Origin of the sequence: Kitasatospora sp. NPDC088134 (assembly GCF_044741705.1) — a bacterium.
Lineage (GTDB): Bacteria > Actinomycetota > Actinomycetes > Streptomycetales > Streptomycetaceae > Kitasatospora.
Map to the genome: position 1 here is coordinate 1 of NZ_JBIUTD010000042.1, position 48,392 is coordinate 48,392.

Here is a 48,392-nt window from a genome sequence, read left to right on the forward strand (position 1 = left end):
GCGACCCCCGCAACTACCTTGCCTTCCTCGGCCTCGCCGCCACCCTCTGCTGCTACAAACGCCTGACCCGCCTCACCACATAGGACACGGTCTTATGCCGCGCCCGGGTATTGCCGTCCGAGGCGACCAGGCCGTGCAGCGCGAGATCGCCCAGCGCCTGCCGGACCGCCTTGTTCGACACCGCGCCGGGGCGCAGCAGGCGCTGGAGCTGGTCGGCGGTGGCGACCTTGAGAACACCGAGCGCGCCGAGGACGTAGGAGCGCAGCGCGGTGGTCGAGCCGTTCGGGTTGGCGGCGCCGCGCCGGGTAGAGCTTCGTGTACAGCACACGGTCCTCCCACCACGGATCATCTGGAGTGGAGACCAACGCGGCCACCAGCTCGCGCTTGGTCGGGACCGGCAGCATCAACGGGCCCAAGTCCCTTGCGGCGCGGGCCTGTTCACAGCCGGGGCGCTCCATCCGATCCGGCCGGGCCTCCTCCCACAGCTTCACCTCCGAGCCCCCTGCACGTCCAACACGAACACGGGCGCAGCGCGGCGTTCGCCGCCCGTGCGGCCTCCAGCTGCTCTTCGGCCTCCCGTTCCGAACGCTCGGTGTGTTCCTGGTGGCAAGACCATCAGCAGCCACCAGGACGACGGGTCCACTCCACGCGGCGGCCGTCGGGGCCGTAGCGCGGCGACCGTGCTGGCGATGTCACGGCGTCCCGCTACGCTCTGGGGGCAGGAATACCCTCCGTTGAAGGGCTTTCCACTGGTGAGGCCAGTTCCGCGGACGCAGAACCGGCAGCGTTGACGGCAGCTGTCATGGTCTGCGCGTGTTCACGCTTTGTGCCCAACTTGTCACTTCCCCACATCACCGCGGGACCGATGAGGGCGGTCAGCGCTGCAGGAGCGACCGCCGAGGCGGGCAGGCCGGCGATAATCGCGGTACCTATGACAGCCGCCGCTGCCACGCTGCCGCCGAGCACGACCCAGCGGTCGTACCGGTCCCCGCACGGGGCGACCAGCTCGGTCCGTTCCGTGGGCAGGTCCTCCTCTTCCAGCAGGCCCATCCACCGCCCCTGCACCGAACGATCGAGCAGCGTGGCGAGAAGGCGGGCGAGACGGGGCACAGCGTCGGGACCGTCCCGCAGAACGTTCGACATCTCGGTCTCCACGGCTAGCTGCACCCGGGCGATGTGCGGCTGGAGCGCGGCGCGCCGCCGCTCGCGGTCCACACCATACGCCGCGAACCACCCCAGCTGGTTGGTGTAGCGGGTGACGCGCTGGTCGAGTTCCAGCAGTGTGAGGCCGCCGGACGCGGCCGCCGAGCAGTTGCGCAGAAGTCGGGCAAGGTGGAAGGCCGAGGTGACCGGAAGGCTCACTCCGAGCCTGCGCCGGTAGAGACTGCGCGACCGGTAGAACCACAGCACGGCCGCGCTGCCCAGACCGGCCGACAGGGAGAAGAACCCCAGCGTGTTCTCCCGGGCGAACTGCGGATTGTCCGAACTGCTCGGGTGGACGGTCAAGACCAGGCCGCTCAGGGCCAGTACTCCAGACACCGCCGCGGGGAGGATGCAGCAGATCACGGCCCACGTTTCCATGCCCCAGGACCGTCGGACTCCCCTACACCAGTGCTCTTTCAGCTTCGCGGGCGGCGAGTGCACCGGACCGTAGTCGGCGGCCTCGGCCGAAGTCGGGACGACCCGGGCCGGGATGCGTCCGGCGATCCACGGCGGCACCCACCATCCCTTCCAGACGTCCGGCAAATCGAGTACCGCCATGACCGGGCCATGGAGCACCCCTGCCACGAACGGCGGAAACAACGCGAAAACGACCGACTCGAACCACTGCATACCCGACACCTACCACACCAGCCAGCGGCAACCTGACCAGTCGTCACAGAAGCCGCGGTAACTGCCGTTCCTCCGCAACGCACACGATCCGGTACAGGCCGTTGCCGTAGTGCATCGGGCGGCCCAGGTCCCGGTCCACGGACGCGAGCCGACCGCAGCACAGGGCCGCCGTATAAGGCCAGCTCCGACCAATCGGAGGCGACGGCGGGGTTGGGGCGGGTTCAGCCGGTGACGGTCTCGGCGTGGCGGCGCACGGTTTTAGGGGGCACGTTCAGGAGGGCCGCGAGAAGGCGGACCGCCCGTGCCCGCTGGATGGTCTCGTCCGGGCTGAACCGGTAGTCCATACTCGGCGGACCGTCGGCGTGCCGCTCCAGCAGCGCCAGGAGCCGTGTCTGAACGGTGCGTAGCTCTGCCACCGGGCAAGTTGCCCCAGCCGTCGGCGCCGTGGGCCTGGCGGGGCGCCGTGGCCTTCTTCGTCATCATGACGGCCGCCCTGGCCGAGGCCGGCTGTGGACAGCGGTGCCGACGACGCAGCAGCGCGCCCCAGCCAGGGGTCACCGGCTGGGGCGGACTGCGAAAGGGCGGTCAGAACTGCCCTCTGGTCACGGCCGTTCCTCCTCAACGCGCACGATCCAGTACAGGCCGTCGCCATAGAGGTGGCCGTCGTCCTTCTTCCTGGTCAGTCGGCGGACATCTTCCGGAGCAGCAGGAGGAGGCGGTCGGCGGTGCTGGGCGGGGTGGGTCGGCGCAGGTCGCCGGTGCGCGGGTCGAGGTCGGCGCGCCACTGGGTGGCGGCCGAGTACAGGCTGTTGACGCGGCGGGGAGCAGGGCGGTGTTGAGCTTGAGGCGGCGCAGGGCGTCGTAGAGGGGGTCGGGGTCGGTGGGGGACCACAGGAGGACGGTGCGCTCGGCAAGAAGGTTGGTGAGGTCGGCCAGGGCGGGGGCGGGGTCGATGGCGCGGCTGGGGGCGCCGGGGGTGCGGGGGCCGGTCAGGCGCACGGTGCGGTCGTAGAGGACGTGGCAGGTGCGGTCGAGGACGGTGAGGCGGGCGGCGGCCGGCGGCCGGGGCGTTTTGGCGGCGGTGGGCTCGCCGGGGGTGTAGCCGATCTGGAGGACGGCCAGGTGCTCGTCGGCCAGGAGTCGGGCGGCGGTCTCGGCGACGTCCTGGGCCGCGGCGCGGACCTCGGCCTGGCGGGTGCGCAGGCGGGTGATGTGGGCGCAGGTGCCGCACAGGGCCCGGCCGTCGGCCGCCGGGGTGCACGGCGTCTCGGGGTGGGCGCCGCAGTCCTCGCAGGTGCGGGTGTTGGTGGTGCGGCGCGTACTGGCCGCGAGGAGCTGCGCGGCGGTGGCCGCGGTCGGGACGGACTCGCGCACGTCGTACAGGTCGAACTCGTCCTTGCGTCCGGTGCCGGGGTTGCGGGTCTCGATGGTGGCGCGGACCGGGCCGGCCGCCTGGCGCGGCAGGTCCAGCGCGGCGAGCTGGGTCGTGGTTCGCAGGTGGTCGGGTACCTCGGCCCACCGGGTGTAGGACGGGATGAGCCTCACGGTTTCCGGCATGTCGGTGCCTCCCCTTTTTCTCGGCTGTGCAGTTCAACGGAGGCCGCCACCGGGCGGTGGCGGCTTGGCAGACACTCAGCGCATCCACGACTCCGGGGCCGGCGCGGGCGGCGCGGCGGGGGTGAGCGACTGGTCGGCGCAGCGGGTGATCTGGAGGTTGCGTACGCCGCACTCGGGGCCGCAGTCGAACACGACGACGTACGGGAACGGGCTCGGGTAGCGGCGGACGTGGGTGATGACGCCGAGCGTGCCGGCCGGGATGGCCACGCGGACGCGGGCGTCCTCCTCCCATTACTCCTCGGCGGCCAGGTCCTCGTCGATCCACGGCGCGCGCACCGGCTCCAGCAGCTCCACCCGGTCGCCCTCCTGCGGGCCGAGGCGGCCGGTGAGGGCCTGGGCCTGGTAGCGGAGCAGCCGCGCCAGCGCCCGCTCACGCTCCACCGGATCGGCCCCATGGCACCGGGGTCCAGGACCAGCACCCGCGGAGAGCCGGGCGAGCCCGGGGCGGCCGTGGGGTGCTGCGCGGGTGCCAGGCCGGCCAGAGGTTGGCCGGGGAGGTGAACGGTGTCGGTGGTCATCGTGCGGTGCCTTCCGGTGTCGGGTGCGCCGTGAGGAGCTGGGTCAGCCGGGTGTGGCCGTAGCCGTGCATCGCGGCCTCCCGGAGAGCGAGCGCGGGGCGGCCCTGTGTGGGCCGCCCCTGGGCGGTGGTGCTACTGGTCGGTGGTGCAGTTGTGGTCGGCCTCGACGTAGTCGCCGTCGGAGAACTGGGTCTCCAGGGCCCAGCCGCAGGTGCATTCGGCGCGGCCGTCCCAGCCGATCTCGGGTCCGTCGTCGCTGTCGCAGTCGTGCTCGGCGTCCACGCCGGTGCCGTCCTCGAACAGCGCGTCGCCGCCGTCGCCGCAGGCGCCGCATTCCCACTGGGCGTACCAGGAGACCTCGGGTGGCTGGGTGGTGGGGATGGTCACTCATCTCCTCCGGGGGTGGGCCGGGACGGCGGGGGCGTACGGGGCGGGTCAGCCGGTGACGGTCTCGGCGTGCCGGTCCAGGGCGTCCAGGAGCGCGGTCTGGTGGTCGGTCAGCTTCCCGTCGGCGCGGGCCGTGTCCTGCTTGCGCAGCCACGTCCCCGGGCGGAAGGTCGGGTCCGCCTCACCGCCGGTGCGGTTGGCGGGGCCGTCGAGGGTTCCGCCGGTGGCGAGGTAGGCGAGCAGGCGGCGGTAGGAGCGGTTCCAGTCCGGCTCCAGGCGCCACAGATCGTCCAGGGCGTCGAGCTTGGCGACCTGGTCCTTGGTGAGGCCCGTGGCCTTGCGCTGGCGGCGCATCCACGCGCCCACCGCATAGTCGTCCAGCTTCGCCGTGGCGGGGATGGCGAGGTGGCCGTGCTGGTGGTGGAACGCGGCGGCGTACGCGAAGCCGCGCTCCCAGGCGCCTGCGTTCTTCGACCAGATCATCCCAAGCGCGTCCAGCTCCGAGATCCGGGCGGCATCGAGCAGGCCCTGGCCGTGCAGGTGGCGCTGGCGGGTGAGCCAGGAGATCAGTTCGCCGTGCTTGGCCTTGTCGGTGGGGTCGAGGTGGCCGTGCTGCAGGTGGAACACGGCGGCGACCGCGTGCATGCGCTGCCACTCGACCGCGCGCGGGTTGAACGCCCGCAGCTTCACGGTCTGCAGGATCCGCGCCGCGTGCTGGCGGGCATTGATCCGCAGCCACTCGATGGGCGACTCCACCGGGGCCGACGGCTGCTCCCTCTCGCTGCCGGGCTCGTCGGCCTTGCTCTCGGCCGGCTTGGCGGCGGTGGTGTGCGCGGCGCCCTGCGAACGCGCGCCACGCAGCTCGGTGATCCGGCCGACCACCCGGGCGTCGTGCGCCGCGAGCGCCCGCAGGACCCGCCAGATGGTGCGGAAGGAGCTGGCCTCGATCTCGGCGTCGGCCTCGGCCTTCACAGCCTCGCCCGCATCCTGGATCTCGGCCGGGTCCGCGGTGGCGGTGTCGTCGCCCACCTCGGGGGTGGGGAGGTAGACGGGGATGATGATCCAGGAGACCTTGCCCTGCCGGTAGGACTGGCGCAGCGCGCGGCCGACGGCCTGGACGATGTCGATGACCGAGCTCTTGGGGTCCGCGAAGCAGATGGCGTCCACGGCGGCGACGTCGATTCCCTCCGTCAGGAGTCGGCTGTTGCACAGGATGCCGCACTCCTCGCCGTCTTCGCCGGTGTGGGCCTTGAAGTCGGCGAACGCGGCGCGGCGGTCCTTGAGCCGGTCGGTGCCGGCCACGGCCTTCGCCCAGATCCGCTCCGGGCGCTCCGCGTCGGGCAGCAGCTCGGAGGCCTCCAGCAGGCTGGCGGCGAACTCGCGTGCGGCGCTGACGCGGGAGTGGAAGGTGATGACGCGGCGCAGGCCGAGGTCGGCGACCGCGCGCAGCACCGCGATCTGCAACGCGAGGCGCAGCAGTTCCTCGTTGCTGCGCTGGGAGCGGAGGTCGGCGACGGCGGGGAGGTTGAGCAGCTCGCGCAGGTCCTCGTCGGTGACCACCGGCACGAGGACGCGGTAGTCGGCGAGGTAGCCGTGCTCGATGCCCTGGCCGAGGGTCCAGGTGAAGCAGGTCTTGCCGTAGATGGCCTCCGAGTCCATGGAGCAGAGCACGGGCAGCTTCTCCGCACCGTCGGCGTCGGTGTCGGCGAGGTCGGCCAGGCCGTCCTTCGCCCGCCGATCGTCGGCGATCCTGGGGGTGGCGGTGAAGTACAGCCGGCGCTTCGCCGGGACCTGGGCGTCGTCGTGGACAGCCGCCCACGCCTTGCCCTCCGCCCCGGCCGTGCGGTGCGCCTCGTCGATGACCACCAGGTCCCACGCGGGCAGACCGCACAGTCGGTGGGCCTGGACGATGCGCTCCAGCGAGGCGTAGGTGGCGTACACGGTGACCGGCTCGCCGGCCTTCTCCTTGGCGACCAGGTCGGCGATCCGGGCCGCCTGCGTGGTCACCTGGGCGTGGACGCGGCCGCCCGCCTCCGCGCTCTCCAGCGCCTCCTCGCGCGAACACGCCGCCACCGCCAGCCCGCGGCGACCGCCGCGCAGCGACCACGCCTCGGCGGTCTGCTCCAGCAGCTCGATCGTCGGCACCAGCACCAGCACCCGGCCGCGCGCGGCCAGGCGCCGGGCACACCCGGCCGCGATGAGGGTCTTGCCGGAGCCGGTCGCCGCGACGACGGTGGCGCGGCCGCCGTCCTTCACCTCGCGCACCGCGGCCGCCACCGCGTCCTTCTGGAACCAGTGCAACGGCAGCGGCTTCACCGTGGCGGGGCCGGACGGCACCTGCTGCCCGGCAGGGGCGGCAGCGGTCTCCACGGCGGTGCTTCTCCTTCGGATGCGGCGAAGTGGTCCGGTCGGTCGGGCCCGCTTCGCTGCGGATTGGGATGGGAAACTCTCTGCGGGTCGGTAAGGAGTCTTCCCACCTCGTCCAGCTGGCCGGGGAGCCTGAATGGGGAACCCTGCAGCCCTGTTGACGGGGGGTCACCCTTGGGAGGGGCGATTTGCGGACGTCAGTGAGCCGGGGCGGTAGCCATGGCCCTCACGGTCGAACCGTCCTGGCTCTTGCGAACCTGCATCTGGGTAGGGATGCGCCGTCGTAGGTCCGCAACGTGGCTGACGACTCCGACGGTGCGACTGTAGGAGCGTAGTTCGTCGAGTACTTCGAGGACCTCTTCCAACGTCTCGTCGTCGAGGCTTCCGAAGCCCTCGTCGATGAACAGGGTGTCGAGCTGGCTGCCACCGGCTTCCTGTGCGACCACGTCGGCGAGGCCAAGGGCGAGGGCCAGGGAGGCGAAGAAGGACTCGCCGCCGGAGAGGGTGGCGGTGTCGCGGGTCAGGCCGGTCCACTGGTCGAGGATCTCCAGGCCGAGACCGGAGCGGCCGCGACCGCTCGTACGCGCGTCGGTGTGGGACAACGCATAACGGCCGGAGGACATGCGTTCCAGACGGGTGTTGGCGGCCTTCGCCACCTCTTCCAGTCTGGCTGCCAGTACGTAGGCCTCCAGATGCATGCGGTACTGGTTGTCGCCCGAGGTTCCAGCGGCGAGGTCTGCCAGGTGCTTGGCCACGTGGTGGTCTTCCAGGAGCGGCACCAGTCGCTCGATGCTCTGTGTGAGGTCGGTGGTGTGGCCGAGCAGTGCCTCGCGGCGGGTACGGCTGGTGTTCTCGGCGATGGCTGCTGCTTCCGACCGGTCGGCGGCCGCGGCGAGATCCGCCTGGGCGGCTTGCTCGTCTGCCGGTTCGGCGGCGGCGGCCTCCGCGAGATCGGGGTCCGTGAGTGTCGCCGCATGCGTGGCCCGGGCTGTCCGCCAGGCTTCCAACTCGGATTCCATCGCGGCGAGTTCTGCGCTGGTGGCGATGGCATGGCGGGCGTCGTCGAGGGTGGTGAACCCTGCGGCTGCGGTCTCGGTCTGGGCTGCCCGGCTGGCGCGTTCCAGATTTCCCGCGGCCACTTCCGTCTGCTGGATCGCCGCCCGTGCCAGGGCGATCGCCTCCGTCTGGGCGGTGAGTTCGGCGCTGCGGGCGGCGATCGTTGAAGATCCGGTCAAAGCGTCGGCAAGGCGGAGTACGAGGATTTCCTGCTCGGTGCTCTGGGTCTCCTGGCGTCCGAGGTAGTCGCCGATCCGTCGGTCCAGGCTGGTGAGTTCGGTGGTCCGGGTTTTGCGTGTCTCGTCGAAGGTGCGCAGTTCCTCGGTGGCGGGAACGGCGTCAGCAGCGGCAGCCAGGAGGTCGGTGCGGGTCTGCCGGGCAGCGCGGTGACGTTGCTGCAGGTCTGCGGTCGTCTGTCCGCCGGCCAGGTCCTGGGCGGAGGCTGCCTCGGCCGTGAGCCGGGCGAGATCCTGTTCGGCGTCCTTGCAGGCCTGGTCGGCCTGTTGGTAGGCGTCCTCAGCACGGGCCTCGTCCTCCCTGCTCGGGTGGTCGGCGGTGGTGGTCGCCGGCCGTGGGTGGACGGGCGAACCGCAGACCAGGCAGGGTTCCTGAGGGCGTAGTCGGCCGGCGAGTTCGCCGGCCATTCCGTCGATGCGCCGGTCCCGGATCCCGCGCGCGTGGGTCGCGCTGCGGATGACGGCTTCCTTGAGCTGGTCGACGTCGTCCTGGGCCTTGGCGATGTTGGTGGCGAGTTCGTCGCGTCGGCGGGCTGCGGCGAGTTGCTGCTCGAGGGGTGGCAGGGTGGCGGCGAGTTGCTCGGCCTGGGTCTGGGCCAGGTGGGCTTGGTCGATCCGCGCGGTGTGATCGGCGCGTCGGGCCTCTGCCTGGTCCAGCCAGTCGGTGATCTCGTCGTGGTCGGCCTGGGCCTGGTCCAGGTCGGCCTCGAGCTTGGTGAGGGAGGCTGCCAGTTCTTCGGAGCGCTGTTCATCGTGGCGCAGGGCATCGAGGCGGCCGAGGTCGTTCTTCAGCCGGTTCTCGGCGGCGGTGAGGTCCTCGTCGGTGTCATCGCGCTGTGTGTCGGGCAGTCGTGTCCTGGCCTGTGCTTCGGCGCGGCGGGCCGCCTGGTGGTCGCGGTCCGCGTCGTCAAGGGCCTGGATGAGGGGTTGGATCCGCTCGGCGCGGCGACCGCGTTCCAGGGCTGTCTGCAGGTCATCGAAAGCCGGGGCCTGCGCCCGCAGGGCTGTGAGGGCTTCGGTGGCGGTGCGGTGGCGCAGTTGGCGCTCTGCCAGGGTTCGGACCTGTGCGGCTCGGGTTTCCCAGGTGCTGTGGTGTGCCCTGGCGTCCCGCAGTGCGGCGCAGGCCTCTTGGTGGGCTTCGGCCGCACGGTGGTGCACCGCCTGTGCCCAGGTGAGTGCTGTGGGATGGGTGGTGTCGATGTTGTCCTCGGTGGGGGCTGGTTCCGCGACCGAGTCGATGATCAGGGTGCCGGCGGTGTCCTGGATGCGGTCGATGTCGCGCAGGAGGGCTTTACGGGCGTCGTCGCAGCGCTGGCCGGTCTCTTTGGCGTGGTCGGTGAGCCAGCGTGCGATGTCGCGAAAGCGGTGAGTACCGAAGAGGCGTCCCAGGATGTTGGCACGGTCCTCGGCTTTGGCGCGCAGGAATCTCGCGAAGTCGCCCTGCGGCAGCAGGACGACTTGGCAGAACTGCTCGCGGTTCATGCCCAGCAAGGCTTCGATTTCGCGGGCGACTTCTTGGTGGGCACCGCTGACGGGCTTCCAGACGGGCCGGCCGACGCTGTCGTCGCCGTGCCGTTCCTCCAGAGTGGCTTTGGCCTGTGCCTGCGTGGTGCCGTTTCCGTCGCGCCGGGCCCGTTCTTGCTGGGGAGTGCGCGTGATCCTCATGCGGCGCCCCGCCATGCTGAACTCCAGCTCGACCTGGGTGGGCGTGGCGGGGTCGGCGTGGTGGCTGCGCAGCGCCGTCTGGTGTCTATCGCCCGGGACGTTGCCGTAGAGGGCGTAGCAGACGGCGTCGAAGATGGTGGACTTTCCCGCGCCGGTGGCGCCGTGGAGGAGGAACAGCCCTCCTTGGGAGAGCGTGTCGAAGTCGATGGTCTGCCGGGTGCGGAAGGGGCCGAAGGCCTGTAGGGCGAGGGTGTGCAGGCGCATCAGCGGGCTTCCTTCACGGTGTCGTTCAGGCGGGTGGCCTCGACCGCCCGGCGCAGGAGGTCCTGTTCGGTGGAGGTGGGGGCGTGACCGCCTCGGACGTGGTCGACGAACCCGGTGGTGATCTCAAGTTCGGTGCGGTGGCGGGTGCGTTCGGTGTAGGTGGCGCTGCTTGGGGGGCCGCCGTTCTCGGGGGCGAAGGTGAGCTGGACGGTGCGGGGGAAGCGGGTGCGCAGGCGGTCCATGGCGTTGATGGGGCGTTGCGGGTCGGTCAGGATGACGTGCAGCCAAGCCTCGTGCAGGTGGTCGTGCTGGTGGTCCTTGAGGAGGTCGCCGAGGTGCCCGGTGAGGGTGTCCAGGGTCCGGGGGCGGGGGCAGGGGACGGCTTCTGTGGTGAGGTCGGCGTCGGCGTCGAGGTCGGCGAGCCAGGTGGTCTTGGTGTGGCCGGCTTCGGAGAAGGAGTAGGCGAGGGGGGAGCCGCTGTAGCGGATGCGGTCGGTGACTTTCTGTGGGCGGTGGAGGTGGCCGAGGGCGACGTAGTCGATGCCTTCGAAGACGGCGGCGGGGACGGTGGGGATGCCGCCGGCGGTGATGTCGCGTTCGCTGTCGCTGGTGTGGCCGCCGGTGACGAATGCGTGGGCGAGGACGACGGAGCGGGTGCCTGCGGGGCGGGTGGCGAGGTCGGCTCGGACGCGGTCCATCGCGGCGGAAAGGACGGCCTCGTGGGTGGGTTTGTCGGCTGCCATCTCCTCACGGGCGAGGAACGGTTCGAGGTAGGGCAGGCCGTAGAACGCGACGGGTCCGTGCTCGTCGTGCAGTACCGCGGGGGTGTGGCAGGTAGCGGGGTCGGTGCGCAGGTGGATGCCGGCTCGTTCGATCAGGCGGGACGTGACACCGAGGCGCTGGGGTGAATCGTGGTTGCCGCTGATCATGATGACGGGGACCTGGAGGTCGGCCAGGCTGTTGAGCGCGTGGTCGAAGAGGGCGATGGCGTCCAGGGACGGAATGGCCCGGTCGTAGATGTCTCCGGCGACGAGGACCGCGTTCACCTCCCGCTCCTGGACGACGGTCAGCAGGTGGTCGAGGAAGACGCGCTGGGCGTCGATGAGGGACTCTCGGTAGAACGTCCGTCCGAGGTGCCAGTCCGAGGTGTGGAGCAATCGCATGGTCGCTGACCGTAACCGTCCGGGTGTGGTGTACGGGCCGACTTCGGTGTTTCGGTCCGCGATGGTGGTCCGTAGGAACCGCTGGTTGGCGGTGCTCCGCATCACTGCCTACAGGCAGTGGGCGGCGGGCACGGGAGCCATAGATTGTCAGTGCAGCGGGAAAGAATAAAGCCGGAGAGGAGGAGAGATGACTTCCGAGCAAGGCTCTTTGCATAGCATTTTCCCTGCTCCGAATGGGTGCCGCTGGTGCGGCATCGACGAGCGGGGCCATGCGCGGCAATGGGTGGAGGAGACGGGCTGGCACGCCTGGGCCGCCCCGACCGGCGAACAGCGCAAGGCCCGGATGAAGGCACGGCGCGCCGCCCAGCTCCAGCAGGACGCACGGTCCCAAGATCAGCCCGCGCTCGCCCGCAAAGCCTCAAATACCTCCCTAAGCTGCGGCGGCACCTCGGAGGAGGATTCCAGGGACGTGGCCAGCTCGTAAACCATGTCGGGTTTCCCGTCCGGGCTCTTGCTTCCCTGATCCTTAATCATGTCCAGAATGTCCTTGCTGAATTTCCGGCCACCGCGATGCGCCTTGAAGTGCGCGGCCTCCCACAGCTGCTCACTGTCGCGGCGCGGCCACTTGCGGTTGGCCACACGGGCCCACTGCTCGTCCTCGAACAGCTCCTCGAGTTCGTTGAAGTTCTCGGCTTCGCCGACGAAGGACACCTGCGTCGCGGGGTCGAGACCGAACTGGCGCAACCGGTCGTCCTTGAAGAACTTGGCGACGTTGCGGCTGTCGGCGTCGACCAGCAGCATCACGGTGCGGCGCTGGGCCGCGAGGTAGCGGGCGAGGTGCAGGGCGCCCTCGTTGTTGTTGCACGCCCACAGGGCGATGCCTGCCGCCTGCAGGGACATCCCCTGCGAAAGGCGGAAGAGCACCGGGATCGCCTGCTGTTCGGTGGCTCCCTCGACGGCGAGGAAGCAGCGTTCGTGGAGCAGCACGGAGTTGCGCAGCCCGAGTGCGGAGGCGATCTGCCCGAGGTGCAGATCGATGCCCTCGTGCGTGTCGTCGACGAGGCGCTCCATGACGGTACGGCCCGCTTCCAGGCGCAGGTGGACGACATCGGCGATGTCCACGCCGTCGATGAGGTTCATCGAGTGGGTGGCCACGATGACTTTGACGGCGTCGCTCGCGCACTGGCGGCGGATGAGGTCCATCACGGTCCGCTGGTGGGTGTAGTCCAGGTGGGTGTCGGGCTCGTCGTAGACGACGATCGTCTGGACCGGCGGTGTGCCGTCCTCGTCCGGCTGAGGGTCTTCCAGGAGCTTGCTGGTCCACTCCCAGACAGCGAGGGCGATCCGGCGGTTGCTGCCGCGGCCGGACCGGGACAGGTCGACCCGTTCGCCGTGGGCGCGGGAGATGTGCAGGTGCGCCTGCTTGAAGCCGTGGGAGAAGGAGACCTCCGGTTCGACGGAGACCTCCACGAGGTCCGGGCAGTGTGCCTTGATGTGCGCGCACAGGTCGGCGGCGTCGTCCTTGACCAGGCCGGTGACCTCGGACTCGATCATCCTCAGGCGGCCCTGCAGGCCATCGTCCTCGAGATGGGACTGGTAGCTGCCGGCCAGTGCCGTGTGGACGGCCCGATCCGGGCTCTCGTCCTTCCCGCTGAACGACAGCAGCCTCGGCATCCGTCGTACCAACTGCTTGGGCAGGGCTGCCCATTCGGTGACCTGCGGAGACCCCGCCGCATGTGCGGTCAGCGCCGCCTGCAGATCCGCCTTGAGTCCCCTGCCTTCGGCCTGCAGCCCGAAGGCCTCGACCAGTTCCCTGAGAGCGGGTACGAGGAGCGAGCCGAGATCGCGGAGCCTGGGGTCGGCCGGGAGCTGAGTCCAGTACTCGAGCACGGGTGCGCCTTCGCCTTCCGCCCGGCGCCGGATCCTCAGCACCGCAGGAAAGCCCATCTCCTGTTCGGAGGCGTCAAGGGTGAAGCGGCCTTCGACCCACGTCGAGGCGCAGCGAGCGGCGACTGCGGCAGCGGCGCCGGTTGCCGGCGGATTGTCGTAGGTCCGGTCCTGTTCCACCAGTCGGTACCCGCCGAGGAGGAAGTCGAGGGCGGCAAGCACCGCGCTCTTCCCGCCGTCGTTGTGGCCGGCCAGGATCGTCGGCGCGCTGACAGGGATGTCCTCGACCAGCGTCAGCGAGCGGAACCCGCTGACGGAGAAGTCCTTCAAGTGCACAGTTGCAGCCGCTCCGCTCTCCCTGCCGCCGTGCCGTTTCGCAGGCAGCAACCAGCCCACGGCACAAGGATTCTGACGTCACTCCCGCCGCGGGTACCCATCGTAGGCTCCTCGGCGCGGCCCCGTGTCCCGGCAGTGGAAGACCTGGAGATCACCCGGCGCCGGTCCGCTCCCCGGGCACCTTTTGCGAACTCGTCGGCCGGTGCGCGCTCCTGTCGGCGAGTCGAACGCAACCGGTGGGTCCACCGCTCACAAGCTCGCAGAAGCACTCCCCGGCGACGGGATGCGGTCGGCACTCACTGGTTCTCCTCGGGGATCCAGCCGCGGACTTCGAGGTAGGCGATGTCGGCGTCCTCGACCGCGCGGCCGGTCTCCATCAGCCACTCCCGCATCGCCTCGGTGACGTCGCCGTGGTGCTCGGCGACCCGCTGGGACCATTCGGCGGCGTCGAAGCCACCGGTGGAGGCGGAGCCGTAGGTGCGCTCCTCGGTGCCGTCCGCGCGGGGGACGAAGCCGCGCCGCACGCCGCCGGAGTCCTTCTCCGACCCGGCGCTGTAGACGTACTGGTCGGCCTTCATCCGGACGGTGAAGGCGAGGCGGCCGCCGGCCTGGCCGGTGGCGTGGACGACCGGGGCGAGGTGGGAGGCGCCGGACTTGATGGCCTGCTTGCCCGCGCGGCCGGCCATCGACTCGCCGGGCTTGCCGACCGTGTCCTTGCCCCGCACCCGGGCCTTCTGCCCGGTCTTGGTGCGGCGGCGGGTGGTGTTCGCCTCGGCGACGGCGGACAGCGCCTCGGTGTCGCGTTCGCCGCCGCGCACCGCGCGCACGACCTGGCGCAGCGCGCCGACGAACGCCGCTCCCTTGCCCTTGGTGAAGAACTGGGAGACGAGGGAGGCGTCTCGGCCGAGCATCTTGGCGACCTGGCGCTTGGTGTAGCCCTGGTCGAGCAGCTCCTGCGTCAGGCGGGCGGCCTCGTTCGGATTGGTCGGGTCGGCCGGGCTCACCGGTCGGCTCCCTTCTCGGCGAGGTGGACGCGGCCCAGGGCGCGCAGCTTGAGGTACTGCTCCTGGCTGGCCGGGTGCTCGACGGGGCCGGTGAGGTGGCCCTTGAGGAGGTAGTCGCCCGGCTCTCCCCGGTAGGGCCACATCTGGCGCTCGGTCAGGGCGATACCGTCCGTGCCGAAATACACGACCGTGCCGGGCTTCGCGTGGAGAGCACCGGCGTAGCCGATGACCTCCTTGCCCTGGCGGTATTTCATGTCCAGCAGTGCGGCGCGGGCCCCCGACCAGACGTAGGCCGCCCATTCGGGGTGGGCGTACGGGTCGCGGGAGAAGCCGGCCTGCCGCTGCCAGGTCACGACGTCGTTGTCCTGGCCCAGGATCTCGACCCCGGCCGGGAGTGCCTCGCCGAGCGGGGTGGTGCCGGAGACCAGGCGCGGGCGCTGCGCGAAGCCGCCCAGGCCGAACAGCAGCACCGACCGGACCGCGCGGGAGGCGAGGTACGCGGCCTGGCGCTGGCGCTCGTCGCCGTGCAGCTTCGACAGGTTGGTCAGGTCCGCCCACGCGGCCTTCAACCGCTTGCCCCACTCGTCCAGCGGCTTGCCGTCCTCGAACAGCAAGCCGCCGAGGATCTCGACCTTCCACGGCGCGACGTGGTTGGCGAGGGCGAGGTGGACCTCCGCGCCACCGGCCCAGGTGGTGAACGTCGCGCCGGGTGTGGCCGGGTAGATCCAGGCCCGGTCACCGGTAACCGGGGCCGGGAGCAGGCCGACGTGCTCCCAGCCCTGCGGGACGGTCACCCGCACGTTCCAGTGCGAGCACGACATCAACGCCTTCGTCTGCTCGGCCCCGCTCATCGCGGCGAACGCGGCGGCGGTGATCCGGCGCGGCACACCGACCGGGGACTTCCACAGGTGCTTGGCGTAGGCGAAGGTGCGGTCGTACTCCACCAGCGCGGGCAGCTGCTCCGGCACGCGCGGCGGCAGGACCAGCTCGGTGCGGCCCTGCCCGCCGGTCGCGTGCAGCAGGCCCCGAAGCTCCTCGGAGAGGACCGGGTAGCCGCCCGCCCACTTGCCCGTGGTGGGGATCGTGCGCGACCACAGGTCCCGGCCGGTCTGCGACGGCGAGCCCATCAGCACCGCGTCGTCCCAGTGCCGGCGCAGCGCCTGCCACAGCAGCGTGAACGCCTGACGGCAGGTCACGACATCGGCGCCGTCCGGATCGAACCACTCCCCCATCGACCGGACCTCCGTCACCGGACCCTCCGGCGCGGCGGCGGGGGCGCAGCGGCCCACGGGCTGGCGCTGGTGCACGAAGTGCCCGGCCAGCTTGTCCCGGCCCGCCCCGACGGCGGCCGTCCACCGCTCGCTGGGGGTGTTCAGCCAGGCCGCGACGGCGTCCTTGAGTGTGGAGTAGCGCTCGGCGCCGTCGTGCCAGGGGGCGCCGGCGGTGATGTAGATCCGCTCGGTGCCGGGCGCGGCCTGCAGGACGGCGTCCAGGATCTCGCCCGGGGTGCGGGCACCGAGGCCGACGCGGACGACCCGGTCGCGGACCGCGAGCATCCCGGTCGCCGCGTCCAGGAACACCGTGGCGCGGGCCTGCTGCGTGAAGTTGGGGCGCTTGGAGACCAGCCCGGTGGTGACGGCCTCGAACCGCGCACCGGCCGGGCCCTCCGGGAGGGTCGGCAGCCCACGCGGACCGGCCTCGGCCACCGGACGCGCCCCGACTGCGGCCGAAGCGACCGGCACGGCGGGAGCAGGGGCCGACGCAGCGACCGCGGGGGCCGGCGTGCTCGCGGGGGCCGAGGCGGCCTGTACGCCGGGTTCTGTCTCCCTGCCGGCGGTACTGGCGGGCTCGGCGGCGGGCTGTCCGGCGCGGGCCGGGTCCTCGACGTCGGCATCGGACTCGATCGGCGCGGCAGGGGTCGCCGCAGCAGCCGGGGCCGGGAGCCCGACGACGGCAGGGGCCGGGCGGGTCAGCGCCGGGGCGACCGCGACGTCGGCATCGGACTCGATCGGCGTGGCCACGGGTGCCGGGGTGGGCGCGGCGGGGGCCCGGTCGTCGGACCTGGCGGCGCGCACGGCGGCCGGGGTCGGATCCAGCAGCGGCGCGATCCGCACCACGTCGCCGACCGACAGCCCGGAGGCCTTCGCCACCGCGTCGGCCTTCGCGGCCTCGTACCCCGCGAGCCCGGCGACCCGGCGCGCACGCTGGGCAGTGAGCCTGTCCAGCTCCTTCTGCGCGGCCGCGGCCGTCTTCTCGGCTGCCATGATCGCGGTGCGCAGCTCGCGCAGGCCGGCGAGCTCGGCGGTGTACGACTTCCGGTCCATCAGATCCTCACTCCCCTTCCGTGGCGTCGGTGCCGGTGTCGAGGGGGCGGGCCCGGCGGGCGGGGGCGAGCCAGCCGTCGGGGCCCTGCGTGCCGTGGATGTCGGCCAGCCCGGCGAGCAGGAACGCGTACGCGCCGCGCTTCGGGGACCTGGGCCGCGCGGTCCCGTTCTCCCACTTCGCGAACGTCTCCCGCCGGGTGTCCAGGGCCGCGGCCACCTCGACCTGCGTCAGGCCGGCGGCCTTGCGCAGCCGCTCCCGCTCGGCGGGCTCCGGCAGGTCACCGCCGTCCCGGGCCCTGGCCAGCAGCGCGTCCACCGCCGCGAAGATTTCAGGCATCACACACCTCCGTACGAGAAAGATAGCATTGTTTACCGCATCTAGCGCACATAATTAATCTCATATGAGCCGCAATATGACCTCACTCGGGGCGCGCGCCCGAGCGGTCTGCGGCCGACGCCAGCCCGGCCACCACCTGGCGGTCGGCCGGGCCGACGGCAGCCGCCCTACTCGGCGTCGACAGCCGGGCGGGTCCGGCACGTCTCGCAGGCCGGGGCGGCCAGCACCCGGCCGCGGCGAAGCCGAGGGTGTCGCGCACCGACCGGTTCGGGGCGGGCCTGGCGGCGCTGGCGGCCTTCGTCGAGCGCGAGGGCCACGTACGGGTGCCGCGCCCGCACAAGGAGGACGGGCTGTCGCTGGGCACCTGGTTGAACAACCAGAAGGCCCGCCGGGACAAGCTCAGCGTGGAGCAGCTCGCACAGCTGGAGGCGCTCGGCGTGGCCTGGTAGGTAGGCCGGAGCGGCTTGGTACCGGAGAAGTTGGGAGGGCCCGCCACCGTGCTTCGGTGGCGGGCCCTCCCGCGGGGCGGGGCGGTTAGACGGGCTCGGGGGTGTGCCAGGCGACCAGGACCACGTCCACGGTCGCCCGGAGCCACTTCATGGTGTAGCGGTCGAGCGCCCGCTCCAGCATCCTGCCCCTGGGGTCGCTCATGAAGAAGTCGACCGCGTCGTCGTCGGGGACCTGGAGGTGGACGTGCGCCTCCCGGCCCGCGATGTCGACGTGGGTCGGCTGGGAGGCGTTGATGGCGGCCACGGCCTCGGGCGTCACCTCCGGCATGGTGATCGTCCCGTCGCCGAAGGACCGCCAGAGGGTCCGCACGACCGCCTCCGTGTCCTTGCCCTTCCGGATGGAGTCGGGCTGGGCCCTCTCCCAGAGGCTGTCGACCAGCATGACGACGTCGTCCTCGTTCGCGCGGCGGACTTCCCGGCCCGCGTCGATGGCCTGCGCCAGGACCCGGCACAGCGCCACCACGTCCGCCCTCTTCGCCTCGTGCGGCCTCTTCTTGATGTCGAACAGCTTGCTGCGGCCGATCCCGTGCCCCTTCAGCTTGTCGAGCAGCTTGTCGGTGCTGAGGCCGGCCCTTTCCGAGAGGGTGTGCACCTCCTCCTGGAGCCGGCGGATCTGGTAGGGGATGTAGGGGTCGGGCGACATCGGGTGCGTCTCCTTCGGTCGGTCGGTTCGGTCGGTTCTGCCGTTCCACCAGCGCGCGAGGCGCCGGAAGAACCAGAGCAGGCAGGCGAGGGCGAGCCCTGCCGCCACGTTGTCGATTAACGGCACGTCGTAGATTCGACCGTGCTCCGGGCTCCCGGACCAATCCGGACTGTTCTCCGCGCGGCCGTCGAGGGGGCCCGCGGGTGGAGCACAAGGGGCGTGCGCCTATGGGCACTTCGCCGAATCTGCCCGGTTGCGCTGCTCGGCGGTGGTCGGGCCCGGGACACCGGCGGCATGGTGATGACCGAGATGACCGTGGGCCAGGACTCGAAGACCGTGGCGAAGAGCCTGGAGGGCACGATGCCGTGGCTGGCACCGTCCGGCCCGGCCGCCGAGGCGCCGACGGCGCTGGACCGGCCGCTGCTACGCCACGATCGCCTGCGAGCTGGCGGGCCTGCGCGAGGACGACGGCTTCGGGGATGACGAGGACGACCTGGGCGACATCGACCCCGAGGGCCTGGACGCCGCGCTGGAATGGGCGCGGGCCGGGGTGTGCGTGCTCCAGCGGTCGCTGCCGTTCCCGTTCACCGACGTGCTGCTCCACAGCAAACTCGACAACCGCCCCGCGCACCGCATCCTGTTCTGCTACGCCGACCTGCCGCGCCACCGCGACCCGGTGGCCGCGGCACGCCGGTTCACCGCGCTGGTCCACCTCATCCCGGACGACAACATGGGCGCCCGGTTCCTCGCCCCGGGCGGGCCTGACCCGATCTTCTGACCCGCGTGCCGGTCAGCGGCCTTCCCCGGAGTAGCGCGGGTCGGCCTTGCGGTCCCGCCCGACCCGGCTCGGCAACGCCGCGCCGGGTCCCCTTCGAGGCGGCAGGCGGAGGCCCGGCTCAACGGCAGCAGCAGCAGGTGCGGCGCCGGGCGGGGCGCACCACGACCGTGCGGTGGGGTCGGCCGGTGGGCGCCGCCGGGGCCGGCGGCAGCGGCAGCGGCAGCGGCGGGGCCGTCGGCTCGGGCGCGGTGGCGATGGCCGGTCGGGCCGCCGCGCGCAGCTGGTAGAAGGCCCGGATGCGGACGAAGCCGCGGAAGGCGGTGCCGGCGATCCAGGCGCCGTAGCGCAGCTGCTGGGCCTGCGGGCCGGTCGGGTCGGTGATGGCGTCGGTGAGGAACTGGGTGAGCGTCACTGTGCGCGCCCTTCGGAAGAGGTGGGCTTTCACCCCTTCCGGGCGCTCGGTGCGCAGCAGACAGCAACGCGCCGTGACCTGGTCGGACAGGGGCGCTCCCATCCTGGGCACGTCTTTTTCGGTTTCCGATAATGCCGATCGGCCGTCAGAACAGGGGTGCGGAGGGCACGCCGGGCCCTCCTCCCGCCGTTGTTGGTAGGAGCGGCTGCCCGAAGTCCGCCTACGCGGTGTCGCCCGCCCAGGCGCAGTGCGGCCTGCGGCCCGGCCCCTGCGGCGGGGCATGATCCTTCGTCAGGCTCCGCCTGCCACCGGCCTGTTGCCGGAGCGCACGGCCCGGACGGCGTCGCCGACCCGCACCGGGCGCGCGGTGTCCGCGGCGGCGTGCTCGGCCAGGAGGCTGTCGGTCCGGGCCCGCCAGGCGGGGGTGTCCAGGTCCGCCCAGCTCCACCCGTCCGGCAGCGCCGGGGAGGGCCCCGGCGCCCGTCGGCGAACGCTACGAGCGCAGATGCGGCCGGCCGGGCCCGGCCGCGAAGAAACCCGCCGCGGCCTTCAGGATCCCGTTCACCCGCTCCAGCCCGGCGGCCTCCTTCTCCACCGCCTCGATCCGCGCGGACTCCCCCGTCGCCGTGCCCGGGCGCCGCCCGGAGCCGGCCCGGTCCCGGCGCACCCGGCTGCGCAGCGCCTCGGCCGGACCGATACCCGGCTCCTCAACGACGGCCCGCAGCACGGCCGACCCGTCCGGGCAGCCACCGAGGACCACGGCCACCATGCACACCCCACGACGGCACAGCCCAGGCAGGCAGGCAGGCAGGCAGGAGGAACGTGCTATGACTCGAACCCTTGCACGAAACCGAGCATCCGTTCGAACCCGGGACACTTCAACGGGCCGCGGCGGCAGCGGTGGCGGTGGCGGCGGCGGGGCTCAGAGCGCCGGCCGCCCAGTCGCTGTCGCGGCCGCCGGGACGCTCCCGCCCCCGCCGCCGGCGGGCGGCGCGTCCGCGGGGCCCGGACTCGGGCGCAGGCCGTCGAGCAGGACGCGGACCAGGGCGCCGGGGAAGTCCGGGTCGCTGTCGATGCCTGCGAGCGCGACCAGGCCGTCGAGGATCTGTCCGAGGGAGACGTCGTCGCGCACTTCGCCGCTGCGCTGCGCGGCGCGGAAGAGGGGCTCGCCCGCGGCGATCGTGCGGGAGCGGCCGGCGCACAGGAGGGGGTGCCGCCGGCGGATTCGGCGAGGAGGGCGGAGGCGAGAGGTCCTTTGCGGCCGCCGATGGCGTGGAAGCGCACGAGCCACGTGAAGAAGGCCCCGCCGGGGGTGTCGCCGCCGACGGTCCCGGCGGCCCGGCACATGTCGTCGACGGTGTGCCGGAAGAGCTCCTCGATGAGTTCGAGCCGGCCGGGGAAGTTGCGGTAGAGCGTGGCCATTCCGACGCCGGAGCGCCGGGCGATCTCGGCCATCGACGGCGCGGCACCGGGTTCGGCGAAGGCCTCGCGGGCCACCGCGATGATCTTCGAGCGGTTGCGTTCGGCGTCGGCGCGTCGGGCGGGGGCGGGCTCAGCGCTCACGGCGGAGGCCTCCTTCCTGCGGCGTCCCGGATCCTGTGGCCTCCCGGATCCTGTGGCCTCCCGGCCCCCGCCTACCGGACACCCTTCCCACTTCCCCTTGCAAACGGACAGGCTGTCCACTGCGTTGAACGGACAGGCAGTCCGGTTGGGACGCAGCTGCCGACCAGGAGTTCGGAAGAGGAACGACCATGACTTCGACCGCGAGCCCCCGCCCGCCGCCGGCACCGCCCGCGGCGGCGTCCCCGCGTTCGCCCGGGCCGGCGAGCGGATGATGTGGATCGGAGGCGAACAGGTCCCCGCGGCCTCCGGACGGACGCTGCCGAACACCGACCCCGCCACCGAGGAGCCGCCGGCCGGGGTGCCGCGCGGCGACGCGGCCGACATCGACGCCGCCGTCCGGGCCGCGCGCGCGGCGTTCACCGATCCCGCCTGGGCGGACATGAGCCCCGACCGGCGCGGCCGGCTCCTGAACCGGACCGCCGACGTCATCGAGGAGCACGCCGACGAACTGGCCGCCATCGACTCGGTCAACAGGGGCGCGCCCCGCACGCTGACCTCGCACATGCTCGCCCAGGCCAGCGAGACCTTCCGCCACTACGCGGGCCGGCCCGCCAGGCCGGCCGGCGCGAGCGTCCCCGCGGGCAAGGACCGCCTGGCCTGCACCCGCAAGGAGCCCCTCGGCGTCGTGGGCATCATCTGGGGCTGGAACGGCCCGATGGGCCAACTGCCCGGCAAGCTCGCCCCCGCCCTGGCCGCCGGCAACACCGCCGTCCTCAAGCCGGCCGAGACCGCCTCGCCGAGCACGCTGCGCCCGGCCGAACCGCTGGCCGCCACCGGCCTGCCGGCAGGTGTCGTGAACGCCGTCACCGGCCTGGGCCCCGAGGCCGGCCGGGCGCTGGTCGCGCACCCCGGCGTCGCGAAGATCGCCTTCACCGGATCGACCGCGACCGGCAAGCCGGTCCGGCGCCTGGCCACCGACACGCTCAAGCGCGTCACCCTCGAACTCGGCGGCAAGTCGCCGTCGGTCGTCTTCGCCGACGCCGACCTCGACACGGCGGCGCGCGGCGTGGCGGCCGGCTTCCTCGGCAACGCGGGCCAGGCCTGCGTCGCCGGATCGAGGGTGCTCGTCCAGGAGGGCGTCCGGGAGGAGTTCACCGGAAAGCTGCTGAAGGCGATGGAGCTGTTCACCCCGAAAGACCCGCTGGCCCCGGGCGCCCTGGCCGGACCGCTCGCCACCGAGGCGCAGCTCGACCGCGTCCGCTCCTACCTCGACCTCGCCCGCCAGGAGGGCGCGAACGTGGTGACCGGCGGCGGGCGCCCCGGCGACCGCGGATACTTCTTCGCCCCCACCCTCCTCGACGGCGTCCGCCCCGACATGCGCGTCGTCCGCGAGGAGATCTTCGGCCCGGTCGGCGCGATCACCACCTTCACCGACACCGACACCGACGACGCCGTCGCCCGGGCCAACGACACCGACTACGGACTCGCCGCCTCCGTGTGGACCACCGACCTCGCCACCGCGCACCGCACGGCCGCAGCCATCGAGGCCGGCACCGTCTGGATCAACACCTGGGCCGAGATGAGCACCGGCAGCCTCCCCTTCGGCGGCTACAAGCAATCCGGCCCGGACCACGAAAGAGGCCCGGAAGGACTCGACGCCTACACCCAGGCCAAGACCGTCCGCATCGCACTCCGAACACCACCACCACAGGCGACACCACCACCACCACCACCACCGCAGGAGTTCGGCGCGCTTGGCCCACCCCCGTCGCCACCGCCTCCCGCGCCCCGCACCGGGGCGGTCGGAGCGCGCCGGCGCCGTGGGGCGGGGCGGGGCCGTCGTCCCGGTTCTCGGCGACTGGGTCGGAAACCACCTCAATAACTGCAGCGACGGCAATGTCCTCGACCACACGGGCCGCTGAACCCCTGGTCCTGACCGCCGCAGCCGCAACGGCGGGCCAGACAGCGCCTCGACCGCTACGCCTCGACCGCCGGTGCTCCGACCGACAACGTTCACCGGGTTGCTGGGCCGGCCAGCTGGTCCAGGTCGCTGCAGCAGTTCACCGTCGCCAACTCTCCCCACCGGGACCGCCAGCAGGACGGGCTACCTGGTGAACCGGACAGCCAGCAGCCCGAGGATGTGGAGAAACGCAACGAACGCCAGGCCCGCTTGCCCCAGGCGGCGGCCTCGGTGTCCCAGCACGAGGAACCAGATCACGGCACCGAGCGAGAGGAGCAACAGCGTCGCGCCCAGGAGCAGCGCCGGCCAGTACACGGACGGGTCGGACGTTGCCCCGAGAGCCGGGTCCGATATTCCTTGCGCAATGACGAGAACGGAGCCGACGGACTCGCCCGCGCAGACGACGAGCGTCGAGACCGCGGCGACCAGGGGTGCGCCCATCACTGTCAGCTGCCTGCGCGGCCCGTCCGGGCTCGACATCGTCCTTCCCGGGATCGATCTGTGGGGACCGGAGCGTCGCCCCGCCGGACGATCTCGCAGTGCGCCGGTGTGGCACAAGGCCTTGTGGCCGCAGTACCCGACCCGGCGAACCTTTCCGGTCGAAGCACCAGGGGTCCGGCCCGGGCGCAGAGATGGACACAACGGGTCCGACGTGACGTCCCGGCATCCCGAGATGCCCGCCGCAGCGAGGAGGATGCCGAAGCCGCCGGTGCCCGGTGCGGACGGGGAACGAGGCTCCCTCACCACCTCCCTTTCCACGCGGGCTGCTCCTCCTCTACGCTGCAGCGTTGTGATCATCGGGGTATGCGAAGCGCCGGTGTCCGTCAGGGGTGGAACGTCGTAGGGGAGGCAAGGGCCATGTCCGAGCAGTGTCCGCAGTGCGGGCAGAGGGGCGGCACTCTGAGGGCGCGTCAGGCGTACGAGGGTGATCCGCCGGCGCTGGAGGTGGCGCCGCCGGCCGCGCCGCCGGTGACCCGGATCGCCACCTCCGAGCCGCGCTGGAACCCCGGCACGCGGGCGATGGCGCTGATCGTCGGCTGCTACCTGCTGGTCGCCCTGGTGGCGGTCCTGTGCGCCGAGGCGGCGGGGATGAGCGGGGGCGCCGTCCTGGCCGGGGTGCCGCTGCCCGGTCTCGGGTTCTTCGTGGTGCTCCATCTGGTCCGCAGCCGGGCTCCGCGTCCCGAGGTCAACGCCGAGCTGGTGTCCTACCACAAGCGCGTCTGGACGAAGCGGATGCAGGTGTGGGAGCACGCCTGGTTCTGTACGGGCTGCCGGGTGGCGTTCTGGCCCGCCGGGGCGTTGACGGCCGCCTCCCCGGCCTCCGACGCGGTGCCTGCGCGAGAGTTCCCGTTCAAGGTCGCCTCGCTGGCCGAGCTGGCGTACGGGCAGGCCTGACCCCCGCAGGCCCCCCAGGGCTTCCATCTGCCGATCGACCGGGACCTCAAGGACGGTCCTGAGCGGTGTACCCCTGGCGCCACCCGGCGCGCCGGGGTGCCCGGGGCTCTGCCTGCGCTCGTCGGGAGGGGGCGGCGAGCAGCGTCCGAACCGTTTCCGTGCCGCCCTCCGCGCGGTCCCGGGCGAGCTCGGCCGAGTCCCAGGCCCGCTGCCCGACGACCGGGCGGGAGCGGCCGCGGTGGCGCAACTGCCCGCGCACCAGCAGGAGCCGGTGTGGGTTCCGGCCGCGCCTGGCGTTCGGCAGAGCGCTGCTCCGGAATTCGTGAGCGGGTCCAGATCTGTGGCGGGGCGAGTCCGGCCGAATCCGATGGCGGATTCCTCAGGGCAGGCGCGAAACTGTGCCGGTCCCCCCGGCCCGTGCCGGAAGAAAACCTCCGCGCCTTGCCCGGGACCTTCGAACCAGCACACTCCCTCGGTCGAACGGAAGCACCACCGATGAGCCGTCCCGCGATACCCGACCCGGCCTGGTGGTGCGAGGACCCGCAACGGTGGGAGCTTCTGGAATTCGACGGACGACACGATGATGACGGTCTGCCGGTCGACATCCACTGGGAGGACCGACAACAGGTCCTCGAAGCCCTGATCCTTACGCCCGAACCCGGCATCGGGGACTTTGCCAGGTACCTGCTGGTCCAGGAGACCGAGCGCCACCGCCATTCCTGGGGCTTCAGCCACAGCATTGAGCTCGCCGCCCTGATCACCGCCGAGGAGCGCCGGGTCGAGGACGTCTGGCTCCTGTGGGGCGCAATCTGCCGGAGTTTCGACACCTGGTGCGGACTGCCGCACCACCTGCTGCTCGCTGCCGGCGTGGCTCACACCTTCGAATACGTCAGCGCCTCGAAACTTCCGCAGCGCGACAACCTCCTGGAGCATCTCGGGCGAATGGACGAGAGCACTGACGAGGAGGTCGCCCAGCTGCTGACCGAGCGGCGTCGGTACTACAGCCAGATCCTGGACGAGCCGGCTCATGAGTGAGACGCCGGGATCACCGTTCGGCGAGCAGGAAACCATCGGCTGGTTGTTGAAGGCGAGATCAACGTGTTCGAGTCCATCCACGGCCTCACTCCCTCTCGGGCCGCTCATCTGACTGCACTGGTCGAGGAGTGCCTCCCGCTCCTGAGCGGTGACGACGGGATGGAGCTGGTCCAAGAGCGGCTGCGTGAGCGGGGAGCCGGTGTCCTCGAAGCCATCCTCGTCACTCGGGAGCTGCTCGGCGTCGAGGAGGTGTCCTTGGGGGCCGCGAAGGAGATCGTACTCACGAGTCCAGCCCGCACGGCCGAGTTCGGCCGGCAGCTGCACCTGGCAGAGACGATCGAGGACTCTGACGACGGCTCGGCCAGCTGGGCTGGCGCCGCTGTCAGTACCGCCGGGGACGATCAGCTCATGCTGGTGGCGACGAATGAGGCCGGGCTGCGCGTCAGGAAGCCCTCGAAGCCTGCGATGAGCACCATGGTGGCGAACCTCCGACGCGGAAACGCGTTCCTGATTGTCGAGCGGGTCTCGGAGGAGTCCGACGCCAACCGGTATGTCCAGGTGTGGCTGCGCGACGACAACACGTATCAACTGGAATACCGGGACGGCAGTGCCGCCGAGCACTACCGGACTCGGACGATCTCGCAGGAGAAGGCGATCACTGCGGTGCTCGGGTGGGCTTCCGGGGATCCGTCCTGGACGGACGCCTTCATGTGGAACAACATCGGTTCTCAGTTCTCGGGTGAGAGTCAGCAGTCGGCCGACTGACCTTCTCCGGGACGGATCGATCAGCGTCGGCTTCCGCCGCGCGGTCGGAGTGGGACACCGATCCGTATCGGTCGGCGAACGCCCGTTGGCCCGCAGGCAGTTGGAAACCGATCGCCGCCGACGCGAGCTCCCACGGCACCGGGGCCACCCCCTCCGCGGGCGGCGGCCCGATCACCGCGGCGAGCAGTTCCAGCATCTCCCCGGTGTCCGGGTTCGCGCCCGCCTCGGCGCACCACGCGGTGAAGCGGGCCCGGTCCGTGCACTGCGGATCGTCCAGCTCCAGGACCACGGGTCCTGCCACGGCCGTGAAGGCATCGGCGGCAGCGCCGCCCGTGGACGCCTCCACCACCAGCCGGGCATTGGGCAACTCCACTGTCCGATAGGGCAGTTCGGACGTCAGGCGAGCGGGGTCCGCGGCCCGGTCGGGTTCCGGCACGCGGCTGACCGTGCGCCGGTCGTCGGGGGCCAGGGCCTCCGGCAGCGGGCCGGGACGGTGGGCGACCGGGCCGAGCTGCTGCCCGGGCGTCCGGACCGCGCCGCGTACGGTCGTCCCGGCCGCCGGCAGCACGACGTGGACAGGCTGTCCGCTCGGCGTCGGGTCTGCCGTGCCGCTGTGCACCGGTCGGACCAGCGGATGCGGCTTCCCAGCGCCGGGAGCTCCGGAGGCCCGGCACAGACGCGGTGCACGTGGGTCGTCGAGCCGACCGAACCACCGCGCGGACGGAGCGGTCGGGAGCGCAGGAGAACTGCGCGTCCCGCGATCGGTGCCGAGGCGCAGCCGGCCCGCCGCCGGCCCGGCGTCCGCGCCCCGCTCGGCCGCGTACTCACCGGGCGGGAGCGGTTCCGACGGCGCGGCGGACAGGAGGCAGGAGGTACGGGCCGGCCTGAAGGGGCAGGCCCCGGGCTGCGCAGCGGCCCGGTGGGGGCGACGGGGAGGCTGTACAGGCGCTTCTCGCCGAAGTGCGCCGGCAGCGCCGCCGTCGGCTCGTCGCTCATCCGCGCGGTTCGTCTTTCCTGGTCACAGCATCGGGTAGGAATCGAGGTACGCCTCCCAGAACCGCGCACCGCTCTCGAACGGCAGACGGTCCCAGGCAGTCATGTCCTCACGGATGATTTCCTCGACGCCGGCCCAGTCGTTGGGAGTTGGACGCTCCTCGGGGAGCGGCTTCTCCGCGGCGAGCTTGTACACCAGGTAGCTCAGTGAGGAGAGGTCCTGGTGGACCAGCTCGAATTCGACCTCCGAGTCCGGGTCCGAGACCCAGATCGTTCCGTCGGTGAGCCTGATGTAGACGTCCGCCTGGTAGACCTCGCCCAGCGGCTGGAGTTCTCCGTGCGGGGTGTCGATCGGCTCCGGGTCCTCGCCCTTGACGAAGGCCGTGTCGGGGCTTGCCGGGTCCCGCTCCGCCAGAGCGGCCAGGATCCGGAACAGCCCGTTGGAGTACGGGATTCCGACCTCTGCGGCGAACCGGGCATCGGCCTCGTCCGGCCAGATCCGCGCGGCCGCGTCCGGCCGCAGCCGGAGCAGACCGCCCGCCGGCGTCTCCGCCACGACGGCCTGCCAGTCGATCGATACCAGCACCTGTCACTCCCCCCGATCCACGGACCGACCCTACCGGCCCTTTCGGGCACGCTTCGCCGCCCGCTCGGCCCGCTCCGCGTCGTCGGCTTCTCGTTCTGCCGGCCCCGCTCGTCGGGGTCGGCGGTGCCCGTCGTGCCGCCGTACTCGCCCGCCGCACGGTCCTTCTCGGAGCTGATCGGGGTAGGCCCGGTGGCCCAGGTCGCGGTCCTTGGACCGTGTCCTGCGGGGTGGGGCGGAGGAGACGTCTGTAGCAGCACGGGGCTGCGGCAAGGCGAAGGGAAGGAACGCCAGGTGGTTGCCGGGATTGCGTTCGTGGCGGGGGCTGATTCGGCGGTGGCCGGTCGTCCACGAGATGGTCCGTCCGATGACCCACCGGCGGCGCCCGGGACGCTCGCCGGACTCGATGCCCTGGCAGTGCCGCCTGACGCACCCGGCCCTCCCCCGGCGCCGCGCCGATCCAGCTCCTCGACATCCAGAGCGCGACCGCGACGGTGCTGGCCACTGGCGGGGCACTGCTCGCCCGGGCGCAATATGCCACCGCCACCCGCCCGATGATCGGGTTCGACGAGCGCGTGGTCCGCCTGTCGCCGGACGCCCACGGTTTGGTCTGGGGCTGCCAGCTCCGCAACGGCGCGCAGGACGCGGCGACAGTCCGGGACGTCAGGTATGCGGTGCGGTTCCTCGGGCACGACCAGCCGGCCGCCGGGACCTGGCTCGATCGCGACGCGTTGACGGATGAGCTGGAGCGCATGGGGCTGCGCGCGGACGTCGACTACATGGTCAAGTTGTGGACGCGGGGGGCACCGCTGGCCGGCCAGGAACGTTCCATGATCGGCTGGTTCGGCCCGCACGCGCTGGGCGTGATCGACACGCTCGTCGTCCGCGTGCAGGTCGTCGACCGCGTCGGCGACGTGCACGAACGCTCCAACAACCTCTTGAAAGCGGCGATACGCGAACCCCGGCAGGTCACCCCGGACTGGTGACGCCCCACCCCGCCGTGGACGCGGGCGGTCGCCCAGCGCGGCAGCCACGTCACCGGGCGGGCGCAGGGCGATCAGCCGCTCGCACGAGACGTCCGTTCCGGCGGCCGCACCCGGGCCGCCGGAACGGGGTGGCGGCTACCAGCGGTACCAGCGGCCCCGGCCGCCCGTCGCGTTCGTGCTGCGGGCGACGAAGCCCACCAGCCACACCACCAGCACGACGACGGCGACCCACCACAGGGCCTTGAGCGCGAAACCGGCACCGAACAGGAGCAGGGCCAGCAGCAGGACGAGAAGAAGGGGAACCACGGCAACCTCCGAGCAGTCTGTTGTCGGACCGCCGCGTGCCCCGGCAACCGGCGAATATTCCTACGAATCTTCTCGGTCCCAGCGGGCAGGCGGCGCCCCGCAAGGACAACCGGCGCCGAGCGGGCGCACCCGGCTGCGAGGAGGACGCGATGAGCACGGGCGACAAGATCCAGAACACCGGCGACAAGCTCAAGGGCACCGTCAAGGAGACCGTCGGCAAGGCCGTCGGCAACGAGCGCCTGGAGGCCGAGGGCCGCACCGACAAGGCCAAGGGCGACCTCAAGCAGGCCGGCGAGCACGCCAAGGACGCCTTCAAGGACTGACCGCCACCGAACAACGCGTGTGGGGCCCACCCGGCCACCGGGTGGGCCCCACACGCGCCTGCACAGGGCGCCCACCGGGGGTCTGCCGGACGGCCGCCCGCAGAGCCTTCGGAGCGCTTGTACCTGACGCGCCGGGGCAACCGGACAGTGCTCCCACGGGCCCGCGAGCGGAACGGACGTACGACATTGAAGATGCCACCGGGACTGCGCGTCGTCACCACCGGAGCAGCCGACGGGATCCGCCGGCGTCTGCTGGTGCCGCCCGACGCCGCGCCGGGCGCGCCGGCGGCCGAGCCCCTGCCGTCCCCGGCGCCCGCAGCGCCCGCGCGGCGCTCCTCCGTCGGCCGGCTGCCCGGATTCTCCGCCGGGCTGCGACTGGCCCTCGGCGCCCTCACCGGCTGGTTCCTCTTCCGCCAACTGCTGCGGCTGGAGGAGTTCCTGACGCTCCTGCTGCTCTCCGCCTTCCTCGCGGTGAGCCTGGAGCCGGTCGTCGCCGCGCTGTGCCGGCGCCGGCTGCGGCGCGGCTGGGCGGTGGCCGCCGTCCTCGGCGCCTTCCTGCTCCTGGCCGCCGGCTTCCTGCTGCTGGTGGTCCCCCCGGTGGGCCAGGAGGCCGGCGTCCTGGCCCGGCGCCTCCCGCTCTGGCTGGACCAGGTGCACGACCACCACTCCGCACTCGGCCGGATCGAGGACCGCTTCCACCTGGCCGAACAGGCCAAGAACGCCCTGGGCGGCGGCAGCGGCCCCGGCCTGATGGGCGGCGTGCTGGGCGCCGGCCGCCTGCTCCTGGACACCGTCACCTCGGTCACCGTGGTCGCCACCGTGACGCTGTACCTGATGGCCGGAATGCCCGACATCAAGGAGTTCTGCTACCGCTTCGTGAAGGGCAGCCACCGCGGCCGCGCCCGGGAACTCACCGAGGAGATCCTCACCCGCACCGGGCGCTACATGCTCGGCAACCTGGTCACCTCCGTGATCGCCGGCCTCGCCACCGCCGTGTGGTGCGCCGCGGTCGGCGTACCGTACGCCGCCGCCCTCGGCGTGTTCGTGGCGCTGATGGACCTGGTACCGATCGTCGGCTCCACCATCGGCGGCATCGTCGTCAGCCTGGTCGCCCTCGCGGTCTCCTGGCCCGTCGCCCTGGCCACGGCCGGCTTCTACGTCGGCTTCCGCCTGCTGGAGGACTACCTGATCATGCCGCGGACCATGAAGTTCGCCGTCGACGTCCACCCCTTCGTCACCATCGTGGCCGTCCTGGTCGGCGGCGCGCTGCTGGGCATCGTCGGCGCGCTGGTGGCCGTTCCGGCCGCGGTCGCCCTCGGCCTGCTGCTGGACGAGTTCGTCTTCCCCCACCTCGACCAGCGCTGAACACCGGCCCCACCGCTGCCGCGCACGCACGACTCCGTCACCGCCCGACGACCAGCCCGTCGCCGGGGCTGCCGCGCCGCGCCCGAAACGTCCCCGCACACGCGGCAGCCCGGTCGGGCAGTCGCCACCGACGATCACCGGCAGCAGTACCGGCCTGTTCGGCCGTTGCAACGTGCGGATGGCCCTCGCAACGGGCCGGGGCCGACACCGCGACGGCCACCGCCGACGGGTGACACGCGTGTGTAGCGCTCTGCCGTGGCGGACAGACGGCTGATGCCGACGCGACACACCGGCGTCGGCGCGCGAGCCTGGTGCGGGGGTGTCTCCCGACCCGGCACAAGGATGTCTTGGAGGAGCGATGGCGGTTCGGCACCAGTTGATCGAGCGGTCCCCGGAGCAGGTGTGGTCCGTGCTCGCCGACCCCGAGCGCTTCTGCGACTGGGTGGTCGGCGTCGCCGACAGCGCCCCCGGCCGAGGCGCATGGCCCGAGGTCGGCGCCGCACTCGAGTACCGGCTCGTCCTCGGCCCGTGGCGAGCGGGCGGCCACACCGTGGTCCGCCGCAGTGAGCCCCCGCTCCTCCTGGAACTCGAGGCGTACAGCGGGGCTCTCGGCACGGCCCGGATCGCCATCGAGATCCGCCCGTGGGGCGAGCGGGAGAGCCTGGTCATCGTCGACGAGCACCCCCTGCGCGGCGCCGCCGGCACGCTCCACAACGCCGCCGCCGACGCCTTCCTGCAGCTGCGGCACCGCAGCATGCTGAAGCGGTTGGCCGACCTCGTCGAGCGCTCCGCGCAAGCCGAGCCCCGACCCGCCGGGCCCCCTGCCTGACCGGCCGCCGCCGACACACCCGATACCACCGGACCAGGAGAGTTGATCATGGCGGACGCCGTCGTCGTCGGAGCGGGCCCCAACGGCCTGGTCGCCGCGAACCTGCTCGCCGACGCCGGATGGGACGTCGTCGTCCTGGAGGAGCAGCCCCGTCCGGGCGGAGCCGTCCGGAGCGACCGCGGCGTCCACCCCGACTACACCAACGACCTGTTCAGCAGCTTCTACCCGCTTGCCGCCGCCTCGCCGGTCCTGCGGGCGATGGAGCTCCACGACCACGGGCTGGCCTGGAGCCACGCCCCCGCCGTCCTGGCCCACCCGCTGTCCGACGGCCGCTGTGCGGTGCTGGAGCGGGACGTGGCGGCCACGGCCGCCGGCCTGGAGGAGTTCGCAGCGGGCGACGGAGACGCTTGGCGCGAGCTGTACGGCCTGTGGGAGCAGGTGGGCGGCGACCTGTTGGGCTGCCTGTTCGCGCCCTTCCCTCCGGTGCGCTCCGGACTGCGGTTGCTCGCCCGGACCCGGGTGGCCGGAGCGCTGGGGCTGGCCCGCACGATGCTGCTGCCGGCCCGCCGGCTCGGGGAGGAGTGCTTCGCCGGTGAGGGCGGTCGGCTGCTGCTGGCGGGCAACGCGCTGCACGCCGACCTGTCGCCGGAGTCCGCGATCGGTGGCGGGTTCGGCTGGTTGATGAGCATGCTCGCCCAGAGCCGGGGATTCCCGGTCCCGGTCGGCGGGGCCGGTGCGCTCACCGCCGCGCTGGTGCGTCGGCTGGAGAGCCGGGGCGGGAGGGTGCGGTGCGGGGAGCGCGTCACCGAGGTCGTGGTCCGGCAGGGGCGGGCGCTCGGGGTGCGCACCGCAGGGGGGACGGCGGTGCGGGCCCGACGGGCGGTGCTCGCCGATGTGTCCGCGCCCACGCTGTTCACCCGGCTGGTGGCCGCCGAGCACCTGCCCGCACGACTGCTGCGGGACCTGGACCGGGGCTTCCAGTGGGACTTCTCCACCTTCAAGGTCGACTGGGCCCTGGACGGCACCGTCCCGTGGACAGCACAGCGGGCATCCGGCGCCGGTACCGTCCACCTCGCCGACAGCGTCGACGAGCTGACGCGCTTCGCCGCGCAGATCGCCACCCGCCACGTCCCCGACCGGCCGTTCCTGCTGCTCGGCCAGATGACCACCGCCGACCCGTCCCGCTCCCCGGCGGGCACCGAGTCCGCCTGGGCCTACACCCACGTCCCGCAGCGGATCGCGCACGACGCCGGCGGTGACGGCATCACCGGTGCTTGGGACAGGCGTGAGCAGGAGGCGATGGCCGACCGGATGGAAGCGCAGGTGGAACGCTACGCCCCCGGCTTCCGCCACCGGATCCGGAGCCGCCGGATCCTCAGCCCCGTCACCCTGCAGAGCCTGGACGCCAACCTGCACGGTGGCGCGATCAACGGCGGCACCACGGCCCTCCACCAGCAGTTCGTCTTCCGTCCCACCCCTGGCACCGGTCGGCCGGAGACCCCCGTCACGGGGCTGTACCTGGCCTCCGCCTCCGCCCATCCCGGTGGCGGCGTACACGGCATTCCCGGCGCCAACGCCGCCCGCGCCGCCCTCCGCGGCCCGGTCGGACGGGCGCTCGGTACCACGGTCCGGCGGATACTGACGCCGTCCGGCCACCCCGAGGAGACCCCCCGGTCCTGCCGGGCGTTCCGTCCCTGACTTCCGCGGTCGGGTTCCGCGCCGGGTCGGGGCGGTTTCGCCGGCGGGTCGGCGGGTCACGAGGCCGGTCATCGCGACGTGGACCATGGCTTCGGAGCGTGCGGGAAGGGCTTCGTGGCCGCGTGCGAGGCTGCGGCGGTTCAGCAGCGGCGGTTCAGCAGCGGCGGTTCATCAATCGTGTCGGTGATGGTGTTCCGCCTCCTGCCCACAGTCTTCTTCCCGACCTCGACGCCCTGGCCGGCGGCGGGAACGTTCGTGGAGGTCTTCGCACTCCGGGCGTCGAGGACGCACGCCGCCGACTCCGGATCACGGCCTTCGGCGGCGCGGACCAGGCGTCGAAGGAGGCCGCCGAGCTGCCCGGACCCACCCCCTCCTTCGGCCGGCGGGCGAAGGAGGCGCAGGCGGTCTCCCGGGGGGGGTGGCCGGGCATGTGGTGGGGGCGCGGGTCGCGGGTCGCGGGTCGGGCGGGCTGTCATCGGCGGGTGGGGAGGGGGCTCCAGGCATTGCCCCCTTCCGGGTAGCCGTACAGCGGTAGGCCCTTGACGGCGATGGTGCGGAAGGGGGTGTCGCCGCCCGGGCCGATGGTCAGCGTGCCGGTGCGGTTTCCACTGGACCACTCCAGTTCCAGGTACCAGCTGACGTCGCGGGAGGCTGTTCTGGCGGTGACCTGGATGACCTCGGGGTCGTGGGCGCTGACCTTGAGGGGCAGGCCCGTTCTGTCCTCTTCGAGGGAGGGGCGGGGGCGGGCCGCGTCCAGGTCGAGGCTGTAGGAGTGGATGCTGACACCGCCGCCGCATCCGTTGCCCATGGAGTAGGCGTTCCAGGGCGGCGGGGCCTGGCTGCGGGTGATGCGGGCGTTGAGGGCGGTCAGGACCACCGTGGCGTCACCGGTGCCCTGGACGACGAGGTCGACCGACTGGTAGCCGCCGGGGACGGCGCCGGTCCCGGAGATCCAGGCGGGAAGGTCGACGATCGCGGGCGGCGGGGGAACCTGCGAGGGTGGACGGCCGACCGCGTACGTGTCGCACTCGTGGGTCCAGAACGATGCCGGGCGGACCGTGACGGTGAGCGGGGCGCTCGTAGCGGGGTCCGCGGGGCCGGTGGCCCCCGGTGCGGGGGACCTGGTGCCGGTTTCCGGGGCGGGGGCGGGGGCGGGGAAGGGGCCGCTTCCCGGGCCGGCCGTGACGCCGAGGACGGTGATGCCGGTGGCAGCGATCAGCGCGGCGAGCGTCGTGGCGGCGGGCACCCGGTGGCGGACCCGGCGCCGCAGCGGGACGGGCACCGCGGCGGGCGTCGTTGCGGGCCGGGGCTCCCGGACGGGTTCCGGGGCCGGTGCCGGGACGGGAGCGGGAGCCGGTGGCGCCGGTTCGGGTGTCGGTGGTGCCGGTGGTGCCGGTACGGGAGCCGGTGGCTGCCGGTCGCTCCGGGCTGTGTCGGCGGCGATCCACAGCCGGTGGAGATCGGTGCGCTCCTGCGGGGTCGCCCCGCACAGCCGCGCGAGGCGTTCCAGCGGGGTGAACTCCGCCGGCGTCACCTCGCCGTTGCAGTAGCGGTGCAGGGCCGAGCCACTCAGGTGCAGCCGTTTGGCCAGCGCGCCGTAGCTGAGACCGGAGCGGCCCTTCAGCTCCTGGAGCAGCCGCGCGACCTCCTGCGCCTCCGGTGCCGCACCGGTTTCCCCCTGCATCGCTCCCCCACCCCGTTTCGTGGACCCCTGAACCCCTGGGTGCTCGCGGCCGGGCTCCGGCCCCCGCCGTCGACGGGGCTCCGGGAGCGCGGAGCCGCGCGGCCCCGGCAAACGATCATGCCATCGCGGTGCCCGGGGCGGGGGGCAGGGGAATGCGGCTGCGGCCGGGTGCCGGCGCACCCGGCGCGCGTGTCCCGGGCGGGGGGCATCCGTGCAGGTCGGCCGGGGTGAAGGCGTCCCCGTGTCCCTGAACACCGTCCCGACCTTGCGGGCGGGACGGACGGGTGCCCAGGCTGGCGGCGAACACCGAGGGGGAACTGTGAGCACTGTTCGGGCGGCACGGGCCGCGATACGCACCGGCGGGAGGGCCCGCCGCGCGGCGGCGGCACTGGTGGTGGGCGGAGTCCTGCTCGCGTCCGCAGCCTGCGCGCACGGCCGGGACGAGAACGTCTCCGCCGCCCCGGGCGCCTCGGCCGCCCCCGGCTCTTCCGGCGCTTCCGGCGGCGGGTCCAGCCCGGTGGCGGGGGTGTCGGGCGCCGTGCTGGACGTGGAGCCGAAGGACGGGGCCCGGGACGTCGCACCGACCGCGCTGCGGGTGTCCGTCTCCCACGGCACCCTCACCGCCGTCGACGTCACCGACGAGGACGGCAGACCCGTCCCGGGTTCGACCACACCGGACGGCACCGGTTGGAAGCCCGCCGCCGCGCTCGCCCCCGGCACCGCGTACACGGTGAGCGCCCGCGCCAAGGACGCCGGCGGCTCGGTCGCCGCGGCCACCAGCTCCTTCACCACCGCGGCCCCCGCCAGACAGGTCTCCGCCCACGACAACATCGCCGACGGCGGGACCTACGGAGTGGGCATGATCGTCGAGGTCGACTTCAGCGGCAGGATCGTGAACAAGGACGCCGTCGCCGGGGCCATCACCTTCGAGACGGACAACGGGACCGAGGTGAAGGGCCACTGGTTCGGCGACAGCCGGCTCGACTTCCGCCCGGCGGCCTACTGGAAACCGGGCACCAGGGTCACCATCCACTACCGGCTGAAGAACGTCGAGGTCGCCCCCGGGGTGTGGGGCGACGTCGACAAGGACGAGCCGTTCACCATCGGCCGCTCCCAGGTCTCCACCGCGGACGCGGCCGCGCACCTGATGACGATCGTGCGGGACGGCCGGACCAGCACCGTGCCCGCCACCCTCGGCGACGACCAGCACCCCTCCTGGGGCGGGACGATGGTGGTGATGTCGAAGGAAGAGGTCACCCACATGAACTCGCAGACCGTCGGCCTGGGCAGCGAGTACGACATCCCCGCAGTCCCCCACGCGATGCGGCTGACCCGGAGCGGCACCTACCTCCACGGGAACTACTGGTACAAGGGCGACCCCTTCGGCAGGGCCAACACCAGCCACGGTTGCGTCTCGCTCAAGGACGTGGAGGGCGGCAGCGACACCTCCCCCGCAGGATCGTTCTTCAACAGCTCGCTGATCGGCGACGTCGTCACGATCGTGAACACCCGGGAGAAGACCGTCGCCCCCGACAACGGCCTCGGCGGCTGGAACCTGCCCTGGACCACCTGGTAGACGAAGACCGACGGCCGCCGGCGGGGGCGGGCACCGGGGCGGGGCAGCGCCTGCACGGCCGGGGCTGGCGTGCTGCGGCCTTCCCCTCGATCCTCACCGTCCGGGAGGGCGAGAATCGGGCCGGCGACCCGCGCGGGACCAGGGGCTCGCGGACCGGGCCCTGGGCTCCTCGACCGCCGGGCCAAGGCACTCGGAAGCCCTCACAGCGGAGGGCGTGCCGAGCGCCCGTACGTGTCGCACCGGCGGCACTCCCCCCGCACTTCACGCACCCCCACCGCCCGGGAGGCTGGCAGAGACCGACTCCCGGGCGGGCGGGGTCCGGCCAGGCCGTGTCCTGTGGATCACTGCGTGAGGTAATTGGCCCATGAGCTACTTCATGTACGACGTCATGGGTGGGGCGGTCGATGAGCCTGATCCGGAGGCGATGGAGCGAGTGCTGGACGGCCTCGCGAACGCCGACGACGAGCATCCCGACGTGTCGCTGTCGCATGAGAGCGAGTGGTGCCTCAGTGCCTTCCGCAGCGGTCTGCTGATCTGGGAGAACACGGAGGACGACTCGGTGGCTCCCGTGAAAATGCGCGAGGTGACCCGCGAGGAGACTCTCCGGCTCTTCCGGCTGCTGGCGGCCGGTGACATCGCCTCGATCGAGGCGCTTCCCTGGCAGCGGTGACCGGCCCTCTCATCAGACCCGTGCCCAGGGGAAGATCGCTGCGACGTGAAGTGCCGCAAGGCGGTGGACGGCGAGCTTGCCCGTGCGCATCGCGATGCCGCGCCACTGCTTGAGCCGGTTGATGCACCGCTCGACGGTGTTGCGATGTTTGTAGGCCTGGCGGTCGAAACCGGGCGGGCGTCCGCCTCGCGAGCCACGTCGCTTGCGGTCGGCGACCTGATCGGCAGGTTCGTGCCGCGGTCGGCGGGCGCCGTGCCGGTGACGGTCCTGACCGTGCCGTCCGGGGGGCGGCGTACCGGGCGCGGCGCGCGGCCGGCCGACTCGGCCCGGGGCAGGTGGTCGGCGCCGACCACGGGCAGGGGGCTGCAGCAGCAGGCCGGCCCGCCCCTCCGGGAAGGGCCGGGCACAGCGGGCGCAGCGGGGACGGGCGGCCTGCTCCTGCTTCTGCTCCACGCAGTACGGGCAGGACGGGTGGTGGCAGTCGTGGCCGGCGCCGTCGTGGGCGGTGGCGCGCAGGCCGGCGTCGAGGTGGTCGTCCTCGCCCGGCGCGGCGGCGGGCGCACGGCTCGCACCAGCGGCAGGTCCCGCAGACCACGCGGCGGTGCAGCCGGTGCTCGTTCGGCACCGTCGCCCTCGCAGGCGGGCGGGTCGGCGGGCGGCGTGGTGGTCACGGTCGTCTCCCCGGATCGACACGGCGGTACGGGGCGCAGGGGGTGCCGGGGTGCGCGGCCGGGGCGGCGGGGGGCGGGGGCGGTGGGCGGCTGGATGTCTCGGCGGCCCTGTAGCCGTGGGGCGGCCGGTGTGCCAGGCTGGGCCGGCCGTAAGGGCTGGCCGTACGGGCCGGGGCGAGGGGACGAGGGGGAGCACGTGGCGCTGGGGATCGTACGTCGTGGAGCGGTGGCCGCGGCCGCCGGTGTGCTGGGGTTCGGGGCGCTCGTCGCGACGGCGGGGGACGCCGCCGCCGCCGACTACGTGCCGATCGACGTCGGCCACTGGGTCGGCCTCTACACCTATCCCAACACCTCCCAGAAGGCCGGGTGGGCCGACGTCCCGCCGGGCGGGGAGATCATCGCCCAGTGCTGGACCGTGGGCGAGAGCATCGGCAACTACGGCAACACCTGGTACCGCACGAACCAGATCTTCTGGAGCAACGGCCGCGGATGGGCCACCGTCTCGTCGAACGTCTACGTCTTCGCCGGGTACGCGGACGGCAACGCGCGCACCGTCGACCGCGACCCGGACATCCACCGCTGCTGACCCCGCTCCGCCCGCCGGTACCCCGCCCGGGCCGCGATCGGCCCGACACCACCGGCGGCCCGACCCGCGCCCACAACGGCGCGGCAGAACAACACCCGCACACCGGCCGCGGGTACCGGTGTGCGGGTGCGGGTGTGCGGGGGCGGGCCGTCAGCGGTCGCGGGCCTGGCCGCGGAGGGCGAGGGCGACGGTGGCGGCGGTGGCCGTGAGGGCGAGGACGGCCAGGAGCGGGGCCCAGCCGTCGACGGTGGCGGGGAGGAAGGCCAGGGCCAGGACCGCGGCGGCGCCGGTGCAAGCGGCCACGGGCGCCAGGCGGGTGCGGGGCCGGCGCAGGCCCGGCGGGCCGGCCGTGCGGGCGTCGGTGAGCAGGAGGTAGGCCAGCAGCAGGGCGGTGCAGACGGCGGCGGTCCACGGGCCCGGGCGGTGGAGGGCCGCCAGCACGACGGTGCCGGCCGCGAGCACGGTGTTGCGGTGGTGGGCGAGCCGGCCGCGCAGGCCCGTGGCCGCGCGGACCGGGCGGCGCATGACGGCCGGGGCCGCCCACCAGGCGACGGCGCAGGCCGCGGCGGCCACCAGCAGCCCCGGCACGCCGTGGCGCGGCAGGGCGGGCGGGTCGCAGGCCGCGAGGGCCAGCGCGAGGCCCAGCGGCCGGGCGGTGCGGTCCTGGGACCTCATCGGGACCTCCCCGGGATTCTGGAACGCATCAAAGGGGCGAGGGACAGATCGAGGCTCTCGCCGGGGCGGTGGGCCACCACCGGGATGCCCCGGCCGCGCAGCACCGCGCGCATCGCCTCGCGCTCGGCCTGCCACAGCTCCAGGGCGAGTTCCCCGGCCGGGTCGTGGTCGGCGGTGGCCCGGGGGCTGCCGGTGGGGACCTCGACGACGACCAGCGGGGTCCCACGGGCCGTCAACTCGGCCAGGGTGTCGAGGATGCGGAGGTCGGCGAGCGGGGTGAGCACGTACACCAGCGCGTCCGCGGGCACCGCCACCGCCAGCGGAACGGCCTCCGGACGGGACCGGCCGGCAGTACCGCGACCGCCAGTACCGCGCCCGGCGGCGCCGCCGCGGCCGGCGAGCGGGTCGCGGCCGGCGAGCGGGTCGCGGGCGTCCAGGACCGTCTCCACGATCCGGTAGAAGTGCGCGTCACCCGTCCCCGGGCGCAGCCAGCGCACCGCCGTGCCGACGCTGACCACACCGACCCGGTCGTGGCTGCGCAGGTAGGCCCGGGCGATGCCCGCCGCCGCGCGGACCGACTCGTCCAGGCTGGAGGTGCCGGTCGCGGCGTCCACGTAGTCGGCGCGGGCGTCGATCAGCACCACCGTGTCGGCGGCGTGCTCGGCCGCGAAACGGTTCAGCTGCAGCGCCCCGCGCCGGGTGGTCGAGGGCCAGTGGATGCGCCGCTGCCGCTCCCCCCACGCGTACGGGGCCACCCCCACCACCTCAATGCCCTCACCGGCCCGGCGCACGGTGTGCTCGCCGATCGACGCCGGCAGGTGGACGGGCACCGGCGTCAGTGCCGCGTCGCCCGGCACCGGGAACACCTGCGCGCGGCCCAGGTCGGCCCGCACGGTGCGCCGGACCAGGCCCCCGCGGTCGTGGACGTCGATGTCGACCGCGCCCAGGACGGGGTGCCCCCAGCGCGCCACCGCCAGCTCCAGTTCCACGGCCTCCCCCGTGACGGCCAGTGCACGCAGCTCCACGCCCGGGCCGAGGTGGACGCCCGGGTCGAGCCAGCCCGCCGTCCCCGCGAAGTCGACACCGATCCGCGCCGTGAGAACCTCGCCCTCGAAACAGCGCCGCGGGCTCACCTCGACGGTCGCAGACAGGCCCCGCGGACCGCTGCCCCCCGCCGCGCCCAGGACCAGTAGCACGGCCGCAGCCGCCGCCGGAGCCAGCAGCCACGGCTCCCGCAGCAGCAACGCGGCACCCGCCGCCGCCACCGCGACCGTCAGCAGCCGCAACGCCCGGACCGTCAACCGCCCGCCGGAAGGCGGGAGCGGCGGCGGCTCCGCCGCGTCGGGAACGTCCTCACCGAGCGCACGGGCCAGAGCCAGGCCCGTCAACCGCCCACCCACAGGCGCAGACGGGGACGGGGCGGGCGGCCCGGCCGCGTCGGAAACGCCCCCACCGAGGGCGCGGGCGCGGACCGGTGTCACGCGCCGACCGCCGCCGGCCGCTGCGCGCCACCCTCCGCAACCCCGGACGGAACCGCACCCGCACCCGCAGCCGGGGCCGCAGCCGGGGCTGTCCGCGGAGCCGGGACCCGGGCCACCAGGTCCGCGACGACCTCGTCCGCGTCCACCTGACGGACCCACAACTCCGGCCGCAGCGACACCCGGTGGGCCAGCGCGGGAACCGCGAGCGCCTTCACGTCCTCCGGAACCACGTAGTCCCGCCCCGCCAGCACCGCCCGCGCCCGGGCCAGCTGGACCAGCGCGAGACCGCCGCGCGGGGACGCGCCCACCCGCAGCTGCGGGTCGCAGCGGGTCGCGTCCAGCAGCGCGACCACGTAGTCGACCAGGTCGCCGGAGACCTCCACCCGTTCCAGCGCCGCCCGCATCGCCAGCACCTCCGCCGGATCGGTCAGCGCCCCGAGCACGGCCTCGGGCGCCGCCCGGTCCAGCCGCGCCCGCAGCATCGCCGCCTCGTCGGCCACCGGCAGGTAGCCCATCCGCACCCGCAGCAGGAACCGGTCGAGCTGCGCCTCGGGCAGGGTGTAGGTGCCCTCGTACTCGATCGGGTTGGCGGTGGCGATCACCACGAACGGGGACGGCAGCCGGTGGGTGGTGCCGTCGACGGACACCTGCGTCTCGGCCATCGCCTCCAGCAGCGCCGCCTGGGTCTTGGGCGGGGTACGGTTCAGCTCGTCGGCCAGCAGCAACTGGGTGAACACCGGCCCCGGGCGGAACACCATCTCCCCGGTGCGCTGGTCGTAGAACGGCGCACCGGACACGTCGGAGGGCAGCAGGTCGGGCGTGAACTGGATCCGACGGAAGTCCAGGCCGAGCGCGGTGGCGAAGGACCGGGCCAGCAGGGTCTTGCCGAGCCCCGGCAGGTCCTCGACCAGGACGTGGCCACCGGCCAGCACGGCCAGCATGACCAGTTCGAGGGCCTCCCGCTTGCCGGTCACCGCCCGCTCGACCTCGTCGAGGACGGCACGGGCGCGCTCGCCCGCCTGCTGCGGCGTCAGCGTGCCGGGGGCCGGGTGGGTGCTGGTCACGGTGCTCCTGAAGAAAGGAAAAGGGAAGGGGAAGGAGGGGCGGGGGCGCGGTCAGAGCCGGTGCAGTCCCTCGACGAGCAGGCGCAGGTCCGACTCGGTGACCGGGCCCGGCACCTCGGCGCGGGCCGGGTCGAGCCACGGCCACACCTGCGGGCCCGTCAGTTCGGCGACCCGCTCCGGGTGGTGGTGGCGCGAGAGGCGGTGGCGCTCCAGCAGCCGGGCGTCGTACAGGCGTTGGACGCGGTGGCGCAGCACCGGCCCGTAGCCGTCCTCCTGGCGCAGGGAGCGGGCCACCAGCTGCCGCCAGTCCCCCAGGTCGACCTGCCGGGCGCGCATCCGGTGGGCCTCCTCGCGGTGCCCCGGGTCCTCGGAGTGGGCACCGGCCGCGTACCGGGCCACGACCAGCGCGAGCACGGCCAGGACCAGCGCCCCGCCGCAGAACGCGGACAGTCCGCCGACCAGGGCGAGACCCGCCTCGACCACGACGACGAGAACGGCGGCGTGCGCCAGGCTGTGCGCGACGCTGCCGGGGACGAGGGGCTTCACGGAAGGCTCCACGGGAGGTTTCACCGGACGCCCGCCGGCAGGCCGGCGGCGGCGGTCGGCGCGGCGGCAGTCGGCGTGGCGAGGGCGGCCGCGATGGCGTCCAGCGCGGCGGTGGCACGACGGACGTGGTCGGCGTCCATGGGGTGGGTGGAGTAGCGGGCCTCGCGGAACAGCTCCGCCAGGATCTGCGCGTCACCGGCGTCGTCCAGACGGCCGGTCCGGGCGGCGCGGCTCAGCAGGTCGGTCGGGCTGTCGGAGTCCAGCAGGTCGACACCCGCGCCGGCGAGCGAGACCTCCATCGCCCCGTAGCAGGCGATCACCGCGCTGCGCGGGTCCGTACCGCTCAGCAGCGCGGCCCGCCCGGAGGCGACCGCCTCCGCAAGCACGCCCGCCCCGGCCGCGCCGCCCGCCCCGTGCACCGGGGCCGCCACCGGCAGCGGGGCCGGGCGGGAACGGCGCCGCCACCACCACCGGGCGGCGATCACCACGGCCACCAGCACGGCTGCGGCCAGGGCGATCCACAGCAGTCCCGTACCGAGGTGGATCCCCGACTGCGGGTGCGGGGACGAAGTACCGTGACCGGCCACCGGCCCGCCCCGGACGTTCGGCCCCACCGTCCCGATCGGCAGCTGCGTGGGCTGCGGCTCCTCGGCGACGAACGGCGCCGGAGCGGTGTCCCGCGCGTGCACCAGCAGGAACGCGACGGGGACCAGGACCGCCCCGGCCACCAGCAGCCACCCGACCGCGTCCGCGAGCCGCCCCGCCGCGGCCGTCGGCGGCGTACCGGACCTCGACGAGGCCCGGAACCGCCGTGCGAGCACGCCCAGCAGGACGGTGCTCCCCACGACCAGCAGGCCGATCGGACCGGAGTGGTGGGCCAGCGGCGCGAGATCGTGGCCGCGGGGCGGGTCCGCGTCCGGCCGCAGGGCCAGCGCCGCCAACCCGAGCCCGAGGACCGCGGCACCGGCGGTGGCCGCGCCCGCCCAACGCGACGCGACCGCTCCACGACGACCGGCGCCGCCCGTACGCGACATGGTGCTGACTCCCCCGTACTCCCCGCATCGGCCCGGTGTGCTGGTTGCGCATGCTCGGCCGACCGGGCGACAGCCTCGCACACCGCCGGACGTTCTGTCAGCAATCGAACGGCCGGGCCCGGCGGCGGCCGGCGGTCAGAGGGTGAGGGCGAGGGTGGCGGCGACCGGGGCCAGGTAGAGGACGGGGAAGGCCACGGTCTTGTAGGAGCGGGCCCGCAGGACGGTGACCACCGCGCCGAGGAAGTACAGGACCAGGCCGACGGCGGCCGCGACGCCCAGGGCGGGGACGACGAGACCGGCCAGCAGGCCGGCGGCGCCGGCGAGCTTGGCGAGGGCCAGCGGGCCCCACCAGGAGCGCGGGACGCCGTACTCGACCAGCGGGACGGTGACGAACCCGGCACGGCGGGCCAGCGAGACGCCCGAGAACCCGACCCAGGCGGCGGTGGCGACGGTGAGGACGACGAGGGTGACGGACATCGGGGACTCCCGGGTGCGGCGACAAGGGGCAGGGGACGGAGGACCGGAGGACACGCGTCGTGCCCCTCGGGTTCCGCCGCACCTGCTCGGACACTCCCCTGACCCCGCGCGGGCAACGGATGTGACAGCCCCTCGGAAAGTTCTTCCCCGCAACCCGGTGGCGGTCGGCCCGGCGACGGAAAGCCGGGCCGGTGACGGAAAGCCGGGCCGGTGACGGGAAATCAGGCCGCTGACGGGAAATTCAGATCGGCGCCCCCGCCGGGGCGAGGAGGGAGTGCAGGGGACGGTTGTGGCGGCGCAGCCAGGCCCGGTAGGCGGGGCTGAGGTCGGCGAGACCGAGGTAGGCGTGGCGGAGGTCGGCCCACAGGCCGTCCAGGGCCGGGCCGGCGACGGTGTCGGGGCGCCAGGCGAGCAGCAGTCGGACGGCGAGCGGGTCGCCGTGGACGGGGCGCAGGACGGTGCCGGCGCCGGGCGGGGAGGTCGGCTGGCAGGGGCGGACGGCCTCGCCGGAGGCGACGAGTTCGGCGGCGGTGGCGTTGTCCCGGACCTGGACCACGCGCGGGTCGAGTCCGGCTTCGGCGAAGACCCGGCGCAGCGCGGCGTACTCGTGGTCGGCGGTCGGGTCGACCATCCAGGTGTCGTGGGCGAGGTCGGCGAGGCTGACCACCGGGCGGCCGGCGGCGGGGTGGGTCGCGGCGAGGGCGACGAACTGGGGCTCGCGGGCGACCAGCACCCGCTGCTCGGTACCGGCCGGGACGTGCAGCGGGAAGCCCTCGCTCTCGTGGACGAAGGCGATGTCGAGCTGTTCGGCGGCGACCAGGTGGAGCAGCGCGATCGCCGAGATGTCGATGTGGATGGTGGTGTCGGTCTCCGGGAACCGGTCGTGGATGCGGCGCAGCCAGGCGGCGACCGCGCGACTGCCGACGCTGCCGATCCGCAGTCGGCGGCGGCCCGGTCCGGCGGCCTCGGCGCGGGCGGCGGCGACCAGGGCGTCCATCTCGGTGATCACGGGGCGGGCCCGGGAGAGCACCGAGTGGCCGAGGACGGTGGGGCGGCTGCCGGTGCGTTCGCGGGTGAACAGCCGTCCGCCGATGGTCCGTTCGATGCGGTGCAGCTGGGTGGTCAGGGTCGGCTGGGTCATGCCGAGTCGACGGGCGGCCTTCCGGACGCTGCCGGTGTCCGCGATGGCGCACAGCACCCGGAGGTGTCGGACGTCGAGCTCCATCACGGGAGCATAGCCAGGCGCCCGCTCTCTGCCAAGAGCATGTCAAGAGCTGCCCATGGGACGTCAACTCGGCCGCTGCACAAGGGTATTGCTCCGAGCTATCGCCGGTTGCCATCTCCGCGCCCCGCCCGGCCTGCCCCAAGCTCGGTGCAACACCACCTGTCACCGCGTCCCGGACGGCCTCCCCACGGCCCCGGGACCCGCGAAATGGAGTCCCCCATGAACCGCTCCATGACCGTGCTCGCCGCCGCCCTCGGAATGGTCCTCGCGGTCGGCGCCGCGGCCGTGCCCGCCTCCGCCGCCCCCGGCCCCGCCGCCTCCGCCGCGGGCACGGCGGCCACCGCCCAGGGCTACACCCCCGCGGCGGGCATTGCCGCCGGCTCCGCCGAGGACGCCAACAACAAGGCGTTCTACGAGGCCGTGATGAAGTCGGCCCGCGCCAAGCAGGCCGCCACCCCGTACCTGCTGGCCGTCACCGTCACCTACGACGCCAGCCAGGCCCCGACCTTCCGCACCGTCATCTCGCAGAGCGCGCAGATCTGGAACTCCTCGGTCACCAGGGTCCAGCTCCGGGCCGGCAGCAACGCCGACTTCCGCTACTACGAGGGCAACGACTCGCGCGGGTCCTACGCCTCCACCGACGGGCACGGCGGCGGCTACATCTTCCTCGACTACGCGCAGAACCGGCAGTACAGCTCGCTGCGCGTCACCGCCCACGAGACCGGCCACGTGCTCGGCCTGCCCGACCACTACTCCGGCCCGTGCAGCGAGCTGATGTCCGGCGGCGGCCCCGGCACCTCGTGCACCAACCCGTACCCGAACACCACCGAGCGGAACCGGGTCAACAACCTCTGGGTGAACGGCTTGGCCGTCACCGGCTGACCCCCGCCCGTCCCCCCGACCTGACCGGCCCGCGCCCGCTCCACCCCGGGGCGCGGGCCGGTCGGGTTCGCCCCGGGCCCGTCTCCCCGACCCCTCTCCCGGGCCCGCCGTCCGAAATCGCGTGTCGGCCGGTCACCGCACTGTGCTCCAATGTGGCGTCCCACCGTCCACGCACCACCTGCGGGTGCGTCGAGAACCGGAAGCAGTGCCGGCCGATGAACACCGAGTGCCCCCGCTGCGCCACGTCCGAGCAGACCGTGAACGTGCCGCACGCCCTGAACGACCCCGCCCACCCGCTCCCGGCGCCGGAAGCCGGCCAGTTGCTGCCCCCGCCCCCGCCGCCGCCCGCGACGGTCCGGCGCAGCACCCCTGCCGTCGTGCTGTACGTCGCGGCGGGCGTGTTCACCGCCCTGTGGCTGCTGAACACGGCCAATGTCCCCGGACCGGAGGAGGCCGACGCCGGCTACCGCCTGGGTGCGCTGCTCGGCCCGCTGCTGCTCGTCGTCCCGCTGGCGCTCGCCGGGCTGGTCGTGCAGCTGACGACCCGTCCGGGGCGGGTCCGGGCGGCCGAGCGCGGGGCCGGGGCGCAGCACGCGCTCTGGGAGCAGCACCACCGGGTGTGGCGGGCGGCCTGGCTGTGCCGGAGGTGCCGCGCCGTGTTCTTCCCGCAGGGGGCGCTCGGCCCGGACTCCCCCGCCTCGCCCGCCCTGGAGGCGGCGCAGCTTCCGGGGTGGGTGGTGACGGCGGCGGCCCAGGCCCCGACCCCGGCCGTGATGGCGCCGACCGGGCCGGGCGCCGCGGGCTGAACCGTCCGGGTGCGGTGGGCGGCCGGGGGTGTGTCAGATTCCTTGGTTCCGGGTCGAACTGACGGGGTCTCGGCCGTTCGTCCACCAAACGCGCTGGTCGAAAAGTTTGTGAGATCTGCCACGGCGGAGGGAATTGCGTAGACACGCCCGCGTGCGGCATGGTGTGGGTTCTGTCAGGCCCCGCGTACGGCAGCACCTCGCCCCAGGACCCCGGTCTGCGGGCGGAAAACTGAACACCGCACGGCCGTACGCCGCTCGATCGAACCGCCCCGCCCGGCTCCGCCCGGACAGGCGGCCGAGCCCGCGCCTCCGGTGACCAGCGTTCGACGGAGACCAGTGCCAGGGGCAGATACGCGCCCGTACGGTCACACGCCGGGCGACGCTGGAAGGAAACCATGTGACTCGGATCTCGGTCCGGGGAGTCGCTGTCGCCTCCGCCACCGCGGTGACCGCCGTCGGTGCCGTCGTGGGCGCCGCCTCTGGCAGTGAGGGCAAGGCCGCCACCACGGTCGACGTGGCCAGCGCGACCCTGCTCGCCGACGCGCCCGCCGGCGCGCACGTCCAGAACGTCAGCGACGGAATCGGCCGCCAGGCCGACGCCCAGCAGGTCTCCGCCGACGCCGCCGCCAAGAAGGCCGCCGAGGAAGCCGCCCGCCAGAAGGCCGCCGCCGACGCGCAGGCCAAGGCCGACGCGGAGAAGGCCGCCAAGGCCGCGGAGGACAAGCGCGCCAAGGAGGAGGCCAACCGCGCCGCCGCCCGCAGCGTGCTGGCCACCGTCAGCCCCGGCTCGGTCCAGGACATGGCGCTGCAGATCGTCGGCGACGCCGACCAGTTCCAGTGCTTCAGCCAGATCGTCAAGCGCGAGAGCGGCTGGAACTACACGGCGATGAACCCCTCCGGCGCGTACGGCCTGGTCCAGGCCTTCCCCGGCTCGAAGATGGCCTCGGCCGGCGCGGACTGGCGCACCAACCCCGCCACCCAGATCAAGTGGGGCCTGAACTACATGAACAGCCGCTACGGCAGCCCCTGCGGCGCCTGGTCCTACTGGCAGGCCCACCAGTCGTACTGAGAGACGGATCCTGCCGCACGGCAGGTCGGAGCACGGGCCGGTGGCCCGCCGCTGCGACCTGCCGTTCTGCTTCCCCGGCCCGCCGATGTCCACCGCGCGCTGACGAGGGCTCACGTAAACTGCGCCGTCCCGGCACGTCCCCGTCGAACGGAGCGCCCCCATGTCCAAGGTCACCGCGATAGCCCTGCTGAAGGCCGCGCCCGGCGCCGAGGAGAAGGTGCGCGCGCAGGCCCTGTCGCTGGTCGAGCCGTCGCGGGCCGAGCCGGGCAACCTCAGCTACCAGGCGTACGTCCATCCCGAGGACCCGAGCGCCTGGCTGGTGTTCGAGGAGTGGGCGGACCGCGCCGCGTTCGAGGCGCACCTGTCGAGCCCGCACCTGACCGAGGCCCTCGCGGCCGGCCCCGGCCTGCTGGTCGGCCCGCCGACCGAGCACGTGTTCACCACCGGGGAGTGACCTGGGAGTGACCCCGGGGCAGTCGATCCCCCGGGGCGCCCATCGCGCTGCCCTCCCCCGCCCTGCGCCCCGCGCCCCGACCAGCTCGACGCCGTCCTGCACCGCCTCGGGCCGCACCGCGCCGTGCCGCACCGACCCGCCGGGGCCGGAGGGTCCGGGCCGGCGAAAGATCCCGGAAACGGCAGCCGTGGTGGTACGACTGCACGAGGATGACCGTGTTGGACGCGCGGACGTGCGGACGTGCAGACGTGCGGGTGAGCTGCGGGTGAGCGGGACAGGGGTTCGGGTGGGTGGGGTGGACGGCGGCGGCGGGTCGGGGGAACTCGGCGAGCTGCGTGCGCTGTTGCAGGACGGG

General features: G+C 73.3%; 49 protein-coding genes and 1 pseudogene. 19 read left to right on the top strand and 31 right to left on the bottom strand.

Annotation, left to right across the window (positions count from 1 at the left end):
- Positions 1 to 52: 52 nt before the first annotated feature.
- From ACIOHG_RS36095 to ACIOHG_RS36160, 14 genes are all read right to left on the bottom strand, one after another.
- Complete coding sequence (locus ACIOHG_RS36095) at positions 53 to 328, bottom strand: hypothetical protein (protein ID WP_400957489.1); 276 nt, start codon at positions 326 to 328, stop codon at positions 53 to 55.
- Positions 329 to 705: 377 nt separating this feature from the next.
- On the bottom strand, positions 706 to 1,833 hold the full coding sequence (locus ACIOHG_RS36100; protein ID WP_400957492.1) for a hypothetical protein: 1,128 nt from the start codon (positions 1,831 to 1,833) through the stop codon (positions 706 to 708).
- A gap of 221 nt (positions 1,834 to 2,054) precedes the next feature.
- Positions 2,055 to 2,249, bottom strand: a complete 195-nt coding sequence (locus ACIOHG_RS36105; RefSeq protein WP_400957495.1) for a hypothetical protein — start codon at positions 2,247 to 2,249, stop codon at positions 2,055 to 2,057.
- A gap of 202 nt (positions 2,250 to 2,451) precedes the next feature.
- Positions 2,452 to 3,390, bottom strand: coding sequence for a hypothetical protein (locus tag ACIOHG_RS36110; RefSeq protein ID WP_400957498.1), 939 nt, complete (start codon positions 3,388 to 3,390; stop codon positions 2,452 to 2,454).
- A 75-nt stretch (positions 3,391 to 3,465) separates the two neighbouring features.
- Positions 3,466 to 3,657, bottom strand: coding sequence for a hypothetical protein (locus ACIOHG_RS36115; RefSeq protein ID WP_400957500.1), 192 nt, complete (start codon positions 3,655 to 3,657; stop codon positions 3,466 to 3,468).
- Positions 3,658 to 3,681: 24 nt separating this feature from the next.
- Positions 3,682 to 3,831: a hypothetical protein gene (locus ACIOHG_RS36120; protein WP_400957502.1), complete on the bottom strand. Its 150-nt coding sequence runs from the start codon at positions 3,829 to 3,831 to the stop codon at positions 3,682 to 3,684.
- A gap of 269 nt (positions 3,832 to 4,100) precedes the next feature.
- Positions 4,101 to 4,355, bottom strand: a complete 255-nt coding sequence (locus ACIOHG_RS36125; protein ID WP_400957505.1) for a hypothetical protein — start codon at positions 4,353 to 4,355, stop codon at positions 4,101 to 4,103.
- Between the two features lie 48 nt (positions 4,356 to 4,403).
- Complete coding sequence (locus tag ACIOHG_RS36130; RefSeq protein WP_400957508.1) at positions 4,404 to 6,725, bottom strand: Helicase associated domain protein; 2,322 nt, start codon at positions 6,723 to 6,725, stop codon at positions 4,404 to 4,406.
- A gap of 194 nt (positions 6,726 to 6,919) precedes the next feature.
- Positions 6,920 to 9,943 (bottom strand): AAA family ATPase, encoded by a 3,024-nt coding sequence (locus ACIOHG_RS36135; RefSeq protein WP_400957511.1) that lies wholly within the window; start codon positions 9,941 to 9,943, stop codon positions 6,920 to 6,922.
- Positions 9,943 to 11,106 (bottom strand): exonuclease SbcCD subunit D, encoded by a 1,164-nt coding sequence (locus tag ACIOHG_RS36140; RefSeq protein WP_400957513.1) that lies wholly within the window; start codon positions 11,104 to 11,106, stop codon positions 9,943 to 9,945. The genes ACIOHG_RS36135 and ACIOHG_RS36140 overlap by 1 nt, the downstream gene beginning before the upstream one ends.
- 393 nt (positions 11,107 to 11,499) lie before the next feature.
- Positions 11,500 to 13,329: an ATP-dependent nuclease gene (locus tag ACIOHG_RS36145; RefSeq protein WP_400957605.1), complete on the bottom strand. Its 1,830-nt coding sequence runs from the start codon at positions 13,327 to 13,329 to the stop codon at positions 11,500 to 11,502.
- 296 nt (positions 13,330 to 13,625) lie between these two features.
- Positions 13,626 to 14,333 carry a helix-turn-helix domain containing protein gene (locus ACIOHG_RS36150; RefSeq protein ID WP_400957515.1) on the bottom strand — a complete coding sequence of 236 codons (708 nt, stop codon included), beginning with the start codon at positions 14,331 to 14,333 and terminating at the stop codon, positions 13,626 to 13,628.
- The gene (locus ACIOHG_RS36155) at positions 14,330 to 16,657 is read right to left on the bottom strand and encodes a hypothetical protein (protein ID WP_400957517.1); all 2,328 of its coding nucleotides are present in this window, start codon (positions 16,655 to 16,657) and stop codon (positions 14,330 to 14,332) included. The genes ACIOHG_RS36150 and ACIOHG_RS36155 overlap by 4 nt, the downstream gene beginning before the upstream one ends.
- 7 nt (positions 16,658 to 16,664) lie before the next feature.
- Entirely contained in the window at positions 16,665 to 16,994 is a 330-nt protein-coding gene (locus tag ACIOHG_RS36160) for a helix-turn-helix transcriptional regulator (protein ID WP_400957519.1), read from the bottom strand.
- A 248-nt stretch (positions 16,995 to 17,242) separates the two neighbouring features.
- Between ACIOHG_RS36160 and ACIOHG_RS36165 the strand changes: the two genes are divergently transcribed.
- Entirely contained in the window at positions 17,243 to 17,443 is a 201-nt protein-coding gene (locus tag ACIOHG_RS36165) for a helicase associated domain-containing protein (protein WP_400957522.1), read from the top strand.
- Positions 17,444 to 17,528: 85 nt separating this feature from the next.
- Here ACIOHG_RS36165 and ACIOHG_RS36170 read toward each other — a convergent pair whose 3' ends face one another.
- A complete protein-coding gene (locus ACIOHG_RS36170) occupies positions 17,529 to 18,272 on the bottom strand; it encodes a hypothetical protein (RefSeq protein ID WP_400957524.1) in 744 nt (247 codons plus the stop codon).
- A 168-nt stretch (positions 18,273 to 18,440) separates the two neighbouring features.
- Here ACIOHG_RS36170 and ACIOHG_RS36175 point away from each other — a divergent pair, with 168 nt between their 5' ends.
- Both ACIOHG_RS36175 and ACIOHG_RS36180 read left to right on the top strand, forming a co-directional pair.
- A complete protein-coding gene (locus tag ACIOHG_RS36175) occupies positions 18,441 to 18,629 on the top strand; it encodes a hypothetical protein (protein ID WP_400957526.1) in 189 nt (62 codons plus the stop codon).
- 73 nt (positions 18,630 to 18,702) lie between these two features.
- Entirely contained in the window at positions 18,703 to 18,924 is a 222-nt protein-coding gene (locus tag ACIOHG_RS36180; RefSeq protein ID WP_400957528.1) for a hypothetical protein, read from the top strand.
- Between the two features lie 118 nt (positions 18,925 to 19,042).
- Here ACIOHG_RS36180 and ACIOHG_RS36185 read toward each other — a convergent pair whose 3' ends face one another.
- The 4 genes and pseudogenes from ACIOHG_RS36185 to ACIOHG_RS36200 all read right to left on the bottom strand — a co-directional run.
- Positions 19,043 to 19,336 (bottom strand): hypothetical protein, encoded by a 294-nt coding sequence (locus ACIOHG_RS36185; protein ID WP_400957531.1) that lies wholly within the window; start codon positions 19,334 to 19,336, stop codon positions 19,043 to 19,045.
- Positions 19,337 to 19,829: 493 nt separating this feature from the next.
- Positions 19,830 to 20,105 carry a hypothetical protein gene (locus ACIOHG_RS36190; protein ID WP_400957533.1) on the bottom strand — a complete coding sequence of 92 codons (276 nt, stop codon included), beginning with the start codon at positions 20,103 to 20,105 and terminating at the stop codon, positions 19,830 to 19,832.
- A gap of 153 nt (positions 20,106 to 20,258) precedes the next feature.
- Positions 20,259 to 20,681: a hypothetical protein gene (locus ACIOHG_RS36195; RefSeq protein ID WP_400957535.1), complete on the bottom strand. Its 423-nt coding sequence runs from the start codon at positions 20,679 to 20,681 to the stop codon at positions 20,259 to 20,261.
- Between the two features lie 35 nt (positions 20,682 to 20,716).
- Positions 20,717 to 21,283, bottom strand: a pseudogene (locus ACIOHG_RS36200) (TetR/AcrR family transcriptional regulator); the annotation flags it as partial.
- Between ACIOHG_RS36200 and ACIOHG_RS36205 the strand changes: the two are divergent.
- Entirely contained in the window at positions 21,168 to 22,781 is a 1,614-nt protein-coding gene (locus tag ACIOHG_RS36205) for an aldehyde dehydrogenase family protein (protein ID WP_400957537.1), read from the top strand. The pseudogene ACIOHG_RS36200 and the gene ACIOHG_RS36205 sit on opposite strands and share 116 nt — an antisense overlap.
- Positions 22,782 to 23,003: 222 nt before the next feature.
- On the opposite strand, the gene ACIOHG_RS36210 is transcribed toward ACIOHG_RS36205, so the two are convergent.
- A complete protein-coding gene (locus ACIOHG_RS36210; RefSeq protein WP_400957540.1) occupies positions 23,004 to 23,339 on the bottom strand; it encodes a hypothetical protein in 336 nt (111 codons plus the stop codon).
- A 378-nt stretch (positions 23,340 to 23,717) separates the two neighbouring features.
- Here ACIOHG_RS36210 and ACIOHG_RS36215 point away from each other — a divergent pair, with 378 nt between their 5' ends.
- The 3 genes from ACIOHG_RS36215 to ACIOHG_RS36225 all read left to right on the top strand — a co-directional run bounded on the left by ACIOHG_RS36215 (position 23,718) and on the right by ACIOHG_RS36225 (position 26,054).
- On the top strand, positions 23,718 to 24,254 hold the full coding sequence (locus tag ACIOHG_RS36215) for a hypothetical protein (RefSeq protein WP_400957542.1): 537 nt from the start codon (positions 23,718 to 23,720) through the stop codon (positions 24,252 to 24,254).
- Positions 24,255 to 24,749: 495 nt separating this feature from the next.
- On the top strand, positions 24,750 to 25,289 hold the full coding sequence (locus ACIOHG_RS36220) for a hypothetical protein (RefSeq protein WP_400957544.1): 540 nt from the start codon (positions 24,750 to 24,752) through the stop codon (positions 25,287 to 25,289).
- Between the two features lie 63 nt (positions 25,290 to 25,352).
- Positions 25,353 to 26,054: a hypothetical protein gene (locus tag ACIOHG_RS36225; RefSeq protein WP_400957546.1), complete on the top strand. Its 702-nt coding sequence runs from the start codon at positions 25,353 to 25,355 to the stop codon at positions 26,052 to 26,054.
- Here ACIOHG_RS36225 and ACIOHG_RS36230 read toward each other — a convergent pair.
- Positions 25,996 to 26,673: a hypothetical protein gene (locus ACIOHG_RS36230; RefSeq protein WP_400957548.1), complete on the bottom strand. Its 678-nt coding sequence runs from the start codon at positions 26,671 to 26,673 to the stop codon at positions 25,996 to 25,998. The genes ACIOHG_RS36225 and ACIOHG_RS36230 overlap by 59 nt on opposite strands.
- Positions 26,674 to 27,072: 399 nt before the next feature.
- Positions 27,073 to 27,633: an SUKH-4 family immunity protein gene (locus ACIOHG_RS36235; protein ID WP_400957551.1), complete on the bottom strand. Its 561-nt coding sequence runs from the start codon at positions 27,631 to 27,633 to the stop codon at positions 27,073 to 27,075.
- Positions 27,634 to 28,124: 491 nt separating this feature from the next.
- Between ACIOHG_RS36235 and ACIOHG_RS36240 the strand changes: the two genes are divergently transcribed.
- Entirely contained in the window at positions 28,125 to 28,616 is a 492-nt protein-coding gene (locus ACIOHG_RS36240; RefSeq protein ID WP_400957554.1) for a hypothetical protein, read from the top strand.
- A 135-nt stretch (positions 28,617 to 28,751) separates the two neighbouring features.
- Here ACIOHG_RS36240 and ACIOHG_RS36245 read toward each other — a convergent pair whose 3' ends face one another.
- Complete coding sequence (locus tag ACIOHG_RS36245) at positions 28,752 to 28,922, bottom strand: hydrophobic protein (protein WP_380373826.1); 171 nt, start codon at positions 28,920 to 28,922, stop codon at positions 28,752 to 28,754.
- 149 nt (positions 28,923 to 29,071) lie between these two features.
- Here ACIOHG_RS36245 and ACIOHG_RS36250 point away from each other — a divergent pair, with 149 nt between their 5' ends.
- From ACIOHG_RS36250 to ACIOHG_RS36265, 4 genes are all read left to right on the top strand, one after another.
- Positions 29,072 to 29,245, top strand: coding sequence for a CsbD family protein (locus ACIOHG_RS36250; protein ID WP_400957556.1), 174 nt, complete (start codon positions 29,072 to 29,074; stop codon positions 29,243 to 29,245).
- A gap of 192 nt (positions 29,246 to 29,437) precedes the next feature.
- Positions 29,438 to 30,610, top strand: coding sequence for an AI-2E family transporter (locus tag ACIOHG_RS36255; protein WP_400957559.1), 1,173 nt, complete (start codon positions 29,438 to 29,440; stop codon positions 30,608 to 30,610).
- A gap of 358 nt (positions 30,611 to 30,968) precedes the next feature.
- Complete coding sequence (locus ACIOHG_RS36260) at positions 30,969 to 31,439, top strand: SRPBCC family protein (RefSeq protein ID WP_400957561.1); 471 nt, start codon at positions 30,969 to 30,971, stop codon at positions 31,437 to 31,439.
- Positions 31,440 to 31,487: 48 nt separating this feature from the next.
- Positions 31,488 to 33,137, top strand: coding sequence for a phytoene desaturase family protein (locus ACIOHG_RS36265; protein WP_400957564.1), 1,650 nt, complete (start codon positions 31,488 to 31,490; stop codon positions 33,135 to 33,137).
- 472 nt (positions 33,138 to 33,609) lie between these two features.
- On the opposite strand, the gene ACIOHG_RS36270 is transcribed toward ACIOHG_RS36265, so the two are convergent.
- Entirely contained in the window at positions 33,610 to 34,821 is a 1,212-nt protein-coding gene (locus ACIOHG_RS36270; RefSeq protein ID WP_400957567.1) for a helix-turn-helix domain-containing protein, read from the bottom strand.
- 319 nt (positions 34,822 to 35,140) lie between these two features.
- Here ACIOHG_RS36270 and ACIOHG_RS36275 point away from each other — a divergent pair, with 319 nt between their 5' ends.
- The 3 genes from ACIOHG_RS36275 (at position 35,141) to ACIOHG_RS36285 (ending at position 38,324) form a co-directional block, all read left to right on the top strand.
- Positions 35,141 to 36,397: an Ig-like domain-containing protein gene (locus ACIOHG_RS36275; protein WP_400957570.1), complete on the top strand. Its 1,257-nt coding sequence runs from the start codon at positions 35,141 to 35,143 to the stop codon at positions 36,395 to 36,397.
- A 364-nt stretch (positions 36,398 to 36,761) separates the two neighbouring features.
- Positions 36,762 to 37,067 carry a hypothetical protein gene (locus tag ACIOHG_RS36280; protein ID WP_400957573.1) on the top strand — a complete coding sequence of 102 codons (306 nt, stop codon included), beginning with the start codon at positions 36,762 to 36,764 and terminating at the stop codon, positions 37,065 to 37,067.
- Positions 37,068 to 37,934: 867 nt separating this feature from the next.
- The gene (locus tag ACIOHG_RS36285) at positions 37,935 to 38,324 is read left to right on the top strand and encodes a hypothetical protein (protein WP_400957576.1); all 390 of its coding nucleotides are present in this window, start codon (positions 37,935 to 37,937) and stop codon (positions 38,322 to 38,324) included.
- A 150-nt stretch (positions 38,325 to 38,474) separates the two neighbouring features.
- Here ACIOHG_RS36285 and ACIOHG_RS36290 read toward each other — a convergent pair whose 3' ends face one another.
- The 7 genes from ACIOHG_RS36290 to ACIOHG_RS36320 all read right to left on the bottom strand — a co-directional run bounded on the left by ACIOHG_RS36290 (position 38,475) and on the right by ACIOHG_RS36320 (position 44,826).
- Entirely contained in the window at positions 38,475 to 38,999 is a 525-nt protein-coding gene (locus ACIOHG_RS36290; RefSeq protein ID WP_400957579.1) for a hypothetical protein, read from the bottom strand.
- Positions 38,996 to 40,387, bottom strand: a complete 1,392-nt coding sequence (locus ACIOHG_RS36295; protein ID WP_400957581.1) for a DUF58 domain-containing protein — start codon at positions 40,385 to 40,387, stop codon at positions 38,996 to 38,998. Before ACIOHG_RS36295 ends, ACIOHG_RS36290 begins: the two co-directional genes overlap by 4 nt.
- Before the next feature lie 89 nt (positions 40,388 to 40,476).
- Positions 40,477 to 41,544, bottom strand: a complete 1,068-nt coding sequence (locus tag ACIOHG_RS36300) for an AAA family ATPase (RefSeq protein WP_400957583.1) — start codon at positions 41,542 to 41,544, stop codon at positions 40,477 to 40,479.
- 51 nt (positions 41,545 to 41,595) lie between these two features.
- Positions 41,596 to 42,090 (bottom strand): hypothetical protein, encoded by a 495-nt coding sequence (locus ACIOHG_RS36305; RefSeq protein ID WP_400957586.1) that lies wholly within the window; start codon positions 42,088 to 42,090, stop codon positions 41,596 to 41,598.
- 20 nt (positions 42,091 to 42,110) lie between these two features.
- Positions 42,111 to 43,124 (bottom strand): DUF4129 domain-containing protein, encoded by a 1,014-nt coding sequence (locus ACIOHG_RS36310; protein ID WP_400957588.1) that lies wholly within the window; start codon positions 43,122 to 43,124, stop codon positions 42,111 to 42,113.
- Between the two features lie 135 nt (positions 43,125 to 43,259).
- A complete protein-coding gene (locus ACIOHG_RS36315) occupies positions 43,260 to 43,601 on the bottom strand; it encodes a DoxX family protein (protein WP_400957590.1) in 342 nt (113 codons plus the stop codon).
- Positions 43,602 to 43,842: 241 nt separating this feature from the next.
- Positions 43,843 to 44,826, bottom strand: a complete 984-nt coding sequence (locus ACIOHG_RS36320; protein WP_400957593.1) for a LysR family transcriptional regulator — start codon at positions 44,824 to 44,826, stop codon at positions 43,843 to 43,845.
- A gap of 219 nt (positions 44,827 to 45,045) precedes the next feature.
- Here ACIOHG_RS36320 and snpA point away from each other — a divergent pair, with 219 nt between their 5' ends.
- From snpA to ACIOHG_RS36340, 4 genes are all read left to right on the top strand, one after another.
- Positions 45,046 to 45,708, top strand: coding sequence for a snapalysin (snpA, locus tag ACIOHG_RS36325; protein WP_400957595.1), 663 nt, complete (start codon positions 45,046 to 45,048; stop codon positions 45,706 to 45,708).
- A 215-nt stretch (positions 45,709 to 45,923) separates the two neighbouring features.
- Positions 45,924 to 46,514, top strand: coding sequence for a hypothetical protein (locus tag ACIOHG_RS36330; RefSeq protein WP_400957598.1), 591 nt, complete (start codon positions 45,924 to 45,926; stop codon positions 46,512 to 46,514).
- 397 nt (positions 46,515 to 46,911) lie between these two features.
- Positions 46,912 to 47,583: a transglycosylase SLT domain-containing protein gene (locus ACIOHG_RS36335; protein ID WP_400957600.1), complete on the top strand. Its 672-nt coding sequence runs from the start codon at positions 46,912 to 46,914 to the stop codon at positions 47,581 to 47,583.
- A 160-nt stretch (positions 47,584 to 47,743) separates the two neighbouring features.
- Positions 47,744 to 48,037: a putative quinol monooxygenase gene (locus tag ACIOHG_RS36340; protein WP_400957603.1), complete on the top strand. Its 294-nt coding sequence runs from the start codon at positions 47,744 to 47,746 to the stop codon at positions 48,035 to 48,037.
- Positions 48,038 to 48,392: the final 355 nt, after the last annotated feature.

Bases quoted from the DNA above. Each gene is read 5' to 3' on its own strand.
- ACIOHG_RS36215 (WP_400957542.1), top strand. From the start codon at position 23,718: ATGTCCGAGCAGTGTCCGCAGTGCGGGCAGAGGGGCGGCACTCTGAGG.
- ACIOHG_RS36205 (WP_400957537.1), top strand. From the start codon at position 21,168: ATGATGTGGATCGGAGGCGAACAGGTCCCCGCGGCCTCCGGACGGACG.
- ACIOHG_RS36155 (WP_400957517.1), bottom strand. From the start codon at position 16,657: ATGGACCGGAAGTCGTACACCGCCGAGCTCGCCGGCCTGCGCGAGCTG.
- ACIOHG_RS36340 (WP_400957603.1), top strand. From the start codon at position 47,744: ATGTCCAAGGTCACCGCGATAGCCCTGCTGAAGGCCGCGCCCGGCGCC.
- ACIOHG_RS36110 (WP_400957498.1), bottom strand. From the start codon at position 3,390: ATGCCGGAAACCGTGAGGCTCATCCCGTCCTACACCCGGTGGGCCGAG.
- ACIOHG_RS36320 (WP_400957593.1), bottom strand. From the start codon at position 44,826: ATGGAGCTCGACGTCCGACACCTCCGGGTGCTGTGCGCCATCGCGGAC.
- ACIOHG_RS36270 (WP_400957567.1), bottom strand. From the start codon at position 34,821: ATGCAGGGGGAAACCGGTGCGGCACCGGAGGCGCAGGAGGTCGCGCGG.
- snpA (WP_400957595.1), top strand. From the start codon at position 45,046: ATGAACCGCTCCATGACCGTGCTCGCCGCCGCCCTCGGAATGGTCCTC.
- ACIOHG_RS36255 (WP_400957559.1), top strand. From the start codon at position 29,438: ATGCCACCGGGACTGCGCGTCGTCACCACCGGAGCAGCCGACGGGATC.
- ACIOHG_RS36260 (WP_400957561.1), top strand. From the start codon at position 30,969: ATGGCGGTTCGGCACCAGTTGATCGAGCGGTCCCCGGAGCAGGTGTGG.
- ACIOHG_RS36310 (WP_400957588.1), bottom strand. From the start codon at position 43,124: ATGTCGCGTACGGGCGGCGCCGGTCGTCGTGGAGCGGTCGCGTCGCGT.
- ACIOHG_RS36190 (WP_400957533.1), bottom strand. From the start codon at position 20,105: ATGGTGGCCGTGGTCCTCGGTGGCTGCCCGGACGGGTCGGCCGTGCTG.
- ACIOHG_RS36175 (WP_400957526.1), top strand. From the start codon at position 18,441: ATGGTGATGACCGAGATGACCGTGGGCCAGGACTCGAAGACCGTGGCG.
- ACIOHG_RS36250 (WP_400957556.1), top strand. From the start codon at position 29,072: ATGAGCACGGGCGACAAGATCCAGAACACCGGCGACAAGCTCAAGGGC.
- ACIOHG_RS36265 (WP_400957564.1), top strand. From the start codon at position 31,488: ATGGCGGACGCCGTCGTCGTCGGAGCGGGCCCCAACGGCCTGGTCGCC.
- ACIOHG_RS36220 (WP_400957544.1), top strand. From the start codon at position 24,750: ATGAGCCGTCCCGCGATACCCGACCCGGCCTGGTGGTGCGAGGACCCG.
- ACIOHG_RS36280 (WP_400957573.1), top strand. From the start codon at position 36,762: ATGAGCTACTTCATGTACGACGTCATGGGTGGGGCGGTCGATGAGCCT.
- ACIOHG_RS36290 (WP_400957579.1), bottom strand. From the start codon at position 38,999: ATGAGGTCCCAGGACCGCACCGCCCGGCCGCTGGGCCTCGCGCTGGCC.
- ACIOHG_RS36100 (WP_400957492.1), bottom strand. From the start codon at position 1,833: ATGCAGTGGTTCGAGTCGGTCGTTTTCGCGTTGTTTCCGCCGTTCGTG.
- ACIOHG_RS36135 (WP_400957511.1), bottom strand. From the start codon at position 9,943: ATGCGCCTGCACACCCTCGCCCTACAGGCCTTCGGCCCCTTCCGCACC.
- ACIOHG_RS36210 (WP_400957540.1), bottom strand. From the start codon at position 23,339: ATGTCGAGCCCGGACGGGCCGCGCAGGCAGCTGACAGTGATGGGCGCA.
- ACIOHG_RS36315 (WP_400957590.1), bottom strand. From the start codon at position 43,601: ATGTCCGTCACCCTCGTCGTCCTCACCGTCGCCACCGCCGCCTGGGTC.
- ACIOHG_RS36160 (WP_400957519.1), bottom strand. From the start codon at position 16,994: ATGCCTGAAATCTTCGCGGCGGTGGACGCGCTGCTGGCCAGGGCCCGG.
- ACIOHG_RS36330 (WP_400957598.1), top strand. From the start codon at position 45,924: ATGAACACCGAGTGCCCCCGCTGCGCCACGTCCGAGCAGACCGTGAAC.
- ACIOHG_RS36140 (WP_400957513.1), bottom strand. From the start codon at position 11,106: ATGCGATTGCTCCACACCTCGGACTGGCACCTCGGACGGACGTTCTAC.